Consider the following 56,862-nt stretch of genomic DNA (forward strand, 5'->3'; position numbering starts at 1 on the left):
TGTTCGCCGCGGCCGCCGACCTGACCCGGCTCGCGGGCTGGACGTCGTACGACATCGCCGCGCACGGCCTCGCCCAGCGCTACTTCGTCCAGTCCCTCCGCCTCGCCCAGGCGGCCGGGGACCGTTCCTACGGCTCCTACGTCCTCGTCACCATGAGCCGCCAGGCCGTCTACCTCGGCCACGGCCGGGAGGCGGTGCAGCTGGCACGGGTGGCCCAGCAGGGCGTGGGCACCAACGCCCCGCCGGTCGTCCAGGCCCTCCTCCACGCGGCCGAGGCCCGCGCCCACGGGGTCCTCGGCGAGGTACGGGCGTGCACCGGCGCGCTGGTCCGGGCCGAACGCGCCCTGGAGGCGGCCCGGCCCGGCGACGAAGTCCCCCACTGGGCGCGCTTCTTCGACGAGGCGCAGCTCGCGGACGAGTTCGGCCACTGCCACCGGGATCTCCAGCAGTTCCGGGCGTCCGCGCAGCACGCGGAGCGCTCGCTGCAACTCCGTGCGCCCTCCTACGCGCGCAGCCGCCTCTTCTGCCGCGTCGTCCTCGCCACGGCCCGCCTGGGCCTCGGCGAACTCGACCAGGCGTGCGCGCTCGGCGCGGAGGCGGCGGGCGCCGCGGCGGAGATGCGCTCGGTACGCGCGATCGAGTACGTCAAGGACTTCGAACGCCGCCTGGAGCCGTACAAGGACGCAGCACCGGCAAGGGCCTACCGAGACAAGGTCGCCGCCCTGAACTGACCGCCGCACGGCTTGGTGCAGGGCCGGCCAGCACCCGTTGGGCATGGGGCCGGCCCGCGTGCTCTCTGTCCCGCCTCGGCTGAAACTTCTTTCCGCCGAGGCGGTGATCGGCCACGACGGTGTGGTCCGGCGGTGCCGGGTCGGCCGGTGCTACGCGCCGTTGCCGGGTCCGGTTGGTCGCCGGGTGTCGCGCCGTCGTGGCTTGTCGCGCCCGCGCGGCGGAGCCGCATATCGAATACAGCCCCGCGCCCCTGAAGGGCGCTCGTCTACGCCGCCCGGCGTTGCATCGGCTCCGCCGTGTGCATCGAGCCTGATACGCCCAGGTCCGTCAGGATCGCCGCTGTTGCCCGGTGGGCCGAGTGCAGTGCTCCCTGGACCGTGCTGGTGTCCCGGTGGTCGCCGCAGACGTAGAGGCCGGCCAGGAGGCGGACCGGGCGGCGGAGGTCGTGCGGGGGGCGCATCGCCGGGATCGCCTCCGGCGTGTGGTGGACGGCCAGCGTCTCCCAGCGGTGCGTCGACGTGCCGTAGAGCCGGGCCAGGTGCATACGGACCGCCGTGTCGATGTCGGAGGGCGGCGGGCCGAGGACCGTCGAGGAGATCAGGGCGCGGCCCTGCGGGGCCCGGCTCGGGTCGATGTTGCTGACGACGGAGGTGTGGGAGACGGGCCCGCCCCGGTCCGCGTCGAGGAGGAGCGACGCCCCCGTCGTGAGCGCCGCCGGTTCGTCCGTCGTGTGATGGACCACCGTCACCTGGTGGAAGTCCGGCACGCGCAGCCCCGGCAGCAGCCCGGCGGCGGCCCGCGCGTCCGTCGCCAGCAGCACCGCCCGGCAGCGGATCTCACCGTGCTCGGCCGTCGTCACGGACGTCGTCGAGACCGAGGTGACCCGGACGCCCGTGTGCACCGTGCCGGGCGGGAGGGCGCGGGCGAGGAGCTCCGGAAGGACCTCGGCGCCTCCCTCCGGCACGCACAGCCGCCCGCTCGCGAAGGAGCGCAGGGCGAGGTCCGCGCACCGGCTGGACGTCGTCAGCTCGGGGTCGCAGAGCAGGGCCGCGAGCAGCGGCCGCAGAAAGCCGTCGATCGTACGGGCGGGCACCCCGCGCGCCGCGAGGGCGTGCGCGGCCGGGAGCTCGGGACGGGCGAGGATGCGTTCCACCGGGGTCGTGGCGATCCGCCCCAGCGCCGCACCGAGCCGCGCCTGGTCGACCGCGCTGCCCATCGGCGCGGTCGCCCGCGCGGGCGACACGGCCGAGCCGCCCCTGGGGGCGCTTGCCAGGGCGCGCACCGCATAGAGTGCGCCCCTCGCGCTCCCGCCGCCCGCCGGAGCGCCCGCCCGGTGCCTGCGCCCGTCGCGATGCAGCAGTACGCCGGGCGCGAACCGGCGCAGAACCAGGGCGTCCAGTCCCGGTGCCAGCCGTAGCTCCGGGTAGGACGTGGACAGGAGCTGTCCTATCCGGTCGAGCCGGAAGCCGTCGACCTTCTCGGTCGACATACGGCCGCCGACGTACGGGGCGGCCTCCAGGACCGCGGTCGTTACTCCTGCGCTGTTCAGCCGATGAGCCGCGGAGAGTCCGGCGACACCGGCTCCCACGATGACGACGTCCGCCTGGTACGCGGGCTCATGCACGAGGCCCCTCCTCGATTGCGCGTCCGGTGGAGACGTGATGCCCCCAACCAGCTCCGGGGATACCCGAGTTCGGGTCGAGGTTAGGACGGTGATCGGTCAAGGACAGTCGCGCATGAACAGGGCACGGTCGCACGGCGGTCGCATACGGTCACACGCGTTGTCAGGCCGCGCGGATCGCGTCCTCGATGCCCGGGAACGCGAAGGTGAACCCCGACTCCAGCAGCCGCTTGGGCACCACGCGTTGACTGCCCAGCACATCCCCGGCCATCTCGCCGAGCGCCAGCCGCAGCGCCGGCGAGGGGACCGGGAAGGGGGCCGGGCGGTGCAGCACCCGGGCCATCGCCGCGGTGATCTCCCGGTTCGTCAGGGGGTGCGGCGCGGTGAGGTTGAAGGGGCCCTCAAGACCCTCGGTGTCCATCAGGAACCTGATCGCGGCCACCTCGTCGTGCAGCGCGATGAACGACCAGTACTGCCGGCCGTCGCCCAGCCGTCCGCCGAGCCCCGCCTTGAACAGCGGGAACAGCCGGCCCCAGGCCCCGCCGCCGCGGGCCACCACCAGGCCCGTGCGGACGAACACCGTCCGGATGCCCGCCTCCCGCGCCGGGGCCGCCGCCTCCTCCCACTCCACGCACAGCGACGGCAGGAAGCCGTCCCCGGGCGGCGCGTCCTCGTCGACGACCCGATCGCCCGTGTCGCCGTAGAAGCCCATCGCGCTGCCGCTCACGAACACCCGTGGCGGCTCCTCCAGGGCGGCCACCGCCTCCGCGAGCGCGGCCGTGCCGAGGACCCGGCTGTCCCGGATCTGCCGCTTGTAGGCGGCCGTCCAGCGCCGGTCGCCGATCCCGGCCCCGGCGAGGTTCACCACCGCGTCGCAGCCGGCCAGCCCGGCCGCGTCCACGTACTGCCCCTCGGGGTCCCAGCAGACCTCACCGGCGCCGTGGGCCCCGCGCCGCACCAGGCGCACCACCTCGTGCCCGTCCGCCCGCAGGGACCGCACCAGGGCACTGCCGATCAGACCGGACGCGCCGGCCACCGCGATACGAGAGCGTTCCATGTGTCCCAGCATGCCGGGACACGTGCCGGAAGACTTCCGGGACCCGGGTGTCACCCGACTTAGGGTGACCACATGCCGGAACCGTACATACGCGCCGCCCTGCCCGACGACGACGAGGAGCTGTCCGCGCTCGACCGCGCCACCTGGTCGTATCTGCACGCCGTGCTCCCCGAGCCGCAGCCGCCGTACGACCCCTTCTTCAGCGGGCGCCACGCCCCCGGGGACACCCTGGTCGCCGAACTCGACCGGCGCATCGTCGGCTATGTCCGCCTCGGGTTCGCCTACAACATCGCCTCCAACGCGCACGTCCGGCAGATCCAGGGCCTCGCGGTCGCCGAGGAGGCCCGCGGCCACGGGGTCGCCCGGGCGCTGCTGCGGGCGGTGATGGAGGAGGCCCGCCGCCGTGGCGCCCGCCGGATCCGGCTGGGCGTCCTCGGGCACAACGCCCCGGCGCGCAGGCTCTACGAGTCGGAGGGCTTCGCCGTCGAGGGCGTGCTGCCGGGGGAGTTCCTCCTGGACGGCGAGTACGTCGACGACGTGATCATGGGCCGGGCGCTGTGACGGTCAGGACCTGACGGTCAGGACGTGATCAGCTCGCCGGTGTCCACCGCCGCCGTGGCGTTCGCCCCGCGGGTGGCGTCCGAGGCCACCTCGTCGGCCGTCAGGACGTACCCCGTCTCGTCGTCCGACGTGGAGCGGGCGAACACCACGCCGTACACCTTGCCGCCGGTGGTCAGCAGCGGGCCGCCGGAGTTGCCGGGGCGGACCGTGGAGCGGATCGAGTAGATCTCGCGGGTCACGGTGGCGTCGTTGTAGATGTTCTGGCCGGTGGCCGGCACCTTGGCGGCCACCGTGGCCGCCTGCAGGTTCAGGTCGCCGTCCTGCGGATAGCCGGCCACCACCGCCGAGTCGCCGCGCGCCGCACCGGTGTCGAACCGCAGCACCGGCGCGCGCAGCCGCGGCACGTACAGCACCGCCACGTCCCGGTCCGGGTCGAAGAGCACCACCTGCGCCTCGTACGACGACCCGACCCCGCCGATCCGCACGCTCGGGTCGGTGATGCCGGCCACCACGTGCGCGTTGGTCATCACATGCTCCGGCGCGTACACGAACCCGCTGCCCTCACGGCCCTGGGTGCCCGAGACACCCTCGATCTTGACCGTGCTGCGCTTGGCCGCATTGGTGGCGGCCGCCGTGACGCTGTCGCCCGTCGGCTTGGCGACCCGGGCCGTCGACTCGTTCTCGAACGGGTTGAAGACCTGCGGGAAACCCGCCTCCGTGAGCGCCGAGGTGGCCCGCGAGAACCAGGCCGGCGTGGTGTCCGGCATCGTGTTCTGCACCGTGCCGAGCAGCTTGGAGTCCCGTATCGCCGTCGTCACCCCCGGCGACGAGGACGCGCCCAGCACGCTCGCCGCCACCCAGGCCACGATCAGCACCGCCACCGAGTTGGCCGCCGCCCCGCCGACCCCGTCGGCCACCCGGAGCGGCCCCTGGTCCAGCTCACGGCGCAGCCGCAGCGCCAGCCGCCCCGCCAGCTCGTGCCCGACCACCCCCGGCACCAGCACCGTCAGCACCGCGACCACCGTCGCCGTGGCCGTCCCGCGGGTGACCAGTTCCATCACCCACGGCAGCACCCACACGCCGATCACCGCGCCGCCCACGAACCCGGCCAGCGACACACAGCCGGCCACCAGCCCGCGCCGGTAACCGGACGCCGCGTAGACGAGGACCACCAGTACGAGCACCAGGTCGAGCAGGTCCACTGAGCCGCCTTTCTCTCGGTGCCCTTAGTACGGTCGGGACAGGTCCAGTGATCAGTCCACACGCGCGAGAACCTCGGGAACCGGCCACGCGTGCGTGTACCACCTGAAACGCCTCGGACCGGGACGTTGGTTCCACCAGGTGGCACAGCACACATCGCGGGCCAAGTGGATCAACCCGAGAGTGGATCCCATGCGTGTCTTCCCCAGAGCCGGGCGGCGCACCAGAATCGCCGTCCTGACCCTGCTCGGCTGTCTGCCCGGCCTCGCCGCCGCCCTCGTGCTGGTCCTGTTCGCCCAGGGCGCCGACCGCCCCGTAGCGATCCACCTCGCCGCGCCCGCGCCCGCCAGCCCCGCCAGCCGCTACGGGGCGCCCCGGCCGCGTATCGTGCCGCGCTCGGCCTGGCTGGACGACACCGTCCGCCGCACCCAGCCGCCGCCGCACTACGACGACAAGGTGGTCGCCGTCTTCGTGCACCACACCGACTCGCCGAACGGCTACGCCTGCGCCGAGGTGCCCGAGATCATCCGCCGCCTCTACACCGGCCAGACCGGCGACCGGGCATGGGACGACATCGGCTACAACTTCCTCGTCGACCGCTGCGGCACCATCTACGAGGGCCGCGCGGGCGGCACCGAGCGAGCGGTCGTCGGCGCCCACACCCAGGGCTTCAACCACCGCACCGCCGGTATCGCCGCCCTCGGCACCTTCACCGCCGGGGTGCCTGTGCCGCGCGCCATGACCGACTCGATCGCCGCCCTCGCCGCCTGGAAGCTCGGCCTGGCCGACGTCGACCCGCGCACCAGGGCCCGCCTGGTCTCCAGCAACGGGCTCAGCCGGTACCGGGAGGGCACCGTCGTCGCCCTGCCCGCGGTCGCCGGCCACCAGGACGGCTACCGGACCAACTGCCCCGGCACCGCCCTCGCCGCCAGTCTCCCCGGGATCAGGGAGGCGGCGGCCCGGCTGCAGGGCAGGGTGCCGCAGGCCCCGCCCACGCCGACGCCCACGCCGACGCCGACCCCGGCGGGACCGCCCACGGCGGCCCCGCCGAGCGCACCCGCCGTGGCCCCGGCCCGAACACCCCTGAACCCACCTCTCAAAGCGCCTCTCAGAGCACCCCTCGAAGTGCCCGTCAGGTCCCTGAAGCCACCCGTGGAAGCACCCGTGCAAGCACCCACAGGAACGCCATAGCCGGCACGCAGGCCGTTCAGATCCCCGCGTCCTAACGTCATGGACAACACAAGCCGACTGGAGGTGGGGATCATGAACAGCAGTCGTACCGAAGCCCGCGAGGAGACCAAGGACACCAGGGAGCAGGACGGTTGGGTCAGGTCCGCGCGCGGCCCCTGGGCCGTGGTCTGCGCGGTCGCGACGGTCGTCCTCGGCCCGGCCGCGGTCACCGCGTCCGCCCTCGACCAGGCCAACGCGGCGCCGATGCACCACGCGGTCAGGGCCGAGCAGACCCAGGCGTACATCCCGTCGGACGTGACCCGGCGCCGCGCGGCGTAGCACTCACTCCTTGAAGCGGTTCCAGAGTCTGGGGAACCGTTCCGCGAGCGCCTGCTCGTTCTCGAAGTCGACCGGGCTGCCCTCCGGTTCGGAGGGCGCGGGGGCGATGCCCAGGTCCGGGGCCACGGTCCCGGTGAGCTGTTCGTACGCCTCGTCCGCGGCGTACCCGAGCTCCTCGCCGTCGCCGTCGATCTCCTCGTCGAAGTCGCCCAGCGCCTCCGCCAGCCCGTCCGGGTCGTGCAGGGCGCCCTCGAAGACCTCCCGGCCCTGGCCGATCAGCCAGCACCGGAAGAAGTCGAAGGCGTCGTCGCTGGCCCCGTCGAGCAGCACCCACGCGGCCCCCCACAGGTCCCAGCGATAGGCGCGGTTGTAGCGGGCCTCGAAGTGACGGGCGAAGTCCAGCACCATGTCCGGGTCCAGCTGGAGCAGCCGGTCCACGAGCAGGTCCGCCTGGTCCTCCGGGTCGCCCTCCGCGGCCTCGCGGGTGCCGTCGACCAGTTCCCAGAACTCCGTCTCGTCCATCACGGGTCCAGCATCGTGCCTGTGCGCCGGGGGCGCACGCGGAGTGGTGCGGATTGTTATCAGCCGTCCCCCGCCGGTGGGTACAGCCCCGCCAGGCGCCGCGCGTCCGCCGCGAAGCGTGCCCTCAGCTCCGGCGGCGCGAGCACCTCGGCCTCCGGCCCGAGCGCGGTCAGCTGACCGTGCGCGACCTCCTCGCTCTCCACCGGCAGGGTCACCGTCACCCACCCCCGCGCGTCCGGGGTGCCGGCGCCCGCGAGCGCCTGCCGCGCGGCCACCGGGTCGACGGCGTACGGCAGTCTGCGCAGGCCGACCGCCGACAGCCGCACCACCACCTCGGCATGCAGGATCGACCGCGCGAACTGTTCCGCCCGCCGGTCCCAGAACCCCGGCAGGTCGAACCTTTCGTCCCGCGCGAACCGTTCCTCGCCGGCCTCGACCGAGGTGAACCGGTCGATCCGGTACACCCGGTAGGAATCGGTCTCCGTGATCCGCGCGCACAGGTACCAGACGCCGGCCTTCAGCACGAGCCCGTACGGCTCCAGCTCCCGCCGCACCTCCGACTCCCCGCGCCGGTAGTGCGCGACGACCCGCCGGTCGTCCCACACCGCGTCGGCGAGGGCGGGCAGCAGCGCGGGTGTCCCGGGCTCGGCGAACCAGTTGGGCGCGTCCAGGTGGAACCGCTGGGCCGCGGTCCGGGAGGCGTCCCGCAGCGAGGGCATCAGCGCGGCGGACACCTTCAGCCGGGCGGCACTGGCGGCGTCGGCCAGCCCCATCTCCCGCAACGCCCCCGGCACCCCGCTCAGGAACAGTGCCTCGGCCTCGCTCCGGCCGAGCCCCGTCAGCCCCGTCCGGTACCCCCCGACCAGCCGGTACCCGCCCGCCCGGCCACGGTCCGCGTACACCGGCACCCCCGCCTCCGACAGGGCCTGCGCGTCCCGCATCACGGTCCGCTCCGACACCTCCAGCTCGGCGGCCAGTTCACCGGCGGTCATGGCGGACCGGGACTGGAGCAGAAGCACCATCTTGATGAGCCGGGCGGCACGCATACGTCTCATGATGCCGGGCCGGAAAAGGATCTCCGCCGCAACGGCGAGCCGTTGCGGCGGAGACAGACGTGCGTTTCCTACAGGCCGTAACGCTCCCGCGCTTCCTTCACCGCGGTCGCCTTGACCTCGCCGCGCCTGGCCAGCTGGGCCAGGGCCGCGACGACGACCGACTCGGCGTCGACGCCGAAGTGGCGGCGGGCCGCGTCCCGGGTGTCGGAGAGGCCGAAGCCGTCGGCGCCCAGGGAGGACCAGTCCTGCTCGACCCACTGCGCGATCTGGTCCGGGACCTGGCGCATGTAGTCGGAGACGGCCAGCACCGGACCCTCGGCACCCTGCAGGGCCTGGCGGACGTAAGGCACCCGCTCCTCGCCGCGCAGCAGGGCGGCGTCCGCCTCCATGGCGTCGCGGCGCAGCTCCGTCCAGGAGGTGGCGGACCAGACGTCGGCCGCCACGCCCCACTCCTCGGTGAGCAGCCGCTGCGCCTTGAGCGCCCAGTGGATCGCCGTACCGGAGCCGAGCAGCTGGATCCGCGGGGCGTTCGCCACCACCGAGAGCCCGGCCGACTCCGCCGTGCTGAAGCGGTACAGGCCCTTGACGATGCCCTCGTCGATGCCGAGCCCGGCCGGCTTCGCGGGCTGCGGGAGCGGCTCGTTGTAGACGGTCAGGTAGTAGAAGACGTTCTGGTCCTCGCCCGGGGCCGGCTCGCCGTACATCCGGCGCAGACCGTCCTTGACGATCGTCGCGATCTCGTAGGCGAAGGCCGGGTCGTACGACAGCGCGGCCGGGTTGGTCGCGGCGATCACCGGGGAGTGGCCGTCGGCGTGCTGGAGGCCCTCGCCCGTCAGGGTCGTACGGCCGGCGGTCGCGCCGACGAGGAAGCCGCGGCCGAGCTGGTCGCCGAGCTGCCACATCTGGTCGGCGGTGCGCTGCCAGCCGAACATCGAGTAGAAGATGTAGAACGGGATCATCGCCTCGCCGTGCGTCGCGTACGCGGTGGACGCGGCGATGAAGTCGGCCATCGAACCGGCCTCGGTGATCCCCTCGTTGAGGATCTGGCCGTTCTTGGCCTCCTTGTAGTACATCAGCTGGTCACGGTCGACCGGCTCGTACGTCTGCCCCTTGGGCGAGTAGATGCCCAGGGAGGGGAAGAGGCTCTCCATGCCGAAGGTGCGCGCCTCGTCCGGGACGATCGGCACCCAGCGCTTACCGGTCTCCTTGTCGCGGACCAGGTCCTTGACGAGGCGGACGAAGGCCATCGTCGTCGCCACGTTCTGCGAGCCGGAGCCCTTGTCGAAGGAGGCGAAGGCCTTGTCGGCGGGGGCCGGCAGGGGGGCCAGGGCGTGCGTGCGGCGGGCGGGGGCCGGGCCGCCGAGGGCCGCCCGGCGCTCCTGGAGGTAGCGCACCTCGGGGGAGTCGGCGCCCGGGTGGCCGTAGGGCACCACACCGTCGACGAAGTCGCTGTCCTTGATGGGCAGTTCGAGCAGGTCACGCATCTGCTTGAACTCGTCGACCGTCAGCTTCTTCATCTGGTGGTTGGCGTTCTTCGACGCGAAGCCCTGGCCGAGGGTGTGGCCCTTGACGGTCTGGGCGAGGATCACGGTCGGCGCGCCCTTGTGGTCCAGGGCCGCCTTGTAGGCCGCGTACACCTTGCGGGCCTCGTGACCACCCCGCGAGAGGTGGAAGCACTCGATGATCTTGTCGTCGCTGATCAGCTTCGCCAGCTCGGTGAGCGCCGGGTCCTTGCCGAAGAAGTCGGCGCGGATGTAGGCGGCGTCCCGGGTCTGGTACGTCTGCACCTGCGCGTCCGGTACCTCGCGCAGCCGTCGTACCAGCGCGCCGGTGGTGTCGAGCGCGAACAGCTCGTCCCAGGCCGAGCCCCAGAGCGACTTGACGACGTTCCAGCCGGCGCCGCGGAACTGGGCCTCCAGCTCCTGCACGATCTTGAAGTTGGCGCGCACCGGGCCGTCGAGGCGCTGCAGGTTGCAGTTGATGACGAAGGTCAGGTTGTCCAGGCCCTCGCGGGAGGCGAGTGCGAGGGCGGCCGTGGACTCCGGCTCGTCCATCTCGCCGTCACCGAGGAACGCCCAGACGTGCGAGGACGAGACGTCCTTGATGCCGCGCGCCGTCAGGTAGCGGTTGAAGCGGGCCTGGTAGATCGCCGACAGGGGGCCGAGGCCCATGCTCACCGTCGGGAACTCCCACAGCCAGGGGAGGCGGCGGGGGTGTGGGTACGACGGGAGGCCGTTGCCGCCGGCCTCCTGGCGGAAGTTGTCGAGGTGCGCCTCGGTCAGGCGGCCGTCGAGGAAGGCGCGCGCGTAGATGCCGGGGGAGGCGTGGCCCTGGATGTACAGCTGGTCGCCGCTGCCGGCGGCCTCCTGGGACTCCTTGCCCTTGAAGAAGTGGTTGAAGCCGGTCTCGTAGAGCCAGGCCGCGGAGGCGAAGGTGGCGATGTGGCCGCCGACGCCGTGTTTGCTGCCCCGGGTGACCATCGCGGCCGCGTTCCAGCGGTTCCACGCGGTGATCCGCCGCTCCATCTCCTCGTCGCCGGGGACGGTGGCCTCGGCGGCGGTGGGGATGGTGTTGACGTAGTCGGTCTCGAGAAGCTTCGGCAGCGCGATGCCGTCCGCCTCGGCGCGCTCCAGCGTGCGGCGCATCAGGTACGCGGCGCGGTGCGGCCCGGCCTCCCTGGCCACGGCGTCCAGTGAGGCCTGCCATTCGGCGGTCTCCTCCGGGTCCCGGTCGGGGAGCTGGTCGAGCGCGCTCGGCTGGATGGCCTGGGGGTCGGTCATGTCGCCGCCTTCCTCAGTCGAAGGGGGTTCCCTCATCGGTAAGGGTTCGGGGGTGCCCTTGGTCTTTGGCAGGACAGGGCGGCGGGCCCGGGTGCGGGCCCGTCGGCGACAATAACTCCCTGATCGATGATCGATCAAAGGGTTGAGGGGCAAAACTTCTCGATTCCGAGAAAGTCGGCACGGGGTGCCTCCGGCGGTGGCACCGGGTGACGCATCTGGAGCGGGGTTTCTGCAGGTGAGATGGTGTTTGAGCGAGGGAGCGCTCTTGTGCGGGGAGGGGGTGAGAGAGACGGCTGAGAGAGACGGCCGAGGGGATCCGGCACCGCCGGAACGCGCCGTGGGGGCCGAGCGCCGCTGCGGCGGGGGAGGGGCCTACCGCGTTTGAAGCGTCGCGGCCATGATGAAGCCGGTCGCCGGCCTTGGTGGGCGTGGCGGTTGGGCATGGAGAAGGTGGCGGGCGGGCGGGATTTTTTTCGCCGCGACGGTGGTCAGCCGCGACGGCCCTCTTCGGTGGTGCCGGGTGCGCCGCAAGCCCGAAGGATCACGGCCTGGGGGCGCAGCCCAGTACGTGGGCCTTCACGATGTCGGCGATGCGCGGATCCCGGCGCTGGAACGCGGCCACCAGTTCCTCGTGCTCCTCGGCGTACGACTGCTGGACCGTCCCCAGCCAGCGGATCGACAGCGCCGTGAAGACCTCGATGCCCAGGCCCTCCCAGGTGTGCAGCAGCACCGAGTTGCCGGCCGCCCGGACCAGCTCGCGGTGGAAGCCGACCGTGTGGCGGACCTGCGCCGTGCCGTCCGCGTTCCGGTCGGCCTCGTAGAGCGCCGTGACATGCGGGTCGAGCGCCGAGCAGTCCTCCGCCAGCTTCGCCGCCGCCAGCTCCGCCGCGATCGCCTCCAGCCCGGCCCGCACCGGGTAGCTCTCCTCCAGGTCGGCCGCCGTCAGGTTCCGCACCCGCACGCCCTTGTTCGGCGCGGACTCGATCAACCGCAGCGACTCCAGCTCCCGCAACGCCTCCCGCACCGGAGTCTGGCTGACCTCCAGCTCGGTGGCGATCCGTCGCTCCACGATCCGCTCGCCCGGCTTCCAGCGCCCGCTGACGATTCCCTCCACGATGTGCTCGCGGATCTGTTCGCGCAGCGAGTGGACGACGGGCGCGGTCATGGGAGCTCCTTAAGGGCGTTGACGTTTAGACAATACGGCCGGACCGCCTCTCGGGAGAGGCGCACGGGGGCGCTTTCGCGCAGGTGAGACGAGACTTACACGCTTCCCAGTCGGGCGGGATCCGTAAAGCCCCGTGCCGGGGTCGCTGCGGAGTCGTCACCGCCGTGTCACCGGCAGAACCCACGCGGGCCGTTCGCTGTCGCGGTGTGCAGAGGGGCTCCGGCAGGGGCGCCCCTCCGCGGCACCGGGGGCGTCATGCGCATCGGGGGACGGACCGGCTGGGCGGTCACCGCGGCGGCCGTCGCGGCGATCCCGGGGATCACGGCGTGCGGACCGACGGGCACGGGCCCGCACGGCGGCAAGCCAGGAAAGCGAGGAGCATGGCCGCCCCGGCGGACGGGGCAGCGGTGCTACGCGCCCGGCCCGGCGGCGCCTGCGTCTTCGTCAAACCCGACGGCGCGCAGAAGTTCGGCCACGTGGGGTGGGGCTTCCGCGTCACCGGTACGGACCGGTGGGAGTACGGCGCCGTCGAGAACCCCAGCGGCAGGCTCTACACCCCGCCCGGCGGTGACATCGGGGCCTGGCACGCCCAGGGGCCGTACCGGCAGATGCTGCACGACATGTCGACCGACGCGATCCCCCACGCTCGGCTTCGCTCGCGCGGGGGGACCCCCATCCCCGGCAAGTCCAGCCATCCCTACAGCCGTTACCGGTGCACGTCGTCCTCGACGAGCGACGTCCGCGCCGCCCGGAAGATGATCCGTACCGTCGAAGGCCGCGGCTTCCTGGTCGGCGTCGACCCGAGGACCGGGGAGCTGACCTCCCGGGACTGCCTCGACGCGACGTACGACGTCCTCAAGGCCTACCGGACCCGGCACCTGACCCCGGCACCCCACCTCGGCATCCCCAACGTGTGGGTGGCCACGCTCGTCGGCTGGTCGGACGCCCGGCTGACGCCCGGGTGAGACGACGGTGCCCCGCCCGGAGCAGCTCCGGGCGGGGCACCGTACGACTTCTCGGAAGGCTTACAGGCCGAGCTCGACCTCGAACTCGCCCGCCTCCAGGATCGCCTTGACGGCCGTCAGGTAACGCGCCGCGTCGGCGCCGTCCACCAGGCGGTGGTCGTAGGACAGGGTCAGGTACGTCATGTCGCGGACGCCGATGACCGTGCCGTCCTCCGTCTCGATGACGGCCGGACGCTTGACCGTGGCACCGATGCCGAGGATCGCGACCTGGTTCGGCGGCACGATGATCGTGTCGAACAGCGCACCGCGCGAACCGGTGTTGGAGATGGTGAAGGTCGCGCCGGACAGCTCGTCCGGGGTGATCTTGTTCGCCCGGACCTTGCCCGCGAGCTCGGCGGTGGCCTTGGCGATACCGGCGATGTTGAGGTCGCCCGCGTGCTTGATGACCGGGGTCATCAGGCCCTTCTCGGAGTCCACCGCGATACCGACGCTCTCGGTGTCGAAGTAGGTGATCGTGCCCTCTTCCACGTTGATCCGGGCGTTGATGGCCGGGTGGGCCTTCAGCGCCTGGGCCGCCGCCTTGACGAAGAACGGCATCGGGGAGAGCTTGACGCCCTCGCGCGCGGCGAAGGAGTCCTTGGCCTGGGCGCGCAGGCGCATCAGGCGGGTCACGTCGACCTCGACGACCGAGGACAGCTGCGCCTGCTCGTGCAGCGCCTTGACCATGTTGTCGCCGATGACCTTGCGGATGCGAGGCATCTTGACGGTCTGGCCGCGGAGCGGGGAGACCTCCAGCTTCGGGGTCTTCTTCGCACCGGCGCTCGGAGCGGCGGCGGCCGCGGGGGCCGGAGCGGCGGCGGCGGCCTTCGCGGCCTCGGCGGCGGCGATGACGTCCTGCTTGCGGATCCGGCCGCCGACACCCGTGCCCTTGACGGCGCCGAGGTCGACACCGTTCTCGGCGGCGAGCTTGCGCACCAGCGGGGTGACGTAGGCGCCCTCGTCGACCGGAGCGGCCGGAGCCGGAGCAGCGGCCGGGGTGACCGGGGCCGGAGCCGCCGGCGCGGGGGCCGGGGCGGCCGGAGCCGGAGCGGCGGCGACCGGGGCGGGAGCCGGGGCCGGAGCGGCCGGGGCGGGCGCGGGCGCCGGGGCCGCGGGGGCGGCCGGGGCGGGCGCCGGGGCAGCGGCGGCGGGGGCCGGAGCGGGCGCGGCCGGAGCCGGGGCGGCCGCCGGAGCGGCACCCGGGGCGCCGATGACGGCGAGCTTGGCGCCGACCTCGGCGGTCTCGTCCTCGGCGACCACGATCTCCAGCAGCACACCGGCGACCGGCGCGGGGATCTCGGTGTCGACCTTGTCGGTGGAGACCTCAAGCAGCGGCTCGTCCTCCGCGACCTCCTCGCCGACCGACTTCAGCCAGCGGGTGACGGTGCCCTCGGTGACGGACTCACCGAGCGCGGGCAGGACCACGTCCGTGCCCGAGGCGCCGCCCCCTGCGGGAGAGGAAGACGCGGCCGGGGCGGCGGCGGGGGCCGGGGCGGGAGCGGCGGGGGCCTCGGCCACCGGGGCCGGGGCGGGGGCAGCGGCCGGAGCCGGGGTCGGCTCGGCGGCCGGAGCCGGTGCGGCGGGGGCCGGGGCGCCGGTGCCGTCGTCGATGATCGCCAGCTCGGCGCCCACCTCGACGGTCTCGTCCTCGGCGACCTTGATCGAGGCCAGGATGCCCGAGGCGGGGGCCGGGATCTCGGTGTCGACCTTGTCGGTCGAGACCTCGAGCAGCGGCTCATCGGCCTCGACGCGTTCACCCTCGGCCTTCAGCCAGCGGGTGACGGTGCCCTCGGTGACGCTCTCGCCGAGCGCCGGAAGGGTTACGGAAACCGCCATGGTTTCGGTTGCTCCTTACGAATTGCGGAAGTCTGAGTCGTCGCGTGTGTCGACCGAGGGTCAGTCGTGCGAGTGAAGCGGCTTGCCGGCCAGGGCCAGGTGGGCCTCGCCCATCGCCTCGTTCTGCGTCGGGTGGGCGTGGATGAGCTGGGCGACCTCGGCGGGCAGCGCCTCCCAGTTGTAGATCAGCTGGGCCTCGCCGACCTGCTCACCCATGCGGTCGCCGACCATGTGGACGCCGACCACGGCACCGTCCTTCACCTGGACGAGCTTGATCTCGCCCGCGGTGTTGAGGATCTTGCTCTTGCCGTTGCCCGCCAGGTTGTACTTCAGGGCGACGACCTTGTCCGCACCGTAGATCTCCTTGGCCTTGGCCTCGGTGATACCCACGGAGGCGACCTCCGGGTGGCAGTACGTGACCCGGGGGACACCGTCGTAGTCGATCGGAACGGTCTTCAGACCGGCCAGCCGCTCCGCCACCAGGATGCCTTCGGCGAAGCCGACGTGCGCGAGCTGCAGCGTCGGGACCAGGTCGCCGACGGCGGAGATGGTCGGGACGTTCGTCCGCATGTACTCGTCGACCAGGACGTAACCGCGGTCCATGGCGACGCCCTGCTCCTCGTAGCCGAGGCCGGCCGAGACCGGGCCGCGGCCGACGGCGACGAGCAGGACCTCGGCCTCGAACTCCTTGCCGTCGGCGAGGGTGACCTTGACACCGTCGGCGGTGTACTCGGCCTTCGAGAAGAAGGTGCCCAGGTTGAACTTGATGCCGCGCTTGCGGAAGGCGCGCTCAAGAAGCTTGGAGGAGTTCTCGTCCTCGACCGGGACGAGGTGCTTGAGGCCCTCGATGACGGTGACGTCCGCACCGAAGGACTTCCAGGCGGAGGCGAACTCGACGCCGATGACCCCGCCGCCCAGGATGATCGCGGACTTCGGCACGCGGTCCAGGACGAGGGCGTGGTCGGAGGAGATGATGCGGCTGCCGTCGATCTCCAGGCCGGGCAGCGACTTCGGCACGGAGCCGGTCGCGAGCAGGACGTGGCGGCCCTGGACGCGCTGGCCGTTCACGTCGACGGAGGTCGGGGAGGAGAGACGTCCCGTGCCCTCGATGTACGTCACCTTGCGGGAGGCGATCAGACCCTGCAGGCCCTTGTACAGACCGGCGATGACGCCGTCCTTGTACTTGTGCACGGCCGGCACGTCGATGCCCTCGAAGGTGGCCTTGACACCGAACTGCTCGCTCTCGCGGGCCTGGTCGGCGATCTCGCCCGCGTGCAGCAGGGCCTTGGTGGGGATGCAACCCCGGTGCAGGCAGGTACCGCCGACCTTGTCCTTCTCGATCAGGGCGACGTCCAGGCCCAGCTGCGCCCCGCGCAGGGCCGCGGCGTAGCCGCCACTACCACCGCCGAGGATCACTAGGTCGAAAACGGTGCTGGCGTCGTTCGCCACGTCACGTCCTCCATGCATGTGCGCCGTACGCCGGGCACCTTTTTCCCATACGGGTGGTTGACCGGTCGGTCGGCTGGTGTCCGGCCGCTCTTCTTCGGCCCTGTGGTGGGGGCCCTGTCCTGCCGAGCCCCATCTTCGCACTTGTCGGAGGTGAACGAGACGCCGGGCTGGGGTGTGAGACACCACACGCAGCGCCCCGTAAGGGGCGCGGGGCTGTGTTCGACATGCGGCTCCGCCGCGTGGGCGCGAGCAACCCCCACGGCCCGCAGTCGCCCGACGACGGAGCGGACCGAGTCAGTGGGCGACGGGACCCCGCCCTACCCGCGCGCGAGGTCCCGTCCACGAAAACCGACGTCAGCCCAGGTCACCCTCGGCGGTCAGCTCGGCAAGCCGCACCAGCGTCCGCACCGCGGACCCCGTCCCGCCCTTCGGCGTGTAACCGAACGCACCGCCCTCGTTGAAGGCCGGCCCGGCGATGTCCAGATGCGCCCAGGTGATCCCCTCACCCACGAACTCGCGCAGGAAGAGGCCCGCGACCAGCCCGCCGCCCATCCGCTCACCCATGTTCGCGATGTCGGCGGTCGGGGAGTCCATCCCCTTGCGCAGGTGCTCCGGCAGCGGCATCGGCCACGCCGGCTCGCCCACCTCCTCGGCGGCCTCGTGCACCGCGGAGCGGAACGCGTCGTCGTTGGCCATGATCCCGAACGTCCGGCTGCCCAGCGCCAGCATCATCGCGCCGGTCAGCGTCGCCACGTCGACGATCGCGTCCGGGTTCTCCGCCGACGCCGCCCACAGCGCGTCGGCGAGGACCAGCCGGCCCTCGGCGTCCGTGTTGAGCACCTCGACCGTCTTGCCGCTGTACATGCGCAGCACGTCACCCGGGCGCACGGCGGAGCCGGACGGCATGTTCTCGGCGAGCGCCAGCCACCCGGTCACATTGACCCGGAGACCGAGGCGTGCCGCCGAGACGACGGCCGCGAAGACGGCCGCCGCGCCGCTCATGTCGCACTTCATCGTCTCGTTGTGCCCGGCCGGCTTGAGCGAGATACCGCCCGAGTCGTAGGTGATGCCCTTGCCGACGAAGGCGAGGTGCTTGTCCGCCTCGGGGCTCGTGTACGACAGCTTCACCAGCCGCGGGGTCGCGGCCGAGCCGCCGCCGACGCCGAGGATGCCGCCGTAGCCGCCCTTGACGAGCGCCTTGTCGTCGAGCACCTGGATCTTGATGCCGTGCTCCTTGGCCGCCTCCTGGGCGATCGAGGCGAACGCGGCCGGCGTGAGGTCGTTCGGCGGGGTGTTGACCAGGTCGCGGGCGCGGTTGAGCTCCTCGGAGACCGCGGTGGCGCGGGCGAGGGCCGCCTTGTGGGCCGCGTCCCGCGGCTTGCCGCCGAGCAGCGTGGCCTCCGCGAGCGGCGCCTTGGCGTTCTTCGCCTTCCCGTTGCCGCCGTTGTCCTTGTAGACGTCGAAGGAGTAGGCGCCGAGCAGCACACCCTCGGCGATCGCGCCGACGGCGGCCGTGTCCTCGACGGGCAGCGCGAAGGCCGCCTTCTTCGCGCCGTTCAGCGTGCGGGCCGCGACGCCGGCCGCCCGGCGCAGCGCCTCCGCGGCGTAGCCGCCGCCGTCGGGCTCGGCGCCCAGGCCGACCGCGATGACGAGCGGGGACTTGAAGCCGGCCGGCGAGGGCAGCTTCGTCAGTTCGCCCTCGGCACCCGAGGCACCGAGGGTCTCCAGGACGTCGGCGAGCTTGCCGGCGTAGGCCTTGTCCACGGCCTCGCCGCCCGGCGCTACGACCAGGTCCCCGGACCGGGAACCCGTGCCCTTGGCGACACCGATCACGATCGCGTCGGCCCGGAGGCCGGGCGCCGCTGAGGTGCTGAGAGTGAGAGCAGTCACGGTGGTGGAATCTCGCTTCCGATGTTGAGTTGCTGTGGCCGAGTGGGTGGGTCGACCGGGCCCGGGAAGCGACCCTAGGCAGTGGCCTGGGGGCGCGTTGCCACCGGGGCCTTCACCCTGTCGGCGAACACCCGGGACGAGCCTACGCGTGTGGATGCGTCCGCTCATTCCTGCGGGCGTTCACCTGAGGGTGGCGTCATGGCCACTTCCCTCTCTCGCGCTTGGTGACCGGGGCCACACTCGTCGCGTGACGGCCCCCTCCGGAACCCAGGTCCCGGTGACCGTACCGGAGGGCACGAAGCAGCAACTCCTGCTCACCGCGCAGGTGTTCGGAACGCCGTACGCCGGTGCGCGCTCGGCCTGGACCACACCGGGGCCGCTGCAGTCGGCGGTCACGCTGAAACTGCCGTAGGCGCAACCCCGCGAAGCGACCGCGGCACCCGGGGTGGGAGATCATCGACGGGTCCCCTGTCGTACACCCTGGAGCCCGCCCGGTGAAACTTCGCGTCACCACACCCCTGCTCGTCCCGCTGGCCCTGCTCGCCGGCTGCACCGGGGCCCCGGACGACGCCGGGCGGTGGCAGCCTAGGCCCGGGGTCACCTGGCAGTGGCAACTGAGCGGCCGCGTGGACACGTCCGTGCGGGCGTCGGTGTACGACATCGACGGCTTCGACCAGTCCGAGGCGACGGTCGGCACGCTGCACGGCAAGGGCCGCAAGGTCATCTGCTACCTCTCCACCGGCGCCTTCGAGGACTGGCGCCCCGACGCGAAGAAGTTCCCCGGGTCGGTGCTGGGACGTGGCAACGGCTGGGAGGGTGAGCGCTGGCTGGACATCCGCCGTACGGACGTCCTGGAGCCGTTGATGGCGGCCCGCTTCGACATGTGCAAGGACAAGGGCTTCGACGCGGTGGAGCCCGACAACATGGACGGCTACAAGAACCGCACCGGCTTCCCCCTCAAGGCGGCCGACCAGCTCCGCTACAACCGGCTCATCGCCCGGCTGGCCCACGACCGGGGCATGTCGGTGGGCCTTAAGAACGACCTGGACCAGATCCCGCAGCTGGTCACCGACTTCGACTTCGCGGTCAACGAGCAGTGCGCCCAGTACGGCGAGTGCGACGACCTGAAGCCGTTCATCACGGCGGACAAGGCCGTCTTCCACGTGGAGTACGAACTGCCGACGGCGAAGTTCTGCGCCCAGTCGCGCAAGCTGAAACTGAGCTCACTGGAGAAGAAGTACGAGCTGGGCGTATGGAGAAAGGCGTGCTGAAGCGCCCCTGAGGGACGCGCGACCTTCAGTCCCCCAAAGAAAACACCACAAGCGCCACAGTGGCCGCCGTCTCGGCAAGGCACCCGAACACATCTCCCGTAACCCCACCGAACCGCCGCCGGCACAACCGCAGCAGCACATCCGTCGCCGCCTCCGCCACCACCACCGCGAGCAACGCCCGCAGACTGTCGGCCGGCCCCACCAGCGCTCCGGCCCCCGCCGCCACCACCATCACCGCGATCGTGACCGCCGACGCCCCCACCTTCGGCACCACCCCGGCCACCGCCGCCCCCAGCCCCTCCGGCCGGGCCGCGGGCACCCCCTCCACGGCGGCCAGGGTCATCGCCAGCCGGGCCACCGTGGCCGCGACGACCGCGGCCAGCATCCCGTGCCGCCACGAGCCGCCGTAGGCCTCGGCCAGCGCGGCCACCTGACCGAGCAGCACGAGGACGAGCGTGATCACCCCGAACGGCCCGATGTCCGACTGCTTCATGATCCGCAGCGCTTCCTCGGCGGGCTTGCCGCTGCCCAGCCCGTCGGCGGTGTCGGCGAGTCCGTCCAGGTGCAGCCCCCGGGTGAGCACGGCCGGTACCGCGACCGCGGCGACCGCGGCCAGCAACGCACTCGCCCCGGCCAGGACCAGCAGCGCGCCGACCGCGCCCGCGCAGAGCCCGACGGCGAGGCCGGCCAGCGGCGCGAGCAGCATGCCGCCCCGGGCGGCCTCGCGGTCCCAGCGGGGCACCTTCACGGGGAAGACGGTGAGCGTGCCGAAGGCGAAGCGGAGGCCGTCACGCCAGGGAGTCGCAGAGGTCGCAGCCACCGGCGCAGGCTACCCGGTGGTCAGGAGGGTCCCCATCACGGCCGGGGATAAAGTGCGCACATGGGACATTGGCTGGAGCGGAACGTCATCGAGCCGGGCAAACTCCCCCTGCTGCTCGCCCTGAGCGCCTTCGTCCTGACCTTCGTGATCACGCGGGTCGTCACCCGGCTGATCCGCGCCGGAAAGGGCCCGTTCGGCAACGTGAAGGCCGGCGGGCTGCACATCCACCATGTGGTTCCCGGCGTCGTCCTCGTCGTCATCGGCGGTTTCGGCGCGGTCGCCGGCGGCCGGCAGGGCTTCGGCGCGGCCCTCGCCGCGATCGTCTTCGGCATCGGCGCGGGGCTCGTGCTCGACGAGTTCGCCCTGATCCTGCACCTCGACGACGTCTACTGGACCGAGGAGGGCCGCCAGAGCGTCGAGGTCGTCGTCATCACCGCCGCGATGGTCGGGCTGCTGCTCGCCGGTTTCTCGCCGTTCGGCGTCAACGACATCTCGGCCGACGAACTCCAGGACCGGGGCGCCGTCATCGCGAACATCGTCGCGAACTTCTTCTTCTCGCTCGTCGCCCTGAGCAAGGGCAAGGCCCGTCTCGCGATCTTCGGGGTGGTCGTCCCGTTCGTCGGTCTCGTCGGCGCGGTCCGGCTGGCCCGTCCCGGCTCGGCCTGGGCCCGCCGCTTCTACGCCGACCGCCCGCGCGCCCGGGCCAGGGCCGGGCTGCGCGCCTACCACCACGACCGCCGCTGGGCCCGGCTCAGCAGGACCCTTCAGGACTGGATCGGCGGCAAGCCGGACCGCCCCGAACCGGCCCGGCTGCCCGGCCGCCGCTGACGCCACCGGCGCCGCAGCCGCCGCCCCGCCGCCAGCGCCGCGTACAGCGCCACCACGCCGGCGATCGCCGCCAGGTGCTCCTTGCCGGCGAGGTTGTCCTTCAGCGCCACCTCGACCACCATCGCCGCCGCCACCGCACCCGTGGTGACGTACGCGCCGTACTGCCGGCCCAGGACGACCGCGAGCCCGACGACGGCGGCCGAGGGGCCGGTGTCCACCACCCAGGCGTCCGAGGCGGGCAGGCCCAGGGGGCTGTGCGGACCCAGCGCGATGCCGACGCGGGCGTACAGCGTGCCGGCGAGGGTCGCGACGTACGCGACGGTCAGCGTCCGCCACCAGCCCAGGCACACCTCGGCGATGCCGAACACGACCAGGATCTGCACCAGCGCGCCCCACACCGGCAGGTCCAGCGCCGGTACGAACAGCGACAGGGGAGTGCGCAGCAGGGCCGGCCAGAGCGGGTCCGCGGCGCGCACGCCCCCGATGTCCTGCACGAACCGATAGCCCCACGACTGGTTCTGGACGAACTGCAGCAGCGCCGTCAGACACACCGCCGCGACGGCCATCGGCACCGCCCGCAGCCGCCGCTTCGCCAGCGCGCCGCGCACGGTGGTGAACAGCGGACCCCACTCGGCGCGGGCCCAGCGGGCGACCTGCTTCATGCGGTGGTCCTCATCGGTGTGTGTCCCGGTCCGTGTCCAGATGCCGTCGGTGCAGCCACTTCGGCAGCACCGGCGTCTCCAGGAACCCCTCCGCGCGGGCCGACGAGAGGCCGATGCGCGGCAGGTCCGCGCTCTTCTCGAAGAGCAGGAACCGGGGTTCCCAGATGGGCCGGTACTTGGCGTTGGCCCGGTACAGGGACTCGATCTGCCACCACCGGGAGAAGAAGCTCAGCAAGGACCTCCACAGCCGAAGCACCGGCCCCGCGCCGAGACGCGCACCACGTTCGAAGACCGATCGGAACATGGCGAAGTTGAGCGAGACCTGCGTGATCCGGATCTCTCCGGCGCGCCGCAGCAACTCGATGACCATGAACTCCATCAGCCCGTTGTCGGAGTCCCGGTCCCGCCGCATCAGGTCGAGGGAGAGCCCGCGCGGCCCCCACGGCACGAACGACAGCAGCGCCCGCAGCCGGCCCTCCCCGTCGGTGCACTCCAGCATCACGCACCGCCCGTCCCGCCCGTCCCCGAGCCGCCCCAGCGCCATGCTGAACCCGCGCTCGGTGGCGCCGTCCCGCCAGTCGTCGGCGCGCCGCAGGAGGTACGACATCTCGTCCGCGGGGATGTCCTCGTGCCGGCGGATCCGCACCGAGTAGCCCGCCCGCCCGACCCGGTTGTGGGCCTGCCGGACGGTCCGCATGGCCCGCCCCTCCAGCGTGAACTCGGCGACCTCGACGATCGCCTCGTCACCGAGCTCCAGCGCGTCGAGCCCGTGCCGCGCGTACACGGTCCCGGCCTCCTCGCTCGCCCCCATCACCGCCGGGATCCACCCGTGCGCCCGCGCCTCGTCCAGCCACGGCCCGATTGCCCCCGGCCAGGCCTCTGGATCCCCGATCGGATCCCCGGAGGCGAGCGACACCCCGCCGACCACCCGGTAGGCCACCGCCGCCTTCCCGGTCGGCGACCACACCACGCTCTTCTCCCGGCGCAGCGCGAAGTACCCGAGCGAGTCCCGCTCGCCGTGCCGCTCCAGCAGCGCCCGCAGCCGTTTCTCGTCGTCCTCGGTGATCGGGTCGACGGCGCGGCGGGAGCGGAAGGCGGCGTAGAGGACGGTGAGGACGAGGAGCGTGCTCAGTACGTTGACGGAGACGTTCACCCAGTTGGGCGGTGCGATGTACGGGAACCGGGAGGGGTCGGCGGCGACCGAGACCAGGCGCAGGGTGCCGTAGTGCCAGCGCTCCGCGAACGTCGAACGGGCGGCGTGCGGGGCCTGGTTGGTGAAGGTCACGAGGAGGGCGGCGAGCAGCGAGGCGAGCAGGCCGCCGCCGACGGCCACGGTCGCGGCGAGCCGCGGGTTCGACCGGTCGCCCTTGGCGTAGAACTCCCGGCGGCCGGCGAGCAGTGCGCCCACGAAGGCGGCGGTCAGCGCGATGGAGATCCAGTTCTGCGGGTACCGCCGGATCTCCGGGAACGCCATGGCGAACGCGAACAGAGCGAGGAACAGCCCGCTCAGGACGAGGTTGAGGATCCAGGCGGCCCGCTTGCGGCGCCGCATCGTGATCGCGAGGAACGCGGTGAACACCCCGGAGGCGAAGCCGGCGGTCAGCAGGTACGGCGTGAAGAAGTCCTCCTGGTTGTGCCGCCGCACGTCCTGCCCCAACGACACCCACACCGCGCTGAGGAAGTTGACGAAGGCGACGGCCCGCAAGTACCACACGGCAAAGGCGGCGCCCCGCCGGGAAACCCCGCCGGCCCGCCGCCCCACCGCACGTCCACCACACCGCTCAACGGCAATTCGGACATCTCCCATGGAGATGGATCATATGGGCGCCCCCACAACGAACCCCACCACACGCACGGACCTCGCCGTTGCCGGTGATACCTCTACTCCTCCGGTTTCTCCTCTTCCTGCGGCTTCTCCGGGAGTTCCGCCGCCAGGGCCGCCGCGGACTGGACCAGCGGCAGGGCGAGCAGTGCGCCCGCTCCCTCACCGACCGTCAGGCCCTGTTCCAGCAGCGGCTCCAGGGCCATCCGGTCCAGCGCCTTCGCCTGGCCCGGCTCCCCGCTGTCATGGCCGGCCAGCCACCAGTCCGGTGCCCGGAACGCGATCCGCTGCGCGACCAGCGCACACGCGGCGGCCACCACCCCGTCCAGCACCACCGGCAGTTTCCGCACCGCCGCCTGCAACAGGAACCCGGTCATCGCCGCGAGGTCGGCCCCGCCGACCGTCGCCAGCAACTGCAGCTGATCCCCGAGCACCGGCCGCGCCCGCCGCAACGCGTCCCGGATCGCCGCACACTTCCGCATCCACGCGAGGTCGTCGATGGCGAGCCCGCCCCGCCCGGTCACCACGGACGCGTCGGTCCCGCACAGGGCCGCGACAAGGACGCAGGCCGCCGTGGTCCCCCCGACGCTCACATCGCCGAGCACCACCAGGTCGGTCCCGGAGTCGGCCTCCCCGTCGGCCAGCGCCGTCCCCGCCCGGAAGGCCGCCTCCGCCTCCTCCAGGGTCAGCGCGTCCTCGATGTCGATACGTCCGCTGCCCCGCCGTACCCGGTGCCGTACGACCTCCGCGGGCAGCGTGTCCGGGTCGCAGTCCAGGGCCATGTCGACGATCCGCAGCGGCACCCCGAGCCGCCGGGCCAGCACCGCCACCGGGCTGGCCCCCTCCAGGATCGCCCGCACCAGCAGCCCGGCACTGCCCGCGGGCCGTGCGGACACGCCGAGTTCGGCGACGCCGTGGTCACCGGCGAAGAGCAGGACCCGCGGCCGTTCGACCGGCCGTACCGGCACGGAACCCTGTGCGGCGGCCAGCCACTCACCCAGGTCGTCGAGGCGGCCCAGCGACCCGGGCGGCACGATCAGCCGCTCCCGGCGCGCCTCTGCGTCACGGCGCACACCGCCGTCGGGGCGCTCGATCAGATCGGTGAAGTCGTCGAGATTAAGCGAGCTCATTCGCCGAACAGTACCGGCACCGAACCAACGGTTCGGGGCCAGATCGCCACCACACCCGCACGGCGTCTTGGCAGGCAAGATCGGTATCCCATACGTTCCGTTTTGCAGTGGATTGCGTACAGGGAGCACAGGGAGCCGCCCATGCCGCCCACACCCGAACTTCTCCCGGCAGCCGACCGGTTCCACGAGCCGCGCCGCGAGGACTGTCCCTGGTGCGGTTCCAGACGCCTGCGCACCCGGCTGCGCACGCCCGACCTCCTCCATCACCGGCCCGGCAGGTTCGCCGTCGACGAGTGCCGCGACTGCGGCCACGCCTTCCAGAACCCCCGGCTGACCGCGGAGGGCTTCACCCTCTACCACCGGGACTACTACGAGGGCCGCCTGGAGGACTACACCGACCGCCTGCTCGCGACCCGCGGCGGCCGCCGCCGGCACCGGGCCGCCGCCCGCGAGATGCAGGCGCTGACGGAGCCGGAGAGCTGGCTGGACGTCGGCACCGGCCGCGCCCACTTCCCGCGCACGGCGAAGGAACTCTTCCCGTACACGTCGTTCGACGGCCTGGACTCGACCCTGCGGGTGACGTGGGCCCAGGCCGAGGAGTACGTCGAGGAGGCCCACTGCGGCCACCTGACCGCCCCGCACCTGCTGGTCCGGCTGCGCGGCCGCTACGACGTCGTCAGCATGTTCCGGCACCTCGAACACGCCCCCGACCCGCGCGCCGAACTCCGCGCGGCGCTCGCGGCGCTGCGCCCCGGCGGCCACCTCCTGATCGAGATCGCCAACCCGCGCAGCGCCTTCGGCGCGCTCCTCGGCAAGTGGTGGGTCCCGTACGGCCAGCCCCGCCATCTGCATCTGGTGCCGCCGGCCAACCTGCGGGCCGAGCTGGAGTCCCAGGGCTGCGAGATCCTGAAAGCCGACCGGAAATCGCCCCACATCCCGTACGACATCTCGGCGGCGCTCACCCTGCTGCTGGGCCGGGTGCTGCCGAAACGGGGGCTGCGGGCGGCGGCCCCGCTGGTGGCCGTGGCGGCGGCCGTCGACCACGCGTTGGCCCCCTTGCTGCGCCGCACCCCCTTCTCCAACGGATACCGGATCATCGCGAGAAAGAGGCGCTGACCCCCGCCCTCCCACCCCTCACCCCCACCCCGACTACCGCAGCACCACCACCTGCCCGGCCACCACCAGCACCACCTGCTCGCACTCGTCCGCGAACGCCGCGTTCAGCCTGCCCAGTTCGTCCCGGTACCGCCGCCCCGACGCCGTGGCCGGCACGATCCCGGACCCCACCTCGTTGGAGACGGCGACCACCGTCCGCCGAGTCGCCCGCACCGCCTCCGCCAGCTCCCGCACCCGCTCCCGCAGCGCCTTCTCCCCGCCCGACGCCCACTCCGTGTCGTCCCACGCCCCGACGGAGTCCATCGCGTCCGTCAGCCACAGCGACAGACAGTCCACCAGCAACGGCGGTCCGTCCTGCGCCAGCAACGGCACCAGGTCGCACGTCTCCGTCGTACGCCACGATCCCGGCCGCCGCTCCCGGTGTACGGCGACCCGATCCGCCCACTCGGTGTCCCCGCCGCGCGTCCCGCCCGTGGCGACGTACAGCACGTCGGGGAAGGACTCCAGCCGCCGCTCGGCCTCCACGGACTTCCCGGACCGCGCCCCGCCCAGCACCAGCGTCCGGCGCGGCACGTCGGGCACCTCCTCGTACACCCCCACCGTCAGCGTCGTACCGTCCGGCACCGCCCGCGCCCCGGCCGCCGCCAGCCGCCGCCGCAACTCCGGTCCCGGCGGCACGTCGTGGTCGAGATGGACGGCGATGACGTCGGTGGCCGGGCCCACCGCACCCACCGCCCGCAGGCGCGCCAGCGCGTCCGGACGCCCCACGACGTCCAGGAGCGCCATGTCGTACGACTCCGTGCTGCCGTTCTCCAACCCGGCCGGCGTGCCGCCCGGGGGCAGATACAGCAGCTGCTGCCCGTCGGGGCCGGTCACCGCGTACCCGGTACCGCCCGCGTCCATCGCCAGCGCCCGCACCCGGTGCCCGGTCAGCAGCGCCAGCTCCCGGCCGTCCGGCACCCGCCCCGGCTGCGGGAGCCCGGCCGGCACCTCGACGGCGGGACCGTCGTGCGGATGCGACAGCAGCACCTGCCGCACGCCGGCGAGCGACCGCCCGGCGCGGGCCGCCGCGAACGCCGCGCCCGGCGTCAGGTCGAGCAGCAGCGCTCCGTCGACGAGCGCCGCCGTGGCGGCCCGGACGTCCGCCCCGACGGCGCAGGCACAGGCCGCGCAGGGACAGTCCGGGCGGGGCAGGCCCGCGGGAGCACCGGTACCGAGCAAAGTCACTTCCACGCCCTGATTTTCACCCGACGCGATGAGTCCTGCCCTCAGTGGTAGTCCCGAAGGGGTCCTGCACCCTGCACTGACCACATACGATGCACCAGTTGGATCAAAGGAGGCGTACATGGCGGCATGGACGTGGCGGTTCGAGAAGGCCGACGGGACGGAGGTCCAGCCCGCGGTGGAGCCCGAGGAGTTCACCACCCAGGGCGACGCCGAGTCCTGGATCGGCGAGCAGTGGAAGGACCTGCTGGCCGGCGGCGCCGACCAGGTGCGGCTCTTCGAGGACGCCACCGAGATCTACGGCCCGATGAGCCTGCACGCGAACGAGTCCTGAGCGGTGCCGGTCAGGGGCGGCCCGCCGCGGGCCGCCCCGCCGTCACTGTTCGCCCAGCGTCACATCCACCGTCCGCTCGACGTCGTTCCGGCTGTACGTCACCTTCGTCTTCTGACCCGGCCGGTCCGTGGCGAGCGACTCGGCCAGTGAGGTGATGGTGGTGATGTCGTCGTCACCCACTCGGATGATGACGTCCCCGGGCCGGATGCCCGCGTTGTCGGCCGCGTCCCCCGGCTTCACGGTCACGACGGCCACCCCGGCGGGCTGGTAGTCCACGTCGACGACCGTGCGCCCGCTGATGCCGAGCGCGGCCCGCCCCGAGTCGACGACCTTGCCCTGCTTGATGATCTGGTCGGCGACCGTCTTCACCATCGACCCCGGGATGGCGAACCCGATCCCGGGCGCCGCGGTGTTGCCCAGGTCGGGGTCGTTCGCGGCGAGCGTCGGGATGCCGATGACCTGGCCGTCCAGGTTGACCAGGGCGCCGCCGCTGTTGCCGGGGTTGATGGCGGCCGAGGTCTGCACCATGTTCGGGATGGTGGCACCGGTGCCGCCGCCCTCCTGGTTCTCGCTGACGGTCCGTCCGGTCGCCGACACGATGCCCTCGGTGACGCTGGACGACAGCCCGAGCGGCGAGCCCATGGCGAGCGTGATCTGCCCGACCTCGACCTTCTCGGTGTCCCCGAAGGTGGCCGCCTTCAGCCCGTCGGGGAGCTTGTCGAGCCTGATGACCGCCAGGTCCTGCTCGGGGTAGGAGTAGACGAGCGTCGCGGTGAGCGGTTCCTCGTTGTTGGCGGTCGTCACCTTGAACTTCTTCTCGCCCTGGACGACGTGCGCGTTGGTGACGATGTGCCCGTTGCCGTCGTAGACCACGCCGGAACCCAGGTCGCTGCTGGCCTGGATCTGCACGACTGACGGCAGGACCTCCTTGATCACCTTCTGGTACTGGTTCTGCAGATCGGCCGCCGCCACGGGAACGGCCGCCACCTGGGCCCGGGCGGCCGAGCCGGCCTCGGCCGTGTCGTCGCCGGAGGCGGAGCAGCCGACGACGAGGGCGAGACAGCAGGAGCCGAGTGCGGCGGCCGTCCGGAAGGTCCGACGAGTACGGGAAGCGTCCATGCCCCCGAGTCTCGTGGCGGGGTGCCGGTCCGGCTCGTACTGCTGACCCGAACGAGCAGCACACGACGGGTTCAGCCGCGGACCCCGCACAGGTGCAGCAGCGCCGCGACCGTCCGGTACGGATCAGTCCGCCCCGCCCGCTCCTCCACCGCCAGCAGCGTCTCCAGGCCGTCGGGCGGCTCGGTGCCGTCCGCGGCCGTGTCCGTGAACACCCTTACGCCGTACCAGGAGTGCAGCGGCGCACCGATGCCGGCGAGTGCGGCGGTGAGGGTGGTCAGCCGGTCGGCCCGCACCTCCAGGCCCAGCCGGTTCAGGTAGGAGACGGTGTCGAAGGCATCCATCGCCCCCGCCCAGTCCCCGCTCAGCCCCGGTCGCATGGCCAGCGCGTCGGCGTTGCGCACCAGCAGCGACAGCAGGCCGCCCGGGGCCAGCATCCGGGCCAGCCCGGCCAGCAGCGCGTCCGGCTCCTCGACGTACATCAGCACGCCGTGGCAGAGCACCACGTCGAAACTGCCCGGCAGGAAGTGGACGCCGGTGTCCCGCCCGTCCCCCTCGACGATCCGCACCCGCTCACGGATGCCCTCCGGCTCACCGGCCAGGGCCTCCCGCGCGGCCGCGATCATCGCCGGTTCCCGCTCGATGCCGGTCACCTGGTGCCCGGCCCGGGCCAGCCGCAGCGCCTGCGTGCCCTGGCCCATCCCCACGTCGAGCACCCGCAGCCGCTGCCCGACCGGGAACCGCCCGGCTATCTGCTCGTCGAGCTGCCGGGCCACCAGCTCCTGCCGTACGACGTCACGCAGACCGCCCAGCCTGGTCAGCCAGGCTTTCGCCGCACCTCCGGAGAAAGGCTCTGTGCTCAGGGCCGCTCTCCGCGCTTGACCTGCGGCTTGGGCAGCCGGAGCCGGCGCATCTGGAGGGAGCGCATCAGACCGTAGGCGACGGCGCCCTTCTTGTTCTGGTCGGGGAAGCGCTCGGCGAGGCGCTTGCGCATCCGGAAGCCGCTCACCAGCGCGTCGAGCACGATCAGCACGATCACGACCAGCCACAGCAGCAGCGCGATGTTCTTGATCGCCGAGTTGTTGACCACGCTCATCACCAGGATGATCACGGCCAGCGGCAGGAAGAACTCCGCCACGTTGAAACGCGAGTCGACCCAGTCGCGGGCGAACTTGCGGACCGGGCCCTTGTCACGGGCCGGCAGGTACCGCTCGTCGCCGGTGGCCAGCGCCTGGCGCTGCCGCTCCATGGCGGCACGCCGGTCCTCGCGCTGACGCTTGGCGGCGTCCTTGCGGTTGCTCGGCGTGTTGGCCACGCTGCGGCGCTGGGTCTGGGCCTCACTGCGCTTGGGCGTGGGCCTGCCCTTGGGCGCCTGCGGGTCACGGGTCTGCTTGGAGTCGGTCACCGCCGCCTTGTCGGCGGGGGCCTTCTCTTCCTTGGCACGGCTACGGAACACAAAACCCAAGGGTACGGGGTGGACGCGTGTGGGCCCTAGTCCGGCGGGGAACGATCCCGCAACGCCACTCGTCTCCATAGGGGACAGAGGGGACGTTGCAGACGGTTCGCTCGGTTCGTACGACGTTGATTCGGAGTTGATCCGGAGTTGATCCGGCGTTGTACGAGGGTTGCACGAGGGTTGTACGGCGGTTGCGCGCGGGTTCACCGGGGTGTCGCCCCGGGAGACCCTGGGGGGCCACCTACTACCTGTGCCGGAGCGGATGCGTCCGCAGTCGTCCTTGGGGATGAGCGCATCGGTCCCCGAACAGTGCGGTAATGGAGGCAGGGCCCGTACTGTGGGTTCTGTCGCAGGATCTGTGAGCCGGAGTCCGTCAGAAGGGGGCGCGCGAAGCCCATGAGCGGTGTCATGAAGCGTATGGGGATGATCTTCCGCGCGAAGGCGAACAAGGCCCTGGACAGGGCCGAGGACCCGCGCGAGACCCTCGACTACTCGTACCAGAAGCAGCTCGAGCTGCTCCAGAAGGTGCGCCGCGGGGTGGCCGACGTCGCCACCTCCCGCAAGCGGCTCGAACTCCAGCTGAACCAGCTCCAGCAGCAGTCCACCAAGCTGGAGGACCAGGGCCGCAAGGCGCTCGCGCTCGGCCGTGAGGACCTCGCCCGCGAGGCGCTGTCCCGCCGCGCCGCCCTCCAGCAGCAGGTGACCGACCTGGAGACCCAGCACTCCACCCTCCAGGGCGAGGAGGAGAAACTCACCCTCGCGGCCCAGCGCCTCCAGGCCAAGGTGGACGCCTTCCGTACGAAGAAGGAGACCATCAAGGCCACCTACACCGCCGCCCAGGCCCAGACCCGCATCGGCGAGGCCTTCTCCGGCATCTCCGAGGAGATGGGCGACGTCGGCCTCGCCATCCAGCGCGCCGAGGACAAGACGCAGCAGCTCCAGGCCCGCGCCGGCGCCATCGACGAACTGCTCGCCTCCGGTGCCCTCGACGACCCGACCGGCATGGCCAAGGACGACATCGCCGCCGAGCTGGACCGCCTCTCCGGTGGTACGGATGTAGAGCTGGAGCTCCAGCGGATGAAGGCGGAGCTGGCCGGCGGGCAGCCGCAGCAGGCGATCGAGGGCGGCACCGGCCAGGGCCAGCAGGCGCAGCAGCCGCAGGACACCCCGCGCTTCGACAAGCAGTAGCCGACGCCTGGAGGGCGACATGGCCGACATGGTCGTAAGGATCATGGGGGAGGGCCAGGTGAGGCTGGCCGACAGCCACCTCACCGAACTGAACAAGCTGGACGACGAGCTGCTGGCGGAGACGGAGTCCGGTGACGAGGTGGCGTTCCGCCGCACCCTGACCGCCCTCCTGGACCAGGTCCGGGAACTCGGCGCCCCCCTCCCGGACGACGCCCTGGAACCCTCGGACCTGATCCTGCCCTCCCCGGACGCCACCCTGGAGGAGGTCCGGGCCCTCCTGAGGGACGACGGCCTGATCCCGGGCTGACGGGAAATCGGGCGGTGCCCGCGGCGGGCCGAACCGACGGTTCCGGCCCGCACGAACCAGCCGTACTGTTCAGACCGTGAGCCCCTTCGAGAGAGCCCGCTGCAGAGTCGGCGCCCATCCACTCGCCGTGGACGCGGTCATCGCCGCAGGCGCCCTCGTGTGCATGGTCGTCAGCTCTTTCGCCGTCCCGCACGGCGCGCACGGCGTCGCCTGGGGCATCCGCACCCCGGACCCCCTCAGCCTGGTCCTGATGACGCTCGCCGCCGTCGCCCTGGTCTTCCGCCGGCACGCCCCGAAGACGGTCCTGGCCGTCACCGGCGCGGCCTCCGTCGTCGAGTGCGTCACCGGCGACCCCCGCGCCCCCGTGGCGATGGCGGCCGTCGTCGCCCTCTTCACCGTCGCCGCCACCACCGACCGCCGTACCACCCTGCGGGCCGGCCTGCTCACCATGACCGTGCTGACCACCGCCGCGATGGCCGCGGGCCCCCTCCCGTGGTACGCCCAGGAGAACCTCGCGATCTTCGCCTGGACCGGCATCGGCGCCACCGCAGGGGACGCGGTGCGCAGCCGGCGGGCCGTCGTCCAGGCCATCCGGGAGCGCGCCGAGCGCGCCGAGCGGACCCGCGAGGAGGAGGCCCGCCGCCGGGTCGCCGAGGAGCGTCTGCGCATCGCCCGTGACCTGCACGACGTCGTCGCCCACCACATCGCCCTGGTCAACGTGCAGGCGGGCGTCGCCGCGCACGTCATGGACAAGCGGCCCGACCAGGCCAAGGAGGCCCTCGCCCACGTCCGCGAGGCCAGCCGCTCCGCGCTCAACGAACTGCGCGCCACCGTCGGCCTGCTCCGCCAGTCCGGGGACCCCGAGGCCCCCACCGAACCTGCCCCCGGCCTGCACCGCCTCGAAGAGCTCGCCGACACCTTCCGCAACGCGGGCCTCCAGGTCGAGGTGGCCCGCGCCGACCAGGGCGCCACCCTGCCCGCCGCCGTGGACCTGGCCGCCTACCGGATCATCCAGGAGGCCCTGACCAACGTGCAGAAGCACGCGGGGCCCGAGGCCAAGGCCGAGGTCAGCGTCGTACGCGTCGGACCGCGCATCGAGGTCACCGTCCTCGACAACGGCTCCGGCGAGGACACCGCCCCCGAGGAGGGCGGCGGCCACGGCCTGCTCGGCATGCGCGAGCGCGTCACCGCCCTGCGCGGCACCCTCACCACCGGCCCCCGCTACGGCGGCGGCTTCCGGGTCCATGCGATCCTGCCGGTCCAGACCGACACCGACGACCGTACGAACGACCGAACGGCCGCCCTGGGGGATTCCGTATGACGATCCGTGTCCTGCTCGCCGACGACCAGGCCCTGCTGCGCAGCGCGTTCCGCGTACTCGTCGACTCCGAGCCCGACATGGAGGTGGTCGGTGAGGCCTCCGACGGCGCCGAGGCGGTACGGCTGGCCAGGGAGACCCGGGCCGACGTCGTCCTGATGGACATCCGGATGCCGGGCACGGACGGCCTGGCCGCCACCCGGCTGATCAGCGAGGACCCGGCCCTCGACCGGGTCCGGGTGGTCATACTGACCACCTTCGAGGTCGACGACTACGTCGTGCAGGCACTGCGCGCGGGCGCCTCCGGCTTTCTCGGCAAGGGCAGCGAACCCGAGGAGCTGCTGAGCGCCATCCGGGTCGCCGCCGGCGGCGAGGCGCTGCTCTCCCCGACCGCCACCAAGGGGCTGATCGCCCGTTTCCTCGCCCAGGGCGACGCCGGCGCCGACCGCGACCCGGCCCGCGCCGAGCGGCTCGACGCCCTCACCTCACGCGAGCGCGAAGTTCTGGTCCAGGTCGCCGGCGGACACTCCAACGACGAGATCGCCGAGCGCCTGGAGGTCAGCCCACTGACCGTGAAGACGCACGTCAACCGGGCCATGGCCAAGCTTCGCGCCCGGGACCGGGCACAGCTCGTGGTGATCGCGTACGAGTCGGGGCTGGTCCGTCCGAGGATGGAGTGACCTCCACCCGGGCGTACTGCGGCGGGAGTAGGAGCCGGATAAAGGACGGCACCCAGGGCCTACGTGAGCAGGGCGGTTCATGGGTCAGGGTGGTGGGGTGGGCGCTCACAGGTGCCCCCTGTGCGGTGCATCCGCCGCTCATCCGCCGCTCACAGCAGCTCCGCTCACAGCAGCTCACCGAAAAGAGACCCTGACCCATGTCCTGGCTGTCCCGATTCAGCCTCGCGCAGCGGGCCCTGATAGGCCTCATGTCGTTGATCGCGCTCGCCTTCGGGGCGATCGCCATCCCCCAGATCAAGCAGCAGCTGCTGCCCACCATCTCCCTGCCCATGGTGTCGGTCATCGCCCCCTACCAGGGAGCGGCCCCCGACGTCGTCGAGAAGCAGGTCATCGAGCCCGTCGAGAACAACCTCGAAGGCGTCGACGGGATCACCGGCGTCACCTCCACCGCGAGCGAGGGCAACGCCGTGATCATGGCGTCCTTCGACTACGGCAGCGACACCAAGCAGCTGGTGGCCGACGTCCAGCTGGCCGTCAACCGCGCCCAGCTCCCGGACGGCGTCGACCCGCAGGTCATCTCCGGCTCCACGGACGACATGCCGACCGTGGTCCTCGCCGTCTCCTCCGGCAAGGACCAGCAGGCCCTCGCCGACCAGCTCGACAAGACGGTCGTCCCGGACCTGAAGGACATCGACGGCGTCGGCCGCGTCCAGGTCACCGGCGTGCGGGACCTCCAGGTCACCGTCACCCCGAGCCAGGCGAAGCTGGCCGAGGCGGGTCTCACCCCGGCCGTGGTCGCCCAGACCCTCCAGGCGGCCGGCGCGACCGTGCCGGCGGGCTCCTTCGACGAGGACGGCGCCAACCGCACCGTCCAGGTCGGCGGCGGACTCACCTCGCTGGCGCAGATCAAGGACCTGATGGTCACCGGACAGGGCGTCAGGAAGCCCGTGCGCCTCGGTGACGTGGCATCGGTCAGGGAGCAGGAGGCTCCGGCCGACTCCATCACCCGCACCGACGGCCGCCCCAGCCTCGCCGTGAACGTCACCATGGACCACGACGGCAGCGCGGTCTCCATCTCGAACGCGGTCAAGGACAAGCTGCCGAAGCTGCGTCAGGACCTCGGCTCCGACGCCACCCTCACGGTCGTCAGCGACCAGGGCCCGGCGGTCTCCAAGTCCATCAAGGGCCTGACCACCGAGGGCGCCCTCGGCCTGGTCTTCGCGGTCCTGATCATCCTGGTCTTCCTGGCCTCGATCCGCTCGACCCTGGTGACGGCGGTCTCCATCCCGCTGTCGGTGGTCCTCGCGCTCATCGTCCTGTGGACCCGCGGCCTCTCCCTCAACATGCTCACCCTCGGCGCGCTCACCATCGCCATCGGCCGGGTCGTCGACGACTCGATCGTGGTCCTGGAGAACATCAAGCGCCACCTCGGCTACGGCGAGGAGCGCCAGGCCGCCATCCTCGGCGCGGTCCGCGAGGTGGCCGGCGCGGTCACCTCCTCCACCCTCACCACGGTCGCCGTCTTCCTGCCGATCGGCCTGGTCGGCGGCATGGTGGGCGCCCTGTTCGGCTCGTTCAGCATTACCGTGACGGCCGCGCTGCTGGCCTCCCTGCTGGTCTCGCTGACGGTCGTACCGGTGCTGTCGTACTGGTTCCTGCGCGCCCCGAAGGGCACCCCCGAGGACGCCGAGGAAGCCCGCCGCGAGGCCGAGGCGAAGGAGGCCGACAGCCGGCTCCAGCGCGCCTACGTCCCCGTCCTGCGCTTCGCGACCCGGCGCCGCCTCACCAGCGTGCTGATCGCGATCGTCGTCCTGGTCCTCACGTTCGGCATGTCCGGGCTGCTGAAGACCAACTTCTTCGACCAGGGCGACCAGGAGGTCCTCACCGTCAAGCAGGAGCTGAAGCCGGGCACCAGCCTGGCGGCGACCGACGCGCAGGCGAAGAAGGTCGAGAAGCTGCTCGCCTCCGTCGACGGGGTGAAGGACTACCAGGTCACGATCGGCTCGTCCGGCTTCATGGCGGCCTTCGGCGGCGGCACGGACACCAACCAGGCGTCGTACTCGGTGATGCTGGACGACTCGAAGTCGTACGACAAGGTCCAGGACGCCATCGAGGAGGGCCTGCACAAGCTGCCAGGCATCGGTACGACCACGGTGTCCGCCGGTGACGGCTTCGGCAGCCAGGACCTGAGCGTCGTCGTGAAGGCGGCCGACGGGAACGTGCTGCGCAAGGCCTCGGAGCAGGTCCGGGCCGCGGTCGCCAAGCTGGACGACGTCACCGACGTCACCAGCGACCTCTCCCAGAGCGTGCCGCGCATCTCGGTGAAGGCCAACTCCAAGGCCGCGGCGGCCGGGTTCGACGACCAGACGCTGGGCGCCGCCGTCACCCAGGCGGTCAAGGGCACCACGGCCGCGAAGGCGGTCCTCGACGACACCGAGCGGGACGTCGTCGTGAAGTCGGCGAAGCCGGCCGAGACCCTCGCACAACTGCGCGCCCTCAAGCTGGGCCCGGTGAAGCTGGGCGACATCGCCACCGTGAAGCTGGTGGACGGGCCGGTGTCGATGACCCGGATCGACGGCCAGCGCGCCGCGACCGTCACCGCGAAGCCGACCGGTGACAACACCGGCGCGGTCAGCAGCCAACTCCAGTCCAAGATCAAGGCGTTGAAGCTCCCGGCGGGCGCGACGGCCTCGATCGGCGGCGTCACCTCGGACCAGGACAGCGCGTTCAGGAACCTGGGCCTGGCGATGCTCGCGGCGATCGCGATCGTCTTCATGGTGCTGGTCGGGACCTTCCGGTCGCTCGTCCAGCCGCTGATCCTGCTGGTCTCCATCCCGTTCGCGGCGACCGGCGCGATCGGCCTGCTGATCGTCACCGGCACCCCGATGGGCGTCCCCGCGATGATCGGCATGCTGATGCTGATCGGCATCGTGGTGACCAACGCGATCGTGCTGATCGACCTCATCAACCAGTACCGGCGCCAGGGTCACGGCGTGGTCGCAGCGGTGATCGAGGGCGGCAGGCACCGGCTCCGCCCGATCCTGATGACCGCCCTGGCGACCATCTTCGCCCTCCTCCCGATGGCGCTCGGCGTCACCGGCGAGGGCGGCTTCATCGCCCAGCCGCTCGCGGTGGTCGTGATCGGCGGTCTGATCACCTCCACGCTGCTCACCCTGCTCCTGGTGCCGACGCTGTACGCCATGCTCGAACTCCGCAAGGAGCGCCGGGCGCACAAGCGCGCGGCGAAGAAGGGGCAGGGACCCGCGGAACCGGCGCGGCCCGCCGAGGAACCGGAGCCCGCGGCCGTGTGACGGTCCCACGGCCGTCCGGACCGTCCCGTGCCCGCGGGACGGTCCTGTGAACGACGGCCGGTTCCCGGCGACCCACCGGGAACCGGCCGTCGGCGTGTTACCGGTTCCGTATGCTGTCGGCTCGAACTGCCATGCGGCGAAGGGGAGTTTCGGGTGCCGCTGCACAAGGACGACCCGAGGTCGATCGGCGGCCACAGACTCGTCGACCGGCTCGGAGTCGGCGGCATGGGCGCCGTCTACCGGGCCAGGTCCCGCTCCGGGCGCGAGGTCGCCGTCAAGGTGGTGCACGCCCAGTACGCCCAGGACCCGGTCTTCCGGGCCCGGTTCCGGCAGGAGGTCGAGGCCGCCCGCCGGGTGAGCGGTGCCTTCACCGCGGCCGTGGTGGACGCCGACCCGGAGGCCGAACCGCCCTGGATGGCCACCCAGTACGTGCCGGGGAAGTCGCTCGCCGCCCGCATCCGCGACCACGGCGCCCTGCGCGTCACCGACCTGCGGCCCCTGGCGCTGGGCCTGGTGGAGGCGCTCCGGGACATCCACCGGGCCGGGGTCGTGCACCGCGACCTGAAACCGGCCAACGTCCTGATCGCCGAGGACGGCCCCCGCGTCATCGACTTCGGCATCTCCCGGGCGGCCGAGAACCACAACACCCTCACCGAGACCGGGCAGTTGGTCGGCACCCCGCCGTTCATGTCACCGGAGCAGTTCACCGACGCCCGTACGGTCGGTCCCGCCTCGGACGTCTTCTCGCTCGGCGCGCTGCTGGTGTACTGCGTCACCGGACGCGGCCCCTTCGACGCCGACAGCCCCTATCTGACCGGCTACCGGGTGGTCCACAACGCGCCCGTCCTGGACGGGGTGACCGGGCCGCTGCGCGCGGTCCTGGAACGCTGCCTGGCCAAGGCACCCGCCGACCGGCCCGGACTCGACGAACTGGCGGCGGAGTTCGAGCGGGTCCTGCCGGAGCCGGCGCCCGGCGAACCGGAGACGCTGACCCTGCGCCTGCCCTCCGCGGGCCGCCCCGGCGCCCCGGCCGGCGGCACCACCGTCCGTCCGGTCACCCGCCGCCTGCCCCGGCGGGCCCTGCTCGTGCTGTCCGCCGTCCTGGCCACCGTCCTGACCGCCGCCCTGACCGGCTTCCTCCTGCTGGGCCCGTGGCACGGCGACGGCGAGGCCCGCACCGGTACCACCGGTGCCACCGGGTCCCCGGCCTCCCGCTGGGGCACCCTCCCCACCGGCTGGAAGCCCTGGCAGACCACCGTGTCCGCGCCCGCCCAGCGCGGGGTGAAGAAGGCGCCGGGCTACGAAGGCGACACCTCGCCCACCTGTGTGTCGGACGGCGGCTCCGTCTACTGCGGCGGCACCGCGCTCCTCCCGACCCGGGTCGACGCCGGCACCGGCCGGACGCTGTGGCGCGCCGGCATCGCACCCGCCGGGGTGCCGGCGGACCGTTACATCACGACCGTCCTCGGCGTGGACGGCGACAAGGTCCTCGTCGAACTGCAGATCACCGACGACAGCGGCCTGGGAAAGGCCCAGTCCGTCCTCGCGCTCGACCGGGAGACCGGCGCGGAGCTCTGGTCCCACGCGGTACGCACGGACAGCCTGGGATCGGCCTACGCCGACGGGGTGACCCTGACCGAGGAGGGCGACGGCAGCGCGGTGACCGTCCGCTCGGCACAGGACGGCACCGTGCGCCGCACGATCCCGGTGCCCATCGGCTACCTCTGCTCGGCGATGGCCGCCGACGGCCTTCCCTACGTGGAGTGCGCCGACCAGGAGGACGGCTCGCACGCCACGAAGTTCTATCTCGTCGACGCCGACGGTTCGGTCCGCACGCTCTCGTCCCCCGCGCAGCAGGCCGGCTTCGTGGGCGTGCTCTCCGGACAGCTGGTCTTCCTGGAGTCGGACGACAAGGATGTCGACAACGGCCCCGACCTGATCTACACCCGCATCGTGCGCATCGACCCCGACTCCGGCAGACGCACCCTGACGCCCCTGCCCGAGCACTACCGGGGCGGGCTGCCCACGCTGGCCCACGGCACGTTCTACCTCGCCACCTCCAGCGGCCTGGTCACCGCCTTCTCGCCCATGACGGGGGCCCGGCTGTGGGTCAGCCACACGAACCTCGAGTCGCCGGGCCAGGCCTCGGTGGACGCGAGCGGGCGCACGGTGTACATGGCCGGCGCGAGCGGGCGGGTAATCGCGCTCGACGCGGCCAAGGGCACCCTGCTGTGGGAGTCCTCCGCACGTGCCCAGGTGCTCGGCAACAGCGGACTGCTGCCGACCGTGTGGTTCAACCGGGGTGCCCTGGTCCTCTCGACCTCCGACGGCACCATCTTCACCCTCGACCCGGCGCACCCCGAGCGGAAACCCGTCGACTCGGGGTGACACCGGGGCCGTACGGCTACGGCAGCGCCAGCATCCGCTCCAGCGCCAGCTTGGCGAACGCCTCCGTCTCCTTGTCGACCTCGATCCGGTTGACCAGGTTGCCCTCGGCCAGCGACTCCAGGGCCCAGACCAGGTGGGGGAGGTCGATGCGGTTCATCGTCGAGCAGAAGCAGACGGTCTTGTCGAGGAAGACGATCTCCTTGCCCTCGGGAGCGAAACGGTTCGCCAGCCGGCGGACCAGGTTCAGCTCCGTGCCGATCGCCCACTTGGAGCCGGCCGGGGCCGCCTCCAGGGCCTTGATGATGTACTCGGTCGAACCGACGTAGTCCGCCGCCGACACGACCTCGTGCCTGCACTCGGGGTGGACGAGGACGTTCACGCCGGGGATGCGCTCGCGGACGTCGTTCACCGAGTCCAGCGAGAAGCGGCCGTGGACCGAGCAGTGGCCGCGCCACAGGATCATCTTCGCGTCGCGCAGCTGCTCCGGGGTGAGGCCGCCGTTCGGCTTGTGGGGGTTGTAGAGGACGCAGTCCTCCAGGCTCATCCCCATGTCGCGGACGGCGGTGTTGCGGCCGAGGTGCTGGTCGGGGAGGAAGAGGACCTTCTCCCCCTGCTCGAACGCCCACTCCAGGGCCCGCTGGGCGTTGGACGAGGTGCAGATGGTGCCGCCGTGCCTGCCCGTGAACGCCTTGATGTCCGCGGACGAGTTCATGTACGAGACGGGGACGACCTGCTCGGCTATCCCGGCCTCCGTCAGCACGTCCCAGCACTCGGCGACCTGCTCGGCCGTCGCCATGTCGGCCATCGAGCAGCCGGCCGCCAGGTCCGGAAGGACCACCTTCTGGTCGTCCGAGGTCAGGATGTCGGCGGACTCGGCCATGAAGTGCACGCCGCAGAAGACGATGTACTCGGCCTCCGGGCGGGCGGCCGCGTCCCGGGCCAGCTTGAAGGAGTCGCCCGTGACATCGGCGAACTGGATGACCTCGTCGCGCTGGTAGTGGTGGCCGAGCACGAAGACCTTGTCCCCGAGCTTCTCCTTGGCCGCGCGGGCGCGCGCGACCAGGTCCGGGTCGGACGGCGAGGGCAGGTCGCCGGGACACTCGACGCCCCGCTCGCTCTTCGGGTCGGCCTCACGGCCGAGCAGCAGCAGGGCGAGCGGACTCGGCTGTACGTCGAGCTCCGTGGTCTGGGCGGTGGTCACGACACGCACCCTTTCTACTTTTCGTCGTTCTGACGTTATCTATCATAACCGCTTCACGTCACTTTGACGATGCCCATTGTGTCGATGTGACGTGAATCCCGGAGCCGTACGGGAGGGTTGCGGGAGGGTGGCCACGGAGTGGTGGTGGGGTGGTCATCAGGCCGCTGTGCGTGACTTGGGGCATGTGCGAGCATGGATACGTAGACGAAGGCACGAAGTTGCGAAAACGCGAGAACGCGAACGCCGGCCCGGAATGAAACAGCGGACCCGCCGGTTGCACTCGTCGGCAAGCAGTCTCCGTACAACCCGGGAGAGATGTAGATGTCCGTATCGGACGAGACCAGCACCGTCACCGACGGCATCATCCTCAGTGACGCCGCCGCGGCCAAGGTCAAGGCCCTGCTCGACCAGGAAGGCCGTGACGACCTCGCCCTGCGTGTCGCCGTCCAGCCCGGCGGCTGCTCCGGCCTGCGCTACCAGCTGTTCTTCGACGAGCGTTCCCTCGACGGAGACGTGGTCAAGGACTTCGGCGGCGTCAAGGTGGTCACCGACCGTATGAGCGCTCCCTACCTGGGCGGCGCGTCGATCGACTTCGTCGACACCATCGAGAAGCAGGGCTTCACGATCGACAACCCGAACGCGACCGGCTCCTGCGCCTGCGGCGACTCCTTCAGCTGAGCCGGCCCGGCACGGCAGAGCAGAGCGAAGGCGGCGGTCCCTCACCGAGGGGCCGCCGCCTTCGTGTGTCTCAGCCCACCTGCGGGTCGAGGGTCGTCGCCTTCTCCTTCGGGACCGCCGTGCCGTCCGTACCGACCACCTTCCGGCCGTCCAGCGGCGCGTCGAGACGCACCGTCTGGTGGTACTGCTTGGCGATCAGGATGCAGATCTTGTCCGGCCAGGGCGTCTCGGTCACCTTGACCACCACCTGCTCCGAGCCCTCGTCCGCGGAGGCCTTGTAGTCGGCGCACACCCCGCCGGTGAAGGCCACGGTCAGCTCGCTGCCGTCGGCCGTGTAGCCGTCCACCTTCACGTCCTTCGGGGTCCCCGGCGAGGAACTCGGCGTCGGGGAGGCGGCGGAGGCCAGGTACTTCGGGTCCACCGCCGGATAGGTGACGGTGTACGAGTTTGCCGCGCCGCGAACCTGGAACAGCCAGGACGGCACCAGCGCCTGCCGGCCGCCGACGGACTGCGCGGCCAGCCCGAACACCGCGTTGTCGATCACGGCCGAGGCGGCCGGGGAAGCGGACGACGTCGAGGCGGAGCACGGCTGCTCCAGCCGGTCCTTCAGCGGTACGGAACTGGCGCAGCCGCCGATGCCCATCCGGTGGTCGGAGCGGGGCGCCGCGTTCATCAGGCCCAGCGTCTTCTCGGCGCTCAGCACCGGGTACGTGTCGCCCTTGGCCGGCGTCGCCAGCATCCCGTTGCCGCCGACGACCTCGCCCTGCTTGCTGACGGTCAGTCCGGTCGTCCAGCCGTACGTCGGCAACCCGCCCACCACGGGATCGGCGTTCACCGCCCGCTGGGCGCCCATGACCTGGCTCGTGTCGAGCTTCGCGTCGTCCTGGCCGAGCGCCTTCAGAACCGGCGCCGCCGCCTTCTCCGCGACCGAGACGCTCACCGGGTCCCCGGCCGGTGCCGCCGGGTCCTGGGCGCATACGAGGCCGCTCTTGCAGTTGTCGGTGCCGGGGGCGTAGCGGCTGTACGTCCAGATGCCGGGGGTGGCCCTGTTCACCTGGAGACTCCCGCCGGAGCCGTCGTTGTCGGTGCCGACCTTCCACACCCCGCCCTCGGCGACCGGCGTCCCGTCGATCCCGAGGGCCTTCGCCAGCGCGGCCACCCGGTCCTTGGAGACCTCACCGGCCGGCTGGTACACGGCGGCCGAGCCGGGTCCGTCGGGGAGCGTGCCGCCTGCCTTGTAGGTCATGCCGTAGGGGTTGGGCTCGCCCGCGGCTATCCCGTTGCCCCCGGTGGAGTAACCGTCCAGGGCGAGCGGCGGGGGAGTGGAACCACCGGAGGCGCTGGTCCCGGCCCCAGTCCCGGTACCGCCGCCGGAGCCGCCGCTCGCGGCGAGATAGGCCCCACCGCCACCGATCAGCAGCACGGCGGCGGCCACGGAGGCGATGACAGCGGGGGACCGCCGCCGGGCGGGGTGACCGGAGTCGCCCCCGAACACCGCACCGACACCGGGGAGCGAGGCCACCTCGGACTCGGGGGTTTCTTGTGACTGCGGGGCCCTGTCCGGGCCGGAGGATTCCGGCGACTGCGGGGCCGGGTCCGGGGCGGGGGTTCCCTGAGACTCCGGGGCCGGGGTCTCTTGCGGCTTCCGGGCCGTTTCCGGCTTCGGGGTCTCGTCCGGGGCGGGATCCCTGTCGGCAGAGGGGGCCACGGCCGACCGGGGGCTTCCTGCGGGCTCGGGGTCCGTCTCCGCGGCGGGGGGCGCTGCCGGCTCCGGGGTTGCATCCGGCTCGGCAGTCTCGGCCGCATCGTCGGCCGCGGTCGGCGCGGGGCTCGCCGTGGGCTCGGGGGCCGTCTCCGCGGCCGGGGGTGCTGCCGGCTCCGGGGTTTCTTCCGGGGCCGGGGCCGTTTCCGGCTTCGCCGTGGGCCTGTCCCGTGTCGGGCGGGCGGTGCTTTCGGCGGGCTCCGCGCTGGGCCGGGCGTCGGGCTCGGCCGCCTTCGGCGACTCCGTGGTCCGGGCCTCGGGGGGCTCCCCGCCGGTGCCCGCGGCCGCGTCGTCGTTCTCGGGTCGCTCGCTCTTCACCACATCGCTCCTTGCCGCGTGTCGTATCCCGCCTCCCCTTCAAGGGGGACGGCGATGGGACGCGGGAGGGGAGCGCGCGGTTCCCTGAAACGCGCCGGGCGGCTCAGTCGCCGTAGTCGGACATCGCGTCCAGCAGCTTGGCGGACTTCTTCGGCACGGTCACCCCGTGGATGAGTGACGGCGGCACCGGCCGGGCATCGCTGTGATCGGGAACCGCCCAGTGCGGGGCCATCCGCGCGCAGTCACCGCGCAGCGACGCCAGGTCGCCGTCGAGGTCGGCCGGAGCGGGGGCGTGGACCTTGAGGTTCGTCATGACCGAACGGTATGCACGTCGGGCGCCGCGAAGAAAGATCTACTATCGGGTAGTTTTGGCGCCTTCAACGTGCCCCGGCCGACCCGGTAGCGTTAACTGTCAATTACGCCTCCCCCTCAGGAGAGTCCCAGCCGTGCGCATCGCAGTCACCGGCTCCATCGCCACCGACCACCTCATGACCTTCCCCGGCCGCTTCGCCGACCAGCTCGTCGCGGACCAGTTGCACACGGTCTCGCTGTCCTTCCTGGTCGACAACCTGGACGTACGCCGGGGCGGCGTCGGCGCGAACATCGCGTTCGGCATGGGACAGCTCGGCACCCGGCCGGTCCTGGTGGGCGCGGCGGGCTTCGACTTCGACGAGTACCGGGCCTGGCTCGGCCGGCACGGCGTCGACACGGACTCCGTCCGTATCTCCGAGACCCTGCACACCGCGCGTTTCGTGTGCACGACCGACGCCGACCACAACCAGATCGGCTCCTTCTACACGGGCGCGATGAGCGAGGCCCGCCTGATCGAGCTGAAGACCGTCGCCGACCGGGTGGGCGGCCTCGACCTGGTCCTGATCGGCGCGGACGACCCCGAGGGCATGCTCCGCCACACGGAGGAGTGCCGCGCCCGCGCCATCCCCTTCGCCGCCGACTTCTCCCAGCAGATCGCCCGGATGAACGGCGACGAGATCCGGATACTGCTGGACGGCGCGACGTACCTCTTCTCCAACGAGTACGAGAAGGGGCTGATCGAGACCAAGACCGGCTGGAGCGACGAGGAGATCCTCGGGAAGGTCGGCCACCGGGTCACCACGCTGGGCGCCCGCGGGGTGCGGATCGAGAAGGCCGGCGAGGAGACCATCGAGGTCGGCTGCCCCGACGAGGAGCGCAAGGCGGACCCGACGGGCGTCGGCGACGCGTTCCGCGCGGGGTTCCTCTCGGGCCTGGCGTGGGGGGTCTCGCTGGAGCGGGCGGCCCAGGTGGGCTGCATGCTGGCGACCCTCGTCATCGAGACGGTGGGGACGCAGGAGTACCAGCTGCGTCGTGGGCACTTCATGGAGCGGTTCACGAAGGCGTACGGGGACGAGGCCGCGGAAGAGGTTCGGGGCTACCTGGTCTGAGTTTCGGGGGCGGGGGCGTGGGGGCTGGTCGCGCACACGCGGCGGCAGCCGCAAATCGACACAGCCCCGCGCCCCTGACGGGGCGCCTCAGCTGATCCGGCGGACCAAGTACGCCGTTCCTCTTTCTGCCTTCTCCTCACCCACGTACTCCTGGCCCCGCATCTCGCACCACGCGGGGATGTCCAGTCGTGCGGCCTCGTCGTCGGACAGGACCCGCACCCTGCCGCCCACCGGCACTGTCCCGATGACCTTCGCCAACTCGATAACGGGGATCGGGCACCGCTTGCCCAAGGCATCCACGACGAGTACGTCCTCGTGGACGGCCGCCGTCGGCACCGGCGCCCCCAGCTTCTCCCGCACCCCCGCCACCACCCCCGGAAGCACCTCCAGGAACCGCGCCACATCCCCCTCGGCCGCCCCCGTCGGCAGGGACACCCGCACGTTCCCCTCGCTCAGCACGCCCATCGCCTTCAGCACATGGCTGGGCGTCAGCGTGCTGCTCGTGCAGGACGATCCGGACGACACGGAGAAGCCCTCGCGGTCGAGCTCGTGGAGCAGGGTCTCTCCGTCGACATAGAGGCAGGAGAAGGTGACGACGCCCGGCAGGCGCCGGTCCGCGTCCCCCACCACCTCCACGTCCGGGACCAACTCCGGCACTCGCGCCCGGATCCGCGCCGTCAGCTCCCGCAGTCGTACGGCCTCCTGCCCGGCCTCCGCCCGGACGGCCCGCAGTGACGCGGCCGCCGCCACGATCGCCGGAAGGTTCTCGAAACCGGCCGAACGCCCCGACTCCCGCTCGTCCGAAGCCCCTTGGACGGCGAACCGCACCCCTTTGCGTACGACCAGGAGCCCGACCCCGCTCGGCCCGCCCCACTTGTGCGCACTCGCCGTCAGCAACGACCAGTCGCCCTCCACCCGCCCCCACCCCAGCGACTGCGCCGCGTCCACCAGCAACGGCACCCCGGCCGACCGGCACGCCTCGGCCACCGACGCCACCGGCTGCACGGTCCCCACTTCGTGGTTGGCCGACTGGAGGCACGCGAGCGCGGTGTCCGCGCGGAGGGCGGCGGCGTACGACTCGACGTCCACCGCGCCGGTCCGCCGCACCGGCACCCGCGTCACCTCGCCGCCCTCGGCCTCGAACACCTCGGCCGAATGGAGTACCGAGGAGTGTTCGACGGCTGACACGATCAGGTGACGTCCGGTACGGCGCCGACCGGCCAACGCACCTGCCATACCCGTATGGACGGCCCGAGTCCCGGACGGCGTGAACGTCAGCTCGTCCGCCCGACAACCGACCGCCTCGGCAGCCGCCTCCCGCGCAGCATCCAGCAGCATGCGCGCCTTCCGCCCCTCGCGATACAACCGGGACGGATCGGCCCACCCGTCGTCCAGTGCAGCCAACAGAGCCTGACGGGCAACGGGATGAAGAGGGGCGGCAGACGCGGCGTCAAAGTAGGGCACACAGCAACGGTAAAACGCCGGTAGGGCACCCAACCTCAGGGGCGCGGGACTGTACCTATTTGCGGCTCCGCCACGTGGGCGCGACAAGCCACAACGCACCCGCACACGCGCACGAAACCCCACCAACCCGAGCTATTGGGCGCCCATTCCCACCCCTACGGAGTGACCCGCGGCGCGTATGCCCCCCTCCCCGCGACCCCCCGAATCGCGTCGGCTAGGGTTTGGTCCGCATAAACATCCAAACCCCTGCCCGACGCAGGGCGGCGACCGACCAGCGAGAAGGCCGCAGCCGAACCGCGCGGGCGAGACTCTCGGGAAGGCGCTACGTGAGTCCCAACGGCTCCGACCGCTCGCCGCGGCGCCCGATGCGGCGGAAGCTGCTGCAGGCAATGACCGCGGGCCTGGTCCTTGCGACCGCTACCGGTTGCACATACAAGGACTTCCCCCGCCTTGGTATGCCCACCCCGACCACGGAAGAGGCTCCGCGGATCCTCTCCCTGTGGCAGGGATCCTGGGCCGCCGCGCTCGCCGTCGGCGTGCTGGTGTGGGGTCTGATCATCTGGAGCGCCATCTTCCACCGGCGCAGCCGCACCAAGATCGAGGTTCCGGCCCAGACCCGGTACAACATGCCGATCGAGGCGCTGTACACGGTGGTTCCGCTCATCATCGTCTCGGTGTTGTTCTACTTCACCGCGCGTGACGAGACGAAGCTTCTCAGCCTCACCGACAAGAAGCCCGACGTCACGGTCAACGTGGTCGGCTTCCAGTGGAGCTGGGGCTTCAACTACATCACGCCCGTCGACGGTGTCTCCGGCGACGCGAAGACCGACGCGAACCTGGACGCCATTCCGGACCGGTTCAAGAAGGAATTCCCGGCCGCCGCCGGTGGCGTCTACGACGTCGGTACGCCGGGCACCAAGAACCCGCAGACCGGCAACCCCGGTCCGACGCTCTGGCTGCCCAAGGGTGAGACCGTCCGCTTCGTCCTCACCTCGCGTGACGTCATCCACTCCTTCTGGGTGGTGCCGTTCCTGATGAAGATGGACGTCATCCCGGGCCACACCAACGCGTTCCAGGTGACTCCCAATCAGGAGGGCACCTTCCTCGGCAAGTGCGCCGAGCTCTGCGGTGTCGACCACTCCCGGATGCTGTTCAACGTGAAGGTCGTCTCGCCTGAGCGCTACCAGCAGCACCTCAAGGACCTCGTCAAGAAGGGGCAGACCGGTTACATTCCCGCCGGCATCGCGCAGACGAGCCACGAGAAGAACCGGGAGACGAACAACCTGTGAGCATCCTCAACGAACCCCAGGGTGCCGCGGCTGAAGGCTCGTACGCTGACGAGCTGCCGGTCAGGCGCAAGCAGCCCGGCAATGTCGTGGTGAAGTGGCTGACGACCACCGACCACAAGACCATCGGAACGCTCTATCTGGTCACGTCGTTCGCGTTCTTCCTGATCGGCGGTGTGATGGCGCTGCTGATGCGCGCCGAGCTCGCCCGCCCCGGTCTGCAGATCATGTCGAACGAGCAGTTCAACCAGGCGTTCACGATGCACGGCACGATCATGCTGCTGATGTTCGCGACGCCGCTGTTCGCCGGCTTCACGAACTGGATCATGCCGCTCCAGATCGGTGCGCCGGACGTCGCCTTCCCGCGGCTGAACATGTTCGCCTACTGGCTCTACCTGTTCGGCTCGACCATCGCGGTCGGCGGCTTCCTCACCCCGCAGGGTGCGGCCGACTTCGGCTGGTTCGCCTACTCGCCGCTGTCGGACGCGGTCCGCTCGCCGGGCATCGGCGCCGACATGTGGATCATGGGTCTGGCCTTCTCCGGCTTCGGCACCATCCTCGGCGCGGTCAACTTCATCACCACGATCATCTGCATGCGTGCGCCGGGCATGACCATGTTCCGCATGCCGATCTTCGTGTGGAACGTGCTGCTGACCGCCGTCCTGGTCCTGCTCGCCTTCCCCGTCCTCGCCGCCGCGCTGTTCGCGCTGGAGGCGGATCGGAAATTCGGGGCACATGTCTTCGACGCGGCAAACGGCGGAGCCTTGCTCTGGCAACACCTCTTCTGGTTCTTCGGCCATCCAGAGGTGTACATCATCGCCCTGCCGTTCTTCGGCATCATCTCCGAGGTCATCCCGGTCTTCTCCCGTAAGCCGATGTTCGGCTACATGGGCCTGATCGCGGCGACCATCGCGATCGCCGGCCTGTCCGTGACGGTGTGGGCCCACCACATGTACGTCACCGGCGGTGTGCTGCTGCCGTTCTTCTCCTTCATGACGTTCCTCATCGCCGTACCGACCGGCGTGAAGTTCTTCAACTGGATCGGAACGATGTGGAAGGGGTCACTGAGTTTCGAGACCCCGATGCTCTGGGCCACCGGCTTCCTGATCACCTTCACCTTCGGTGGTCTGACCGGGGTCATCCTGGCCTCGCCGCCGATGGACTTCCACGTCTCCGACTCGTACTTCGTGGTGGCCCACTTCCACTACGTGGTCTTCGGCACGGTCGTCTTCGCGATGTTCTCCGGCTTCCACTTCTGGTGGCCGAAGATGACGGGCAAGATGCTCGACGAGCGCCTCGGCAAGATCACCTTCTGGACGCTGTTCATCGGCTTCCACGGCACGTTCCTGGTCCAGCACTGGCTGGGCGCCGAGGGCATGCCGCGCCGGTACGCCGACTACCTGGCGGCCGACGGCTTCACCATGCTGAACACGATCTCGTCGATCAGCTCCTTCCTGCTCGGCCTGTCGATCCTGCCGTTCCTCTACAACGTGTGGAAGACGGCCAAGTACGGCAAGAAGGTCGAGGTCGACGACCCGTGGGGCTACGGGCGTTCGCTGGAGTGGGCGACCTCCTGCCCGCCGCCGCGGCACAACTTCGTCACCCTGCCGCGGATCCGCAGCGAATCCCCGGCCTTCGACCTGCACCACCCTGAGATCGCCGCCCTGGAGCAGCTGGAGCACGGTCACGTCGCCGCCGCCGCTGTCACGGGCAGCAAGGAGGCCGGCAAGTGAAGATCCAGGGCCGCATGTTCGTGTGGCTGAGCGTCTTCGTCCTCGCCATGGCGATCGTCTATGGCGTGTGGTCGAAGGAGGCGGCCGGTACCACGGCGCTCTTCATGGCCTTCGGCCTGTGCATCATGATCGGCTTCTACCTGGGCTTCACGGCCTCGCGGGTGGACGCCGGTGCCCAGGACAACAAGGAGGCCGACGTCGCGGACGAGGCCGGCGAGGTGGGCTTCTTCAGCCCGCACAGCTGGCAGCCGCTCGCCCTCGGCGTCGGTGGCGCGCTGGCCTTCCTCGGTGTCGCCGTCGGCTGGTGGCTGCTGTACTTCTCGGCGCCCATCATCATGATCGGCCTCTTCGGCTGGGTGTTCGAGTACTACCGCGGTGAGAACCGCACCCAGTAAGCACGCGCCGAGCGCACACCGGGAGCCCGGACCTTCTGTCAGGAGGGTCCGGGCTCCCGCTCGTACGGCAGTTCCCGCCTTCGGCGCAGTACCGGTCCCCCGTCTGGAGTACCTGGCGTGCCGGTCCGGAAAACCTCTCATAGCGTGACCATATGAGTCACTCTCCGTGCGCCCGTACCGTCGTCAGCTGCACCCTGCTGGTGACCGCCCTCGGCGCGGGCGTCACCGCCTGCGGATCGGACGGCAACCCGCTGTCGGGCAAGCCGTACGACGCGGCGGACCAGGTCTCCTTCAACACCCCTACCGGCGCCGGGAAGCGGGCCGACCCCGACAAGCCGCTGGAGGTCGTCGCCAAGAGCGACGAGGACCGGATCACGGACGTCACGGCCGAGGACGCCACCGGTCGCCATGTGGCGGGCGAACTCGACGCCGACGGCCGTCGCTGGCACAGCACCTCCCCGCTGGCCGCCAACGCCCACTACACGGTCCAGGTCAGCACCGAGGACGAGGACGGCGCGCCCGGCCGCAAGGTCCTCACCTTCGACACCAGCGTGCCCACCACCCAGCAGCGGCTGAAGGTCACCTTCGGCCCCAAGGGGGGCGCGTACGGCGTCGGTCAGCCCGTCACCGCCCAACTCGACCACGCGGTCAAGGACAAGGCCCAGCGCGCCGTCGTGGAGCGTGCCCTCAGGGTCGACTCCGTCCCCGCCGTCGAGGGCTCCTGGTACTGGGTGAGCGACAAGGAACTCCACTACCGGCCCAAGGACTACTGGCCGGCCCACGCCACCCTCCAGGTGCACAGCAACCTGGACGGCGTCAAGATCAGCGACCGTCTGTGGGGCGGCGCGGCCAAGCCCCTGAAACTCACCATCGGCGACAAGCTCCTCGCCGTCACGGACGCCGCCGCCCACCAGATGACGGTGTACAAGAACGACAAGGAGATCGACCAGATCCCCATCACCACCGGCAAGGCGGGCTTCGAGACCCGCAACGGCGTCAAGGTCGTCCTGGAGAAGCAGTACTTCGTACGCATGCGCGGCTCCACGGTCGGCATCGCCGAGGGCACCTCGGACTCCTACGACCTCCCGGTCTACTACGCCACCCGGGTGACCTGGTCGGGCGAGTACGTGCACGCCGCGCCCTGGTCGGTGGGCTCCCAGGGGTACGAGAACGTCAGCCACGGCTGCACCGGCATGAACACCTCGAACGCCGAGTGGTTCTACGACACGTTCCACCCGGGTGACGTGGTGAAGGTGGTCAACTCCAACGGCAAGGAGATGGAGAACTTCGGCAACGGCTTCGGCGACTGGAACCTCGCCTGGAAGGACTGGCGCAACGGCAGCGCCCTCATCAACGGCACCCCGGACGGCCCGAAGCCCCAGGACGCGGTGCGCTTGCAGCCGACGTCAGTGTGAGAAACCAGGGGCGCGGGGCGACAGTGGATATGCGGCTACCGCCGCGCGGGCGCGACCAGCCACATGCGGCCCGCACGCGCGAACCCACCGCGCCCCGCCCTCTCCTAGGCGCTCTGCAGCCTCTGCTGCCGCAACAAAGACGCCAGCGCGGCCGCGAACTCCACCGGATCCACCGGCAGCGTCACAGCCGCGTCCGCCCGGCTCCACGTGGCCAGCCACGCGTCCTGCGGCCGCCCGATCAGCAGCAGCACCGGCGGGCAGTTGAACACCTCGTCCTTGATCTGCCGGCACACCCCCATGCCCCCCAGCGGCACGGCCTCGCCGTCCAGCACGCACACGTCGATGCCGCCCTTGTCCAGCTCGGTGACGACCGCCTGAGGCGTCGCGCACTCCACGAACTCGACGAACGGCACATCGGGAGCCGGCCGCCGGCCCGCGGCCAGCCGTACCTGCTCGCGGGTGTTGGAGTCGTCGCTGTAGACCAGCACCGTGGCGGTCGGCTGCATTGTTCCTCCGGGACGTCAGCGTCGTACGGACAGGACCGATGCGCCGGATGCTACTCCCCCGGACACCTCGTCAACACCTGTTGGAACACCGCTTCGATGGGCCATCCGGGCAGTACACACGGTGCGGACACCCCGAACGGCACCCCCCGGAGTGAGCGCGAGATAAGCGACCGACATAATGTCGGTCGTGGCGACAGCAACGACAGTAGAAACCGGGCACGCGCACCCGTCGGTCAATCGGCCGAACCTCACCAGCGTCGGAACCATCATCTGGCTGAGTTCCGAGCTGATGTTCTTCGCGGCCCTCTTCGCGATGTACTTCACCCTGCGATCGGTGACCGGTCCGGATCACTGGAAGGAGATGGCGAGCCATCTCAACATTCCGTTCTCCGCGACCAACACCACGATCCTGGTGCTCTCCTCCCTCACCTGCCAGCTCGGCGTGTTCGCCGCCGAGCGCGGGGACGTGAAGAAGCTCCGGGGCTGGTTCATCATCACCTTCGTGATGGGCGCGATCTTCATCGGCGGTCAGATCTACGAGTACACCAGCCTGGTGAAGGAGGACGGCATCTCGCTCTCCTCCGACCCGTACGGCTCGGTGTTCTACCTGACCACCGGGTTCCACGGCATGCACGTGACGGGCGGCCTCATCGCCTTCCTGTTCGTCCTCGGCCGCACCTACGCGGCGAAGCGCTTCACGCACGAGCAGGCGACCGCGGCCATCGTCGTGTCCTACTACTGGCACTTCGTCGATGTCGTCTGGATCGGCCTTTTCGCCACGATCTATCTGATCAAGTAGCCGGGCCGGCTCCACGCGCTGCAGAAGCGCACCACCCAGAAGCATCGACGCAGAAGATCCTGACACCGGGGTAATCCGTGAAAAAGCTCTCCTCACGACGACGCCATCCGCTGGCGGCGGTCGTCGTCCTACTCTTTGCGCTGGCGGCCACTGGGGGGCTGTACGCCGCGCTCGCGCCCGCGGGCCAGGCGCAGGCCGATGAGACCTCCCAGTCCCTGACCATCGAGGAGGGCAAGAAGCTCTACTCGGTCGGCTGTGCCAGCTGCCACGGCACCGGCGGTCAGGGCTCGTCCGACGGTCCCAGCCTGGTCGGCGTGGGCGCCGCGGCCGTCGACTTCCAGGTCGGCACCGGCCGGATGCCGGCCGCCACGTCGCAGGGCCCGCAGGTCGTCGCGAAGAAGAACATCTACACCCAGGCCCAGATCGACCAGCTCGCGGCGTACGTCGCCTCGCTGGGCGCCGGTCCCGAGGTGCCGACCAAGGAGCAGTACGGCCCGGGCGGTGCCGACATCGCCGCGGGCGGCGAGCTCTTCCGCACCAACTGCGCGCAGTGCCACAACTTCGTGGGTGCGGGTGGCGCGCTGACCAAGGGCAAGTTCGCGCCGAGCCTGGAAGGCGTCGCCCCGAAGCACCTCTACGAGGCCATGCAGACGGGCCCGCAGAACATGCCGTCCTTCCCCGACACCACGCTGTCGGAGAAGAACAAGAAGGACATCATCGCGTACCTCGACGCGGTCAACAGCCCCAAGACGGTGAACCCCGGCGGTCTCGACCTGGGCGGCCTCGGGCCGGTCAGTGAGGGTCTGTTCGCGTGGATCTTCGGTCTCGGCGCCCTGATCGCGGTCGCCGTCTGGGTCGCCGCTCGGACCGCAAAGGCCAAGAAGTCATGAGTAGCCAAGAGATTCCAGAAGAGAACCTGCCCGCTGAGCAGGGCCACGCGCACGGCGCCGTGAGCATCGCGGACGAGAAGGACCCGTTCGCGGACCCCGGTCTGCCGCCTCACGAGCACCGGATCCAGGACATCGACGAGCGGGCCGCCAAGCGGTCCGAGCGTGTGGTGGCCCTGCTGTTCACGGTGTCGATGCTGGCCACCGTCGGCTTCATCGCCTCCTACGTGACGATCCCGAAAGACAAGTCGATCTTCGTCTTCCCGATCGGTCACATCAGCGCGCTGAACTTCGCGCTGGGGCTGACCCTCGGTGTGGCGCTGTTCTGCATCGGCGCGGGCGCGGTCCACTGGGCCCGCACCCTGATGTCCGACGTGGAGGTCGCCGACGAGCGGCACGCCATCTCGGCCCCGCCGGAGGTCAAGACCAAGGTCCTGGCCGACTTCAAGCAGGGTGCCAAGGAGTCGGCGATCGGCCGGCGCAAGCTGATCCGCACCACCATGCTCGGCGCGCTGACCCTGGTCCCGCTCTCCGGTGTCGTGCTGCTGCGCGACCTCGGCCCGCTGCCCGGCACCTCGCTGCGCCACACGGCGTGGTCGAAGGGCAAGCTGCTCGTCAACATGAACACCAACGAGCCGCTGCGTCCCTCCGACGTCGCCGTCGGCTCGCTGACCTTCGCCAAACCCGAGGGCGTCGAGGAGTCCCAGGAGGACTTCCAGAACGTGATGGCGAAGGCGGCCCTGATGATCATCCGGCTGCAGCCGGACAACATCAAGGACAAGCGCGAGCTGGAGTGGTCCCACGAGGGCATCGTGGCCTACTCGAAGATCTGCACCCACGTGGGCTGTCCGATCTCGCTGTACGAGCAGCAGACCCACCACGTGCTCTGCCCGTGCCACCAGTCCACCTTCGACCTCTCCGACGGAGCCCGAGTGATCTTCGGCCCGGCCGGTCACGCCCTGCCGCAGCTGCGCATCGGTGTGAGCGAGGAGGGCTACCTCCAGGCGCTCGGCGACTTCGACGAGCCCGTCGGTCCTGCTTTCTGGGAGCGCGGATGAGCACTAACGAGAACTCCACGCGGACATCAGCCGCTGACGCGGCGGGCCGCGGCGAGCGCGGGAAGGCCCCGGCCGGCGAGCGCGTCGCCGACTGGGCCGACGGACGGCTCGGGATCTACTCCCTGGCCAAGTCCAACATGCGCAAGATCTTCCCCGACCACTGGTCGTTCATGTTGGGCGAAGTGTGCCTGTACAGCTTCATCATCATCATCCTGACGGGTGTGTATCTGACGCTGTTCTTCCACCCGTCGATGAACGAGGTGGTGTACCACGGCAGCTACGTCCCGCTCCAGGGACAGATGATGTCCGAGGCGTTCAGCTCGACCCTGCACATCTCCTTCGACGTGCGCGGTGGTCTGCTCATCCGGCAGATCCACCACTGGGCCGCGCTGATCTTCCTCGCCGGCATGTTCGTGCACATGATGCGCGTGTTCTTCACCGGCGCGTTCCGCAAGCCGCGTGAGATCAACTGGCTGTTCGGCTTCCTGCTGTTCGTCCTGGGCATGTTCACCGGGTTCACCGGCTACTCGCTCCCGGACGACCTGCTCTCCGGCACCGGTGTCCGCTTCACCGAGGGCGCCATCCTGTCGATGCCGATCGTCGGCACGTACATCTCGTACTTCCTCTTCGGTGGCGAGTTCCCCGGTCACGACTTCGTGGGGCGGTTCTACTCGATCCACATCCTGCTGCTGCCGGGCATCATGCTCGGCCTGGTGGTGGGCCACCTGATCCTGGTCTTCTACCACAAGCACACGCAGTTCGCGGGTCCCGGAAAGTCCGAGAAGAACGTCGTCGGCATGCCGCTGCTGCCGGTCTACATGGCCAAGGCCGGAGGCTTCTTCTTCCTGGTCTTCGGTGTCATCGCGGCCATCGCGGCGACCACCCAGATCAACCCGATCTGGGCCATGGGCCCCTACCGTCCGGACCAGGTGTCCACCGGCGCCCAGCCCGACTGGTACATGGGCTTCGCCGAGGGTCTGATCCGTTACATGCCCGGCTGGGAGATCAACTTCTGGGGCCACACCCTGGTCCTGGGCGTCTTCATCCCGCTGGTCCTGTTCGGTCTGGTGCTGGGCGCGATCGCGCTCTACCCGTTCATCGAGTCCTGGGTCACCGGCGACAAGAGCGAGCACCACATCCTGGACCGCCCGCGCAACGCCCCGACCCGTACCGGGTTCGGTGTCGCCTGGGTGACCGTGTACATGGTCGGCCTGATCGGTGGTGGCAACGACCTCATCGCCACCCACTTCCATCTGTCGATCAACGACGTGACCTGGTTCGTCCGGATCTTCTTCTTCGCCGGACCGGTGATCGCGTTCCTCGTCACCAAGCGGATCTGCCTCGGCCTGCAGCGCCGGGACCGCGAGAAGGTGCTGCACGGTCGCGAGACCGGCATCATCAAGCGGCTGCCGCACGGTGAGTTCATCGAGGTGCACGAGCCGCTCAGCCAGGAGCAGCTGCACACCCTCACGGCCCACCACCAGTACGAGCCGGCCCAGGTCGGCGCGGCGGTGGACGAGAACGGTGTCGAGCGCAAGATCAAGGGGTCCGAGAAGCTCCGCGCCAAGCTGAGCAGCGCCTACTACGGCGAGGACAACCAGATCCCGAAGCCCACCGTCGAGGAGTACAAGGAGATCACGAGCGGCCACGGCCACCACTGATCGACCGCGTCGCCACGCCACGGTCGAAGGGCCCCCGTCCGGTGTACGGATGGGGGCCCTTCGCCGTGCCCGGAGCTGGATAGGGTAGGCGTGACACTGCTTTTTGCCGGTACGACCATCAGGAGCGGCCTTATGAGCGCTGTGACCCCCGCTGGAGGCGACATCGCGGCGGGCCGTTCCTGGCCCGAGGTACTGAACGCGCTGCTGTACGGCCAGGATCAGAGCGCCGACGCGACGGCCTGGGCGATGGACCAGATCATGCGCGGCCAGGCGACCGACGCCCAGATCGCGGGCTTCGTCGTCGCCCTGCGGGCCAAGGGCGAGACGGTCGACGAGATCAACGGCCTGGTCCGCACGATGTACGCGCACGCCAACGTCATCGAGGTACCGGGCCGCACGGTGGACATCGTCGGCACCGGCGGTGACGGCGCCAAGACGGTGAACATCTCCACGATGTCGGCACTGGTGGTGGCCGGCGCCGGGGCGAAGGTCGTCAAGCACGGCAACCGGGCGGCGTCCTCCGCGTCCGGTGCCTCGGATGTCCTGGAGAAGCTCGGCGTCAACCTCGATCTGACCCCGCAGCGGGTCGCCGAGGTCGCCGAGGAGGCCGGCATCACCTTCTGCTTCGCCGTCAAGTTCCACCCGGCGCTGCGCCATGCGGGCGCGGCCCGCGGCCAGCTGGGCATCCGCACGGTGTTCAACATCCTCGGCCCGCTGACCAACCCCGCGCAGGTGCGGGCCCAGGCGGTCGGCGTCGCGGATCCGCGCATGGCGCCGGTCGTCGCGGGCGTCTTCGCGGAACGCGGCAACTCCTCCCTGGTCTTCCGCGGCGACGACGGCCTCGACGAGCTGACGACCACCGCCACGTCCCACGTCTGGATCGTCCGCGACGGCAAGGTCACCGAGGAGACCTTCGACCCGCGGGA

The 56,862-nt window shown here is 71.2% G+C and carries 49 protein-coding genes and 1 pseudogene (2 of these 50 running past the window's edge); 27 read left to right on the forward strand and 23 right to left on the reverse strand.

The window, feature by feature from the left end; all coding sequences use genetic code 11:
• Positions 1-731: the 3' portion of a regulator gene (locus tag ACGFZQ_RS29910; RefSeq protein ID WP_393842956.1), read on the forward strand. 739 nt of this gene lie to the left of the window's left edge; only the last 731 of its 1,470 coding nucleotides appear in the window; its start codon lies off the left edge, out of view; its stop codon occupies positions 729-731.
• Between the two features lie 266 nt (positions 732-997).
• Here the strand turns inward: ACGFZQ_RS29910 and ACGFZQ_RS29915 are convergent, their stop codons facing one another.
• Both ACGFZQ_RS29915 and ACGFZQ_RS29920 read right to left on the reverse strand, forming a co-directional pair.
• Entirely contained in the window at positions 998-2,356 is a 1,359-nt protein-coding gene (locus tag ACGFZQ_RS29915) for an NAD(P)/FAD-dependent oxidoreductase (RefSeq protein ID WP_393842957.1), read from the reverse strand.
• Between the two features lie 160 nt (positions 2,357-2,516).
• Complete coding sequence (locus tag ACGFZQ_RS29920) at positions 2,517-3,410, reverse strand: TIGR01777 family oxidoreductase (RefSeq protein WP_393842958.1); 894 nt, start codon at positions 3,408-3,410, stop codon at positions 2,517-2,519.
• A 72-nt stretch (positions 3,411-3,482) separates the two neighbouring features.
• On the opposite strand from ACGFZQ_RS29920, the gene ACGFZQ_RS29925 reads away from it, so the two are divergent.
• Positions 3,483-3,971 (forward strand): GNAT family N-acetyltransferase, encoded by a 489-nt coding sequence (locus ACGFZQ_RS29925; RefSeq protein ID WP_351732239.1) that lies wholly within the window; start codon positions 3,483-3,485, stop codon positions 3,969-3,971.
• Between the two features lie 17 nt (positions 3,972-3,988).
• Here the strand turns inward: ACGFZQ_RS29925 and ACGFZQ_RS29930 are convergent, their stop codons facing one another.
• Positions 3,989-5,173, reverse strand: coding sequence for a MarP family serine protease (locus ACGFZQ_RS29930; RefSeq protein ID WP_393842959.1), 1,185 nt, complete (start codon positions 5,171-5,173; stop codon positions 3,989-3,991).
• A gap of 190 nt (positions 5,174-5,363) precedes the next feature.
• Between ACGFZQ_RS29930 and ACGFZQ_RS29935 the strand changes: the two are divergent.
• Positions 5,364-6,149, forward strand: a pseudogene (locus ACGFZQ_RS29935) (peptidoglycan recognition protein); the annotation flags it as partial.
• A 285-nt stretch (positions 6,150-6,434) separates the two neighbouring features.
• Complete coding sequence (locus ACGFZQ_RS29940; RefSeq protein WP_393842960.1) at positions 6,435-6,680, forward strand: hypothetical protein; 246 nt, start codon at positions 6,435-6,437, stop codon at positions 6,678-6,680.
• A gap of 3 nt (positions 6,681-6,683) precedes the next feature.
• On the opposite strand, the gene ACGFZQ_RS29945 is transcribed toward ACGFZQ_RS29940, so the two are convergent.
• From ACGFZQ_RS29945 to ACGFZQ_RS29960, 4 genes are all read right to left on the reverse strand, one after another.
• A complete protein-coding gene (locus ACGFZQ_RS29945) occupies positions 6,684-7,202 on the reverse strand; it encodes a DUF4240 domain-containing protein (RefSeq protein WP_351733311.1) in 519 nt (172 codons plus the stop codon).
• 59 nt (positions 7,203-7,261) lie between these two features.
• The gene (locus tag ACGFZQ_RS29950; RefSeq protein WP_393842961.1) at positions 7,262-8,248 is read right to left on the reverse strand and encodes a helix-turn-helix transcriptional regulator; all 987 of its coding nucleotides are present in this window, start codon (positions 8,246-8,248) and stop codon (positions 7,262-7,264) included.
• 77 nt (positions 8,249-8,325) lie between these two features.
• On the reverse strand, positions 8,326-11,037 hold the full coding sequence (gene aceE / locus ACGFZQ_RS29955; protein ID WP_393842962.1) for a pyruvate dehydrogenase (acetyl-transferring), homodimeric type: 2,712 nt from the start codon (positions 11,035-11,037) through the stop codon (positions 8,326-8,328).
• A gap of 541 nt (positions 11,038-11,578) precedes the next feature.
• On the reverse strand, positions 11,579-12,202 hold the full coding sequence (locus ACGFZQ_RS29960; protein WP_393842963.1) for a GntR family transcriptional regulator: 624 nt from the start codon (positions 12,200-12,202) through the stop codon (positions 11,579-11,581).
• Between the two features lie 380 nt (positions 12,203-12,582).
• Between ACGFZQ_RS29960 and ACGFZQ_RS29965 the strand changes: the two genes are divergently transcribed.
• Complete coding sequence (locus ACGFZQ_RS29965) at positions 12,583-13,167, forward strand: hypothetical protein (protein WP_393842964.1); 585 nt, start codon at positions 12,583-12,585, stop codon at positions 13,165-13,167.
• Between the two features lie 60 nt (positions 13,168-13,227).
• Here ACGFZQ_RS29965 and sucB read toward each other — a convergent pair whose 3' ends face one another.
• From sucB to ACGFZQ_RS29980, 3 genes are all read right to left on the reverse strand, one after another.
• Positions 13,228-15,042, reverse strand: coding sequence for a 2-oxoglutarate dehydrogenase, E2 component, dihydrolipoamide succinyltransferase (gene sucB / locus ACGFZQ_RS29970; RefSeq protein WP_393842965.1), 1,815 nt, complete (start codon positions 15,040-15,042; stop codon positions 13,228-13,230).
• A 60-nt stretch (positions 15,043-15,102) separates the two neighbouring features.
• Positions 15,103-16,491 (reverse strand): dihydrolipoyl dehydrogenase, encoded by a 1,389-nt coding sequence (gene lpdA, locus ACGFZQ_RS29975; RefSeq protein ID WP_393842966.1) that lies wholly within the window; start codon positions 16,489-16,491, stop codon positions 15,103-15,105.
• Positions 16,492-16,845: 354 nt separating this feature from the next.
• Positions 16,846-18,381, reverse strand: coding sequence for a leucyl aminopeptidase (locus ACGFZQ_RS29980; RefSeq protein ID WP_393842967.1), 1,536 nt, complete (start codon positions 18,379-18,381; stop codon positions 16,846-16,848).
• A gap of 247 nt (positions 18,382-18,628) precedes the next feature.
• Here ACGFZQ_RS29980 and ACGFZQ_RS29985 point away from each other — a divergent pair, with 247 nt between their 5' ends.
• Both ACGFZQ_RS29985 and ACGFZQ_RS29990 read left to right on the forward strand, forming a co-directional pair.
• Entirely contained in the window at positions 18,629-18,793 is a 165-nt protein-coding gene (locus ACGFZQ_RS29985) for a hypothetical protein (RefSeq protein WP_393842968.1), read from the forward strand.
• Positions 18,794-18,875: 82 nt separating this feature from the next.
• A complete protein-coding gene (locus ACGFZQ_RS29990; protein WP_393842969.1) occupies positions 18,876-19,652 on the forward strand; it encodes an endo alpha-1,4 polygalactosaminidase in 777 nt (258 codons plus the stop codon).
• Positions 19,653-19,677: 25 nt separating this feature from the next.
• On the opposite strand, the gene ACGFZQ_RS29995 is transcribed toward ACGFZQ_RS29990, so the two are convergent.
• Positions 19,678-20,472, reverse strand: a complete 795-nt coding sequence (locus ACGFZQ_RS29995; protein ID WP_393842970.1) for an adenosylcobinamide-GDP ribazoletransferase — start codon at positions 20,470-20,472, stop codon at positions 19,678-19,680.
• Between the two features lie 60 nt (positions 20,473-20,532).
• Between ACGFZQ_RS29995 and ACGFZQ_RS30000 the strand changes: the two genes are divergently transcribed.
• The gene (locus ACGFZQ_RS30000) at positions 20,533-21,300 is read left to right on the forward strand and encodes a hypothetical protein (protein WP_393842971.1); all 768 of its coding nucleotides are present in this window, start codon (positions 20,533-20,535) and stop codon (positions 21,298-21,300) included.
• Here the strand turns inward: ACGFZQ_RS30000 and ACGFZQ_RS30005 are convergent.
• The 3 genes from ACGFZQ_RS30005 to cobT all read right to left on the reverse strand — a co-directional run bounded on the left by ACGFZQ_RS30005 (position 21,237) and on the right by cobT (position 24,914).
• Positions 21,237-21,962, reverse strand: a complete 726-nt coding sequence (locus ACGFZQ_RS30005; RefSeq protein WP_393842972.1) for a hypothetical protein — start codon at positions 21,960-21,962, stop codon at positions 21,237-21,239. The two genes, ACGFZQ_RS30000 and ACGFZQ_RS30005, sit on opposite strands and share 64 nt — an antisense overlap.
• A 10-nt stretch (positions 21,963-21,972) precedes the next feature.
• On the reverse strand, positions 21,973-23,769 hold the full coding sequence (locus ACGFZQ_RS30010; protein ID WP_393842973.1) for a phosphatidylglycerol lysyltransferase domain-containing protein: 1,797 nt from the start codon (positions 23,767-23,769) through the stop codon (positions 21,973-21,975).
• A gap of 74 nt (positions 23,770-23,843) precedes the next feature.
• A complete protein-coding gene (cobT, locus tag ACGFZQ_RS30015) occupies positions 23,844-24,914 on the reverse strand; it encodes a nicotinate-nucleotide--dimethylbenzimidazole phosphoribosyltransferase (RefSeq protein WP_351732276.1) in 1,071 nt (356 codons plus the stop codon).
• A gap of 141 nt (positions 24,915-25,055) precedes the next feature.
• On the opposite strand from cobT, the gene ACGFZQ_RS30020 reads away from it, so the two are divergent.
• Entirely contained in the window at positions 25,056-26,030 is a 975-nt protein-coding gene (locus ACGFZQ_RS30020; RefSeq protein WP_393842974.1) for a class I SAM-dependent methyltransferase, read from the forward strand.
• Between the two features lie 33 nt (positions 26,031-26,063).
• Here the strand turns inward: ACGFZQ_RS30020 and ACGFZQ_RS30025 are convergent, their stop codons facing one another.
• Complete coding sequence (locus ACGFZQ_RS30025) at positions 26,064-27,263, reverse strand: bifunctional adenosylcobinamide kinase/adenosylcobinamide-phosphate guanylyltransferase (RefSeq protein ID WP_393842975.1); 1,200 nt, start codon at positions 27,261-27,263, stop codon at positions 26,064-26,066.
• Between the two features lie 112 nt (positions 27,264-27,375).
• On the opposite strand from ACGFZQ_RS30025, the gene ACGFZQ_RS30030 reads away from it, so the two are divergent.
• On the forward strand, positions 27,376-27,588 hold the full coding sequence (locus ACGFZQ_RS30030) for a hypothetical protein (RefSeq protein ID WP_351732283.1): 213 nt from the start codon (positions 27,376-27,378) through the stop codon (positions 27,586-27,588).
• Positions 27,589-27,630: 42 nt separating this feature from the next.
• Here the strand turns inward: ACGFZQ_RS30030 and ACGFZQ_RS30035 are convergent, their stop codons facing one another.
• The 3 genes from ACGFZQ_RS30035 to ACGFZQ_RS30045 all read right to left on the reverse strand — a co-directional run bounded on the left by ACGFZQ_RS30035 (position 27,631) and on the right by ACGFZQ_RS30045 (position 30,238).
• A complete protein-coding gene (locus tag ACGFZQ_RS30035; protein WP_393842976.1) occupies positions 27,631-28,707 on the reverse strand; it encodes a S1C family serine protease in 1,077 nt (358 codons plus the stop codon).
• 71 nt (positions 28,708-28,778) lie between these two features.
• Positions 28,779-29,480, reverse strand: coding sequence for a class I SAM-dependent methyltransferase (locus ACGFZQ_RS30040; RefSeq protein WP_393842977.1), 702 nt, complete (start codon positions 29,478-29,480; stop codon positions 28,779-28,781).
• Between the two features lie 83 nt (positions 29,481-29,563).
• Entirely contained in the window at positions 29,564-30,238 is a 675-nt protein-coding gene (locus ACGFZQ_RS30045; RefSeq protein WP_393842978.1) for a DUF3043 domain-containing protein, read from the reverse strand.
• A gap of 318 nt (positions 30,239-30,556) precedes the next feature.
• Here ACGFZQ_RS30045 and ACGFZQ_RS30050 point away from each other — a divergent pair, with 318 nt between their 5' ends.
• The 6 genes from ACGFZQ_RS30050 to ACGFZQ_RS30075 all read left to right on the forward strand — a co-directional run bounded on the left by ACGFZQ_RS30050 (position 30,557) and on the right by ACGFZQ_RS30075 (position 39,352).
• Positions 30,557-31,348: a PspA/IM30 family protein gene (locus tag ACGFZQ_RS30050; RefSeq protein ID WP_351732293.1), complete on the forward strand. Its 792-nt coding sequence runs from the start codon at positions 30,557-30,559 to the stop codon at positions 31,346-31,348.
• Between the two features lie 28 nt (positions 31,349-31,376).
• Complete coding sequence (locus ACGFZQ_RS30055; RefSeq protein WP_351733314.1) at positions 31,377-31,655, forward strand: hypothetical protein; 279 nt, start codon at positions 31,377-31,379, stop codon at positions 31,653-31,655.
• Positions 31,656-31,731: 76 nt separating this feature from the next.
• On the forward strand, positions 31,732-32,976 hold the full coding sequence (locus ACGFZQ_RS30060; protein WP_393842979.1) for a sensor histidine kinase: 1,245 nt from the start codon (positions 31,732-31,734) through the stop codon (positions 32,974-32,976).
• Complete coding sequence (locus tag ACGFZQ_RS30065) at positions 32,973-33,653, forward strand: response regulator (protein WP_393842980.1); 681 nt, start codon at positions 32,973-32,975, stop codon at positions 33,651-33,653. Before ACGFZQ_RS30060 ends, ACGFZQ_RS30065 begins: the two co-directional genes overlap by 4 nt.
• A gap of 197 nt (positions 33,654-33,850) precedes the next feature.
• Positions 33,851-36,964, forward strand: a complete 3,114-nt coding sequence (locus tag ACGFZQ_RS30070) for an efflux RND transporter permease subunit (protein WP_393842981.1) — start codon at positions 33,851-33,853, stop codon at positions 36,962-36,964.
• A gap of 153 nt (positions 36,965-37,117) precedes the next feature.
• On the forward strand, positions 37,118-39,352 hold the full coding sequence (locus tag ACGFZQ_RS30075) for a protein kinase (RefSeq protein WP_393842982.1): 2,235 nt from the start codon (positions 37,118-37,120) through the stop codon (positions 39,350-39,352).
• Between the two features lie 16 nt (positions 39,353-39,368).
• Here the strand turns inward: ACGFZQ_RS30075 and nadA are convergent, their stop codons facing one another.
• Complete coding sequence (gene nadA, locus ACGFZQ_RS30080) at positions 39,369-40,553, reverse strand: quinolinate synthase NadA (RefSeq protein WP_393842983.1); 1,185 nt, start codon at positions 40,551-40,553, stop codon at positions 39,369-39,371.
• Positions 40,554-40,874: 321 nt separating this feature from the next.
• On the opposite strand from nadA, the gene ACGFZQ_RS30085 reads away from it, so the two are divergent.
• Positions 40,875-41,231, forward strand: coding sequence for an iron-sulfur cluster assembly accessory protein (locus ACGFZQ_RS30085; protein ID WP_030582488.1), 357 nt, complete (start codon positions 40,875-40,877; stop codon positions 41,229-41,231).
• Positions 41,232-41,301: 70 nt separating this feature from the next.
• Here the strand turns inward: ACGFZQ_RS30085 and ACGFZQ_RS30090 are convergent, their stop codons facing one another.
• Both ACGFZQ_RS30090 and ACGFZQ_RS30095 read right to left on the reverse strand, forming a co-directional pair.
• Positions 41,302-43,311 carry a hypothetical protein gene (locus ACGFZQ_RS30090; protein ID WP_393842984.1) on the reverse strand — a complete coding sequence of 670 codons (2,010 nt, stop codon included), beginning with the start codon at positions 43,309-43,311 and terminating at the stop codon, positions 41,302-41,304.
• Positions 43,312-43,414: 103 nt separating this feature from the next.
• Positions 43,415-43,624 carry a hypothetical protein gene (locus ACGFZQ_RS30095; RefSeq protein ID WP_351732311.1) on the reverse strand — a complete coding sequence of 70 codons (210 nt, stop codon included), beginning with the start codon at positions 43,622-43,624 and terminating at the stop codon, positions 43,415-43,417.
• 133 nt (positions 43,625-43,757) lie between these two features.
• Here ACGFZQ_RS30095 and ACGFZQ_RS30100 point away from each other — a divergent pair, with 133 nt between their 5' ends.
• Positions 43,758-44,732 carry a carbohydrate kinase family protein gene (locus ACGFZQ_RS30100; RefSeq protein ID WP_351732313.1) on the forward strand — a complete coding sequence of 325 codons (975 nt, stop codon included), beginning with the start codon at positions 43,758-43,760 and terminating at the stop codon, positions 44,730-44,732.
• 87 nt (positions 44,733-44,819) lie between these two features.
• Here the strand turns inward: ACGFZQ_RS30100 and ACGFZQ_RS30105 are convergent, their stop codons facing one another.
• Entirely contained in the window at positions 44,820-46,196 is a 1,377-nt protein-coding gene (locus ACGFZQ_RS30105) for a cysteine desulfurase/sulfurtransferase TusA family protein (protein ID WP_393842985.1), read from the reverse strand.
• A gap of 326 nt (positions 46,197-46,522) precedes the next feature.
• Between ACGFZQ_RS30105 and coxB the strand changes: the two genes are divergently transcribed.
• The 4 genes from coxB to ACGFZQ_RS30125 all read left to right on the forward strand — a co-directional run bounded on the left by coxB (position 46,523) and on the right by ACGFZQ_RS30125 (position 51,025).
• Positions 46,523-47,485, forward strand: coding sequence for a cytochrome c oxidase subunit II (coxB, locus tag ACGFZQ_RS30110; RefSeq protein ID WP_351732318.1), 963 nt, complete (start codon positions 46,523-46,525; stop codon positions 47,483-47,485).
• A complete protein-coding gene (ctaD, locus tag ACGFZQ_RS30115; protein ID WP_351732320.1) occupies positions 47,482-49,215 on the forward strand; it encodes a cytochrome c oxidase subunit I in 1,734 nt (577 codons plus the stop codon). Before coxB ends, ctaD begins: the two co-directional genes overlap by 4 nt.
• Positions 49,212-49,610 carry a cytochrome c oxidase subunit 4 gene (locus tag ACGFZQ_RS30120; protein ID WP_046727399.1) on the forward strand — a complete coding sequence of 133 codons (399 nt, stop codon included), beginning with the start codon at positions 49,212-49,214 and terminating at the stop codon, positions 49,608-49,610. Before ctaD ends, ACGFZQ_RS30120 begins: the two co-directional genes overlap by 4 nt.
• A 152-nt stretch (positions 49,611-49,762) precedes the next feature.
• Positions 49,763-51,025 carry an Ig-like domain-containing protein gene (locus ACGFZQ_RS30125; RefSeq protein ID WP_351732322.1) on the forward strand — a complete coding sequence of 421 codons (1,263 nt, stop codon included), beginning with the start codon at positions 49,763-49,765 and terminating at the stop codon, positions 51,023-51,025.
• Between the two features lie 104 nt (positions 51,026-51,129).
• Here ACGFZQ_RS30125 and ACGFZQ_RS30130 read toward each other — a convergent pair whose 3' ends face one another.
• The gene (locus ACGFZQ_RS30130; protein WP_351732324.1) at positions 51,130-51,531 is read right to left on the reverse strand and encodes a hypothetical protein; all 402 of its coding nucleotides are present in this window, start codon (positions 51,529-51,531) and stop codon (positions 51,130-51,132) included.
• Between the two features lie 178 nt (positions 51,532-51,709).
• Here ACGFZQ_RS30130 and ACGFZQ_RS30135 point away from each other — a divergent pair, with 178 nt between their 5' ends.
• From ACGFZQ_RS30135 to trpD, 5 genes are all read left to right on the forward strand, one after another.
• A complete protein-coding gene (locus ACGFZQ_RS30135; RefSeq protein ID WP_393842986.1) occupies positions 51,710-52,330 on the forward strand; it encodes a heme-copper oxidase subunit III in 621 nt (206 codons plus the stop codon).
• A 77-nt stretch (positions 52,331-52,407) separates the two neighbouring features.
• The gene (locus tag ACGFZQ_RS30140; RefSeq protein WP_351732327.1) at positions 52,408-53,220 is read left to right on the forward strand and encodes a cytochrome c; all 813 of its coding nucleotides are present in this window, start codon (positions 52,408-52,410) and stop codon (positions 53,218-53,220) included.
• Positions 53,217-54,275: a Rieske 2Fe-2S domain-containing protein gene (locus ACGFZQ_RS30145; RefSeq protein WP_393842987.1), complete on the forward strand. Its 1,059-nt coding sequence runs from the start codon at positions 53,217-53,219 to the stop codon at positions 54,273-54,275. The genes ACGFZQ_RS30140 and ACGFZQ_RS30145 overlap by 4 nt, the downstream gene beginning before the upstream one ends.
• Positions 54,272-55,936, forward strand: coding sequence for a cytochrome bc complex cytochrome b subunit (locus tag ACGFZQ_RS30150; protein ID WP_393842988.1), 1,665 nt, complete (start codon positions 54,272-54,274; stop codon positions 55,934-55,936). The genes ACGFZQ_RS30145 and ACGFZQ_RS30150 overlap by 4 nt, the downstream gene beginning before the upstream one ends.
• Positions 55,937-56,068: 132 nt before the next feature.
• Positions 56,069-56,862 carry the 5' portion of an anthranilate phosphoribosyltransferase gene (gene trpD, locus ACGFZQ_RS30155; protein WP_393842989.1) on the forward strand. 271 nt of this gene lie beyond the right edge of the window, so only the first 794 of its 1,065 coding nucleotides appear in the window; it begins with the start codon at positions 56,069-56,071; its stop codon lies beyond the right edge, outside the window.

This window comes from Streptomyces sp. NPDC048254 (assembly GCF_043201895.1).
GTDB lineage: Bacteria > Actinomycetota > Actinomycetes > Streptomycetales > Streptomycetaceae > Streptomyces.

What these genes read in the sequence shown, in the direction of transcription:
- ACGFZQ_RS29920 (WP_393842958.1), bottom strand. Translation starts at nt 3,410, where the DNA reads ATGGAACGCTCTCGTATCGCGGTGGCCGGCGCGTCCGGTCTGATCGGC.
- ACGFZQ_RS29925 (WP_351732239.1), top strand. Translation starts at nt 3,483, where the DNA reads ATGCCGGAACCGTACATACGCGCCGCCCTGCCCGACGACGACGAGGAG.
- ACGFZQ_RS29940 (WP_393842960.1), top strand. Translation starts at nt 6,435, where the DNA reads ATGAACAGCAGTCGTACCGAAGCCCGCGAGGAGACCAAGGACACCAGG.
- ACGFZQ_RS29945 (WP_351733311.1), bottom strand. Translation starts at nt 7,202, where the DNA reads ATGGACGAGACGGAGTTCTGGGAACTGGTCGACGGCACCCGCGAGGCC.
- ACGFZQ_RS29950 (WP_393842961.1), bottom strand. Translation starts at nt 8,248, where the DNA reads ATGCGTGCCGCCCGGCTCATCAAGATGGTGCTTCTGCTCCAGTCCCGG.
- aceE (WP_393842962.1), bottom strand. Translation starts at nt 11,037, where the DNA reads ATGACCGACCCCCAGGCCATCCAGCCGAGCGCGCTCGACCAGCTCCCC.
- ACGFZQ_RS29960 (WP_393842963.1), bottom strand. Translation starts at nt 12,202, where the DNA reads ATGACCGCGCCCGTCGTCCACTCGCTGCGCGAACAGATCCGCGAGCAC.
- ACGFZQ_RS29965 (WP_393842964.1), top strand. Translation starts at nt 12,583, where the DNA reads ATGGCCGCCCCGGCGGACGGGGCAGCGGTGCTACGCGCCCGGCCCGGC.
- sucB (WP_393842965.1), bottom strand. Translation starts at nt 15,042, where the DNA reads ATGGCGGTTTCCGTAACCCTTCCGGCGCTCGGCGAGAGCGTCACCGAG.
- ACGFZQ_RS30000 (WP_393842971.1), top strand. Translation starts at nt 20,533, where the DNA reads ATGGGACATTGGCTGGAGCGGAACGTCATCGAGCCGGGCAAACTCCCC.
- ACGFZQ_RS30005 (WP_393842972.1), bottom strand. Translation starts at nt 21,962, where the DNA reads ATGAAGCAGGTCGCCCGCTGGGCCCGCGCCGAGTGGGGTCCGCTGTTC.
- ACGFZQ_RS30010 (WP_393842973.1), bottom strand. Translation starts at nt 23,769, where the DNA reads ATGGGAGATGTCCGAATTGCCGTTGAGCGGTGTGGTGGACGTGCGGTG.
- cobT (WP_351732276.1), bottom strand. Translation starts at nt 24,914, where the DNA reads ATGAGCTCGCTTAATCTCGACGACTTCACCGATCTGATCGAGCGCCCC.
- ACGFZQ_RS30020 (WP_393842974.1), top strand. Translation starts at nt 25,056, where the DNA reads ATGCCGCCCACACCCGAACTTCTCCCGGCAGCCGACCGGTTCCACGAG.
- ACGFZQ_RS30030 (WP_351732283.1), top strand. Translation starts at nt 27,376, where the DNA reads ATGGCGGCATGGACGTGGCGGTTCGAGAAGGCCGACGGGACGGAGGTC.
- ACGFZQ_RS30035 (WP_393842976.1), bottom strand. Translation starts at nt 28,707, where the DNA reads ATGGACGCTTCCCGTACTCGTCGGACCTTCCGGACGGCCGCCGCACTC.
- ACGFZQ_RS30045 (WP_393842978.1), bottom strand. Translation starts at nt 30,238, where the DNA reads ATGGAGACGAGTGGCGTTGCGGGATCGTTCCCCGCCGGACTAGGGCCC.
- ACGFZQ_RS30050 (WP_351732293.1), top strand. Translation starts at nt 30,557, where the DNA reads ATGAGCGGTGTCATGAAGCGTATGGGGATGATCTTCCGCGCGAAGGCG.
- ACGFZQ_RS30055 (WP_351733314.1), top strand. Translation starts at nt 31,377, where the DNA reads ATGGTCGTAAGGATCATGGGGGAGGGCCAGGTGAGGCTGGCCGACAGC.
- ACGFZQ_RS30065 (WP_393842980.1), top strand. Translation starts at nt 32,973, where the DNA reads ATGACGATCCGTGTCCTGCTCGCCGACGACCAGGCCCTGCTGCGCAGC.
- ACGFZQ_RS30070 (WP_393842981.1), top strand. Translation starts at nt 33,851, where the DNA reads ATGTCCTGGCTGTCCCGATTCAGCCTCGCGCAGCGGGCCCTGATAGGC.
- ACGFZQ_RS30085 (WP_030582488.1), top strand. Translation starts at nt 40,875, where the DNA reads ATGTCCGTATCGGACGAGACCAGCACCGTCACCGACGGCATCATCCTC.
- ACGFZQ_RS30095 (WP_351732311.1), bottom strand. Translation starts at nt 43,624, where the DNA reads ATGACGAACCTCAAGGTCCACGCCCCCGCTCCGGCCGACCTCGACGGC.
- ACGFZQ_RS30125 (WP_351732322.1), top strand. Translation starts at nt 49,763, where the DNA reads ATGAGTCACTCTCCGTGCGCCCGTACCGTCGTCAGCTGCACCCTGCTG.
- ACGFZQ_RS30130 (WP_351732324.1), bottom strand. Translation starts at nt 51,531, where the DNA reads ATGCAGCCGACCGCCACGGTGCTGGTCTACAGCGACGACTCCAACACC.
- ACGFZQ_RS30135 (WP_393842986.1), top strand. Translation starts at nt 51,710, where the DNA reads ATGTCGGTCGTGGCGACAGCAACGACAGTAGAAACCGGGCACGCGCAC.
- ACGFZQ_RS30145 (WP_393842987.1), top strand. Translation starts at nt 53,217, where the DNA reads ATGAGTAGCCAAGAGATTCCAGAAGAGAACCTGCCCGCTGAGCAGGGC.
- ACGFZQ_RS30150 (WP_393842988.1), top strand. Translation starts at nt 54,272, where the DNA reads ATGAGCACTAACGAGAACTCCACGCGGACATCAGCCGCTGACGCGGCG.